The sequence below is a fragment of the Fusobacterium sp. genome (genome assembly GCF_032477075.1).
Taxonomy (GTDB): domain Bacteria; phylum Fusobacteriota; class Fusobacteriia; order Fusobacteriales; family Fusobacteriaceae; genus Fusobacterium_A.
This window is the reverse complement of sequence record NZ_JAWDXO010000039.1, coordinates 1-47,676: the sequence shown is the minus strand read 5'-3', so window position 1 is coordinate 47,676 and position 47,676 is coordinate 1. Positions and strand designations below refer to the sequence as shown.

40 protein-coding genes and 4 pseudogenes are annotated in these 47,676 nt (G+C 28.9%); 21 read left to right on the top strand and 23 right to left on the bottom strand.

The window, feature by feature from the left end; translation table 11 throughout:
* Positions 1-370 precede the first annotated feature (370 nt).
* The 3 genes from E6771_RS13490 to E6771_RS13480 all read right to left on the bottom strand — a co-directional run bounded on the left by E6771_RS13490 (position 371) and on the right by E6771_RS13480 (position 2,392).
* Positions 371-976: a DUF6037 family protein gene (locus E6771_RS13490; RefSeq protein ID WP_316091863.1), complete on the bottom strand. Its 606-nt coding sequence runs from the start codon at positions 974-976 to the stop codon at positions 371-373.
* A 93-nt stretch (positions 977-1,069) separates the two neighbouring features.
* Positions 1,070-1,855 carry an SDR family NAD(P)-dependent oxidoreductase gene (locus E6771_RS13485; protein ID WP_316091862.1) on the bottom strand — a complete coding sequence of 262 codons (786 nt, stop codon included), beginning with the start codon at positions 1,853-1,855 and terminating at the stop codon, positions 1,070-1,072.
* A gap of 18 nt (positions 1,856-1,873) precedes the next feature.
* Positions 1,874-2,392, bottom strand: a complete 519-nt coding sequence (locus E6771_RS13480) for a shikimate kinase (protein ID WP_316091861.1) — start codon at positions 2,390-2,392, stop codon at positions 1,874-1,876.
* 143 nt (positions 2,393-2,535) lie between these two features.
* Between E6771_RS13480 and E6771_RS13475 the strand changes: the two are divergent.
* From E6771_RS13475 to E6771_RS13460, 4 genes and pseudogenes are all read left to right on the top strand, one after another.
* Positions 2,536-3,567, top strand: a pseudogene (locus tag E6771_RS13475) (asparaginase); the annotation flags it as partial.
* Between the two features lie 607 nt (positions 3,568-4,174).
* Positions 4,175-5,596 (top strand): aspartate ammonia-lyase, encoded by a 1,422-nt coding sequence (locus E6771_RS13470; protein ID WP_316091860.1) that lies wholly within the window; start codon positions 4,175-4,177, stop codon positions 5,594-5,596.
* Between the two features lie 249 nt (positions 5,597-5,845).
* Entirely contained in the window at positions 5,846-7,420 is a 1,575-nt protein-coding gene (locus E6771_RS13465) for a sulfatase (RefSeq protein ID WP_316091859.1), read from the top strand.
* Positions 7,421-7,460: 40 nt separating this feature from the next.
* Positions 7,461-9,182, top strand: a complete 1,722-nt coding sequence (locus E6771_RS13460; protein ID WP_316091858.1) for a solute:sodium symporter family transporter — start codon at positions 7,461-7,463, stop codon at positions 9,180-9,182.
* Positions 9,183-9,476: 294 nt separating this feature from the next.
* Here the strand turns inward: E6771_RS13460 and E6771_RS13455 are convergent, their stop codons facing one another.
* Entirely contained in the window at positions 9,477-10,658 is a 1,182-nt protein-coding gene (locus E6771_RS13455) for an ROK family transcriptional regulator (RefSeq protein WP_316091857.1), read from the bottom strand.
* 192 nt (positions 10,659-10,850) lie between these two features.
* Between E6771_RS13455 and E6771_RS13450 the strand changes: the two genes are divergently transcribed.
* The 8 genes from E6771_RS13450 to E6771_RS13415 are packed head-to-tail and all read left to right on the top strand — an operon-like array spanning position 10,851 to position 18,068.
* Entirely contained in the window at positions 10,851-11,813 is a 963-nt protein-coding gene (locus E6771_RS13450) for a MoxR family ATPase (RefSeq protein WP_316091856.1), read from the top strand.
* 17 nt (positions 11,814-11,830) lie between these two features.
* Positions 11,831-12,643 carry a DUF58 domain-containing protein gene (locus E6771_RS13445; RefSeq protein WP_316091855.1) on the top strand — a complete coding sequence of 271 codons (813 nt, stop codon included), beginning with the start codon at positions 11,831-11,833 and terminating at the stop codon, positions 12,641-12,643.
* Positions 12,640-13,356: a hypothetical protein gene (locus E6771_RS13440; protein WP_316091854.1), complete on the top strand. Its 717-nt coding sequence runs from the start codon at positions 12,640-12,642 to the stop codon at positions 13,354-13,356. Before E6771_RS13445 ends, E6771_RS13440 begins: the two co-directional genes overlap by 4 nt.
* Positions 13,356-14,315 (top strand): VWA domain-containing protein, encoded by a 960-nt coding sequence (locus tag E6771_RS13435; protein ID WP_316091853.1) that lies wholly within the window; start codon positions 13,356-13,358, stop codon positions 14,313-14,315. The genes E6771_RS13440 and E6771_RS13435 overlap by 1 nt, the downstream gene beginning before the upstream one ends.
* Before the next feature lie 15 nt (positions 14,316-14,330).
* Complete coding sequence (locus E6771_RS13430) at positions 14,331-15,299, top strand: vWA domain-containing protein (protein WP_316091852.1); 969 nt, start codon at positions 14,331-14,333, stop codon at positions 15,297-15,299.
* On the top strand, positions 15,289-16,242 hold the full coding sequence (locus E6771_RS13425; RefSeq protein WP_316091851.1) for a hypothetical protein: 954 nt from the start codon (positions 15,289-15,291) through the stop codon (positions 16,240-16,242). Before E6771_RS13430 ends, E6771_RS13425 begins: the two co-directional genes overlap by 11 nt.
* Positions 16,243-16,251: 9 nt before the next feature.
* Positions 16,252-17,880, top strand: a complete 1,629-nt coding sequence (locus E6771_RS13420) for a BatD family protein (protein WP_316091850.1) — start codon at positions 16,252-16,254, stop codon at positions 17,878-17,880.
* Complete coding sequence (locus E6771_RS13415) at positions 17,877-18,068, top strand: DUF4250 domain-containing protein (RefSeq protein WP_316091849.1); 192 nt, start codon at positions 17,877-17,879, stop codon at positions 18,066-18,068. The genes E6771_RS13420 and E6771_RS13415 overlap by 4 nt, the downstream gene beginning before the upstream one ends.
* 59 nt (positions 18,069-18,127) lie before the next feature.
* On the opposite strand, the pseudogene E6771_RS16055 reads toward E6771_RS13415, so the two are convergent.
* Positions 18,128-18,184 (bottom strand): annotated as a pseudogene (locus E6771_RS16055) (IS3 family transposase); the annotation flags it as partial.
* Positions 18,185-18,463: 279 nt separating this feature from the next.
* On the opposite strand from E6771_RS16055, the gene codB reads away from it, so the two are divergent.
* Positions 18,464-19,717 carry a cytosine permease gene (codB, locus tag E6771_RS13410; protein WP_316091848.1) on the top strand — a complete coding sequence of 418 codons (1,254 nt, stop codon included), beginning with the start codon at positions 18,464-18,466 and terminating at the stop codon, positions 19,715-19,717.
* A 64-nt stretch (positions 19,718-19,781) separates the two neighbouring features.
* Entirely contained in the window at positions 19,782-21,017 is a 1,236-nt protein-coding gene (gene codA / locus E6771_RS13405) for a cytosine deaminase (RefSeq protein WP_316091847.1), read from the top strand.
* A gap of 29 nt (positions 21,018-21,046) precedes the next feature.
* Here the strand turns inward: codA and E6771_RS13400 are convergent, their stop codons facing one another.
* The 6 genes and pseudogenes from E6771_RS13400 to fusA all read right to left on the bottom strand — a co-directional run bounded on the left by E6771_RS13400 (position 21,047) and on the right by fusA (position 26,671).
* Positions 21,047-21,484 (bottom strand): GNAT family N-acetyltransferase, encoded by a 438-nt coding sequence (locus E6771_RS13400; RefSeq protein WP_316091846.1) that lies wholly within the window; start codon positions 21,482-21,484, stop codon positions 21,047-21,049.
* A 70-nt stretch (positions 21,485-21,554) separates the two neighbouring features.
* Positions 21,555-21,662: pseudogene (locus E6771_RS16050) on the bottom strand (CatA-like O-acetyltransferase); the annotation flags it as partial.
* 58 nt (positions 21,663-21,720) lie between these two features.
* On the bottom strand, positions 21,721-23,106 hold the full coding sequence (locus tag E6771_RS13395; RefSeq protein ID WP_316091845.1) for an aminopeptidase P family protein: 1,386 nt from the start codon (positions 23,104-23,106) through the stop codon (positions 21,721-21,723).
* A gap of 30 nt (positions 23,107-23,136) precedes the next feature.
* Positions 23,137-23,895, bottom strand: a complete 759-nt coding sequence (locus E6771_RS13390) for a YdcF family protein (RefSeq protein WP_316091844.1) — start codon at positions 23,893-23,895, stop codon at positions 23,137-23,139.
* A 178-nt stretch (positions 23,896-24,073) separates the two neighbouring features.
* Positions 24,074-24,535, bottom strand: coding sequence for a GNAT family N-acetyltransferase (locus E6771_RS13385; protein ID WP_316091843.1), 462 nt, complete (start codon positions 24,533-24,535; stop codon positions 24,074-24,076).
* 75 nt (positions 24,536-24,610) lie between these two features.
* Positions 24,611-26,671: an elongation factor G gene (gene fusA, locus E6771_RS13380; protein WP_316091842.1), complete on the bottom strand. Its 2,061-nt coding sequence runs from the start codon at positions 26,669-26,671 to the stop codon at positions 24,611-24,613.
* 310 nt (positions 26,672-26,981) lie between these two features.
* Between fusA and E6771_RS13375 the strand changes: the two genes are divergently transcribed.
* The 4 genes from E6771_RS13375 (at position 26,982) to E6771_RS13360 (ending at position 28,860) form a co-directional block, all read left to right on the top strand.
* The gene (locus E6771_RS13375; protein ID WP_316091841.1) at positions 26,982-27,485 is read left to right on the top strand and encodes a GNAT family N-acetyltransferase; all 504 of its coding nucleotides are present in this window, start codon (positions 26,982-26,984) and stop codon (positions 27,483-27,485) included.
* Complete coding sequence (locus E6771_RS13370) at positions 27,485-27,898, top strand: YchJ family metal-binding protein (RefSeq protein ID WP_316091840.1); 414 nt, start codon at positions 27,485-27,487, stop codon at positions 27,896-27,898. The genes E6771_RS13375 and E6771_RS13370 overlap by 1 nt, the downstream gene beginning before the upstream one ends.
* Positions 27,899-27,962: 64 nt before the next feature.
* Entirely contained in the window at positions 27,963-28,328 is a 366-nt protein-coding gene (locus E6771_RS13365; RefSeq protein WP_316091839.1) for a hypothetical protein, read from the top strand.
* Between the two features lie 40 nt (positions 28,329-28,368).
* Complete coding sequence (locus E6771_RS13360; protein WP_316091838.1) at positions 28,369-28,860, top strand: hypothetical protein; 492 nt, start codon at positions 28,369-28,371, stop codon at positions 28,858-28,860.
* A 45-nt stretch (positions 28,861-28,905) separates the two neighbouring features.
* On the opposite strand, the gene E6771_RS13355 is transcribed toward E6771_RS13360, so the two are convergent.
* The 7 genes from E6771_RS13355 to E6771_RS13325 all read right to left on the bottom strand — a co-directional run bounded on the left by E6771_RS13355 (position 28,906) and on the right by E6771_RS13325 (position 37,791).
* A complete protein-coding gene (locus tag E6771_RS13355; protein ID WP_316091837.1) occupies positions 28,906-29,979 on the bottom strand; it encodes an alanine racemase in 1,074 nt (357 codons plus the stop codon).
* A complete protein-coding gene (locus tag E6771_RS13350) occupies positions 29,969-30,703 on the bottom strand; it encodes a transporter substrate-binding domain-containing protein (protein WP_316091836.1) in 735 nt (244 codons plus the stop codon). The genes E6771_RS13355 and E6771_RS13350 overlap by 11 nt, the downstream gene beginning before the upstream one ends.
* Positions 30,704-31,034: 331 nt before the next feature.
* Entirely contained in the window at positions 31,035-32,774 is a 1,740-nt protein-coding gene (locus E6771_RS13345) for an ABC transporter ATP-binding protein (RefSeq protein ID WP_316091835.1), read from the bottom strand.
* Positions 32,775-32,799: 25 nt separating this feature from the next.
* On the bottom strand, positions 32,800-34,632 hold the full coding sequence (locus tag E6771_RS13340; RefSeq protein WP_316091834.1) for an ABC transporter ATP-binding protein: 1,833 nt from the start codon (positions 34,630-34,632) through the stop codon (positions 32,800-32,802).
* A 402-nt stretch (positions 34,633-35,034) separates the two neighbouring features.
* Entirely contained in the window at positions 35,035-36,246 is a 1,212-nt protein-coding gene (locus E6771_RS13335; RefSeq protein ID WP_316091833.1) for a pyridoxal-dependent decarboxylase, read from the bottom strand.
* 71 nt (positions 36,247-36,317) lie between these two features.
* Positions 36,318-36,620, bottom strand: coding sequence for an MGMT family protein (locus E6771_RS13330; protein ID WP_316091832.1), 303 nt, complete (start codon positions 36,618-36,620; stop codon positions 36,318-36,320).
* 214 nt (positions 36,621-36,834) lie between these two features.
* Positions 36,835-37,791 carry an AraC family transcriptional regulator gene (locus tag E6771_RS13325; protein WP_316091831.1) on the bottom strand — a complete coding sequence of 319 codons (957 nt, stop codon included), beginning with the start codon at positions 37,789-37,791 and terminating at the stop codon, positions 36,835-36,837.
* A gap of 152 nt (positions 37,792-37,943) precedes the next feature.
* Here E6771_RS13325 and E6771_RS13320 point away from each other — a divergent pair, with 152 nt between their 5' ends.
* On the top strand, positions 37,944-38,306 hold the full coding sequence (locus E6771_RS13320) for a YbaN family protein (RefSeq protein ID WP_316091830.1): 363 nt from the start codon (positions 37,944-37,946) through the stop codon (positions 38,304-38,306).
* A 267-nt stretch (positions 38,307-38,573) separates the two neighbouring features.
* Here the strand turns inward: E6771_RS13320 and E6771_RS13315 are convergent, their stop codons facing one another.
* From E6771_RS13315 to E6771_RS13295, 5 genes are read right to left on the bottom strand one after another with little or no spacing between them, the layout of a single operon-like run.
* Positions 38,574-39,464 carry an ABC transporter substrate-binding protein gene (locus E6771_RS13315; RefSeq protein WP_316091829.1) on the bottom strand — a complete coding sequence of 297 codons (891 nt, stop codon included), beginning with the start codon at positions 39,462-39,464 and terminating at the stop codon, positions 38,574-38,576.
* On the bottom strand, positions 39,461-40,252 hold the full coding sequence (locus tag E6771_RS13310) for an ABC transporter ATP-binding protein (protein WP_316091828.1): 792 nt from the start codon (positions 40,250-40,252) through the stop codon (positions 39,461-39,463). The genes E6771_RS13315 and E6771_RS13310 overlap by 4 nt, the downstream gene beginning before the upstream one ends.
* Positions 40,252-41,223: an iron ABC transporter permease gene (locus E6771_RS13305; RefSeq protein ID WP_316091827.1), complete on the bottom strand. Its 972-nt coding sequence runs from the start codon at positions 41,221-41,223 to the stop codon at positions 40,252-40,254. Before E6771_RS13305 ends, E6771_RS13310 begins: the two co-directional genes overlap by 1 nt.
* A gap of 28 nt (positions 41,224-41,251) precedes the next feature.
* Positions 41,252-43,282 (bottom strand): TonB-dependent receptor, encoded by a 2,031-nt coding sequence (locus E6771_RS13300; RefSeq protein WP_316091826.1) that lies wholly within the window; start codon positions 43,280-43,282, stop codon positions 41,252-41,254.
* Positions 43,283-43,315: 33 nt separating this feature from the next.
* Positions 43,316-44,584 carry a radical SAM protein gene (locus E6771_RS13295; RefSeq protein ID WP_316091825.1) on the bottom strand — a complete coding sequence of 423 codons (1,269 nt, stop codon included), beginning with the start codon at positions 44,582-44,584 and terminating at the stop codon, positions 43,316-43,318.
* Between the two features lie 933 nt (positions 44,585-45,517).
* On the opposite strand from E6771_RS13295, the gene E6771_RS13290 reads away from it, so the two are divergent.
* Together E6771_RS13290 and E6771_RS13285 are read left to right on the top strand one after the other, a co-directional pair.
* Complete coding sequence (locus tag E6771_RS13290; protein ID WP_316091824.1) at positions 45,518-45,922, top strand: hypothetical protein; 405 nt, start codon at positions 45,518-45,520, stop codon at positions 45,920-45,922.
* A pseudogene (locus tag E6771_RS13285) lies at positions 45,891-47,676 on the top strand (autotransporter domain-containing protein); the annotation flags it as partial. The gene E6771_RS13290 and the pseudogene E6771_RS13285, both read left to right, overlap by 32 nt.

Here is a 47,676-nt window from a genome sequence, read left to right as displayed (position 1 = left end):
ACTTGAAATATGGAAAACTTTTGGAGTAAATCCTTTTTATTGTTTTAAATGTAACACCAGAATGAAAGTTAAAAAAATATCATATTTTAATATACATACAGGCTCCATAAATAGCTGACTAACAATCAGCTTTTTTATGCTGTCAATTTTAATCTTATTCGATTAAATATATCTAATATGAATCCAAAATAATTAATATTTTTTATTTTTTCAGCAAATTTATCAAATTATAATTTCCTAAGAAATAAAAAAAAGCTCTTATGATAAGGGCTTTTTTAATTAATTTTTTTAATAAAAAAGAAAAACTATTTTTTTCAATATTTCTAGCTGCTTATATTTTTCCTGTTAATTGTTTTGCCTTTAGCAATAATTATTTTTGTTTATAAAAATTTTCAAGTATTTCTAAATATTCTTTTTCATCTTCTGTTTTAGATGAATATTTAAAACTAATTGTTTCATCATTTTTAAAATTTTCATATAATTTTGGATATAAAATTCTCGTTTTTTCTAAATTAAGAGGAGTTCTAGTATTTTGTTTTCCATTTTTAATCCCATTTCTCATTAAACCAGTACAATATATTTTTTCTTCTTCTTTTTCTTGTTTATTAATATAATTTATTATTATTTTCTTTTCTTTATCATTTAGATTTGGTATATTTTCAGGAATGCTATTAATAAATACAACAAATAAATATTTTGAGAAATCATTTATTTTATTTGAATCAACTTCAAAATATTTTATTAAAGTTTCTCTATCTATTAAAAATTTACTTGAATTTGCTTCTATAGTAATTTCCTTTTGATCTTTTTCTCGTATAAAAGTTAATTTTATAGAAGCATATTTATTTATTTTTTCAATTTTTTTTAATTTCTCTAAAATTAAAAAATAATTGAGTTTATTGTAATAAAAATTTATCAACGTTATTTTATGATTAATTTTATCCATTTCTTCTAATAGTTTTTTTATTTTTTCCATATAATACTCTTTCTAAATATTCTTTAATGAAAACAAAAAGAAGAAAATCCCTTTCTCTTTTAAAAATTTAATAATCAATAACTGAATGTCCAATTACCCGAAACGGTGGACTGTACGACCATCAGCTTGAAACATAGGTGTCATCACAATTTCAGGAATCTGTACATTATCAGGCAAATTACAAATATACATAACAGTATCTGCTATATCATCAGGAGTAAGAGCTTCTATTCCCTTATAAACTTTATCAGCTTTATCCTTATCTCCTTTGAATCTTATTACACTAAAATTAGTTTCAACTAATCCAGGTTTTATATTAGTTACTTTCACCTTTGTATCTACTAAATCTATTCTAAGTCCATCAGAAAGAGTTTTTACTGCTGCTTTAGAAGCACAGTATACTGCTCCTCCTGCATATGCTGCATCTCCTGCTACTGATCCAATATTTACTACAAGAGCAGGTTTATCTCTTTCTATCATTCCAGGTACTACTTCTCTTATCATATAAAGCATACCTTTTACATTTGTATCTATAACAGCATCTATATCTTTAGCAGAATTAGAATATATTTTTTCCATTCCTAAAGCAAGTCCTGCATTATTAACAAGTATATCTATATTTTTCCATTCTCCCTCAAGAGCAGCTAATTCCTTTGCAATCTCTTCATAATTTCTTGCATCAAGCTGCATAGCGAGTACCTTTACTTCATATTTTTTTTCTATTTCATTTTTCACTTCATTTAATACTTCATTTCTTCTTCCAGTAAGAATAAGATTAACTCCCATTCCTGCAAGTTTTTCTGCACAAGACTTTCCTATTCCACTTGTAGCTCCAGTAATCAAGGCAAGTTTCCCCTTTAAACGATTTTCATTACACATAAAAAATCCCTCCTTATTTTAACTGTTATAAATATAAGCTTCTTTTATTTTTTCAGCAGTATCATACATGTTACTTTCTATATCTATTTTCACGCTAAAATCAGCTGATATTCTATATAATATCTCTCTTTTAGAATGAAGCTCTTTTATTTTCTCAAACATATCATCTACATTAAGAAGAGGTCTTCCTTTACTATGTCTTACTCTTTCATATATACATTCAATAGTACAATCTAAATACACAATAAACGAAGTTTCTCTTAGAGTTTTTATATTTTCATTGTCTATAATGACTCCTCCTCCTGTAGCAATAATTATATTATTATCTAAAGATTCTTCATAAACAATCTCTCTCTCTAATTTTCTGAAATAAGCTTCTCCCTTTTCTTCAAATATTTCAGGGATAGTCATTTTTTCTCGTGCAGAGATCATTTTATCTATATCAATAAATTTCATATCTAAGTATTTGGCCAGAACTCTGCCTATAGTGCTTTTTCCACTTCCCATAAAACCAATTAGAGCTATATTATCCTTCATTTGTTCCTCCCTTGGTAATTATACCATTTCTTAAGTATAATTTAAAGTTTAAATCTAGAAATATTTTGGAAACTATTTATCTATTGTTTTTTTTTCGATTTATAAGTATAATTTAGAAAATAATATCAATTTTGGAGGAAAAAATGCTAGATGAAGTTTTGATTATCAACACAGGTGGAACTATAGGAATGGTAAATAGTGAAAAAGGTGATCCTAATAGTCCATTAAGACCAGCTAATGACTGGAATGAAATCGCAAAAGAACATCCTGTTCTTGAAAAATTTTCAACAGATTATTATCAATTTTCACCATTGATTGACTCATCAGATATGTCGCCAGAAATCTGGATCAATATAGCTGGTATAATTGAAAAAAATTATGAAAATTATAGAGGATTTGTTGTACTTCATGGAACTGATACTATGGCATTTACAGCTTCAGCTCTTTCATTCATGCTTAAAAATCTTGATAAGCCTGTAGTCTTGACTGGTTCACAGGTACCCTTACAGTTTCCAAGAAGCGATGCTCTTCAAAATCTTGTTACTGCCATACAAATAGCTGGTAATGATTTATATGGAGTAAAACTTGTTCCTGAAGTTTGTATTTTCTTTAGAGATACTTTAATGAGGGGGAACAGGTCAAGGAAAATAGATGCTACAAATTATTTTGGTTTTTCTTCTCCAAATTATCCTGCTATCGGAGAAATTGGTGGAGATATTAGAATAATAAAAGATAGAATTCTTGACAGACCTTTAAACAAAAATTTTTATGTAGATGGATATATGAATAATAAAGTTATTATTCTTGAATTATTTCCAGGATTAAATCCTCAATATTTGAAAACTATATTTGAAAGTACAGATGAAATAAAAGGTGTTATATTGAAAACTTTTGGAAATGGAAATGCACCTACCAATGAAGAATTTTTAAATGTACTTAAATATATTTCCTCTAAAGGTATAGTAATAGTGGATATTACTCAATGTACAAAAGGTTTTGTGAAAATGGGATTATATGAATCAAGTGCAAAACTTACAGATGCAGGTGTTATAAGTGGTGTTGATTTAACTCCAGAAGCTGCTGTTACAAAATTAATGTACCTTATAGGAAAGGAATATACTCCTGAAGAAATAAAAAAACTTATGCAGATAGATATGTGTGGTGAACAGACTATAAGCCAGTACAATTTTGTTTTTGATAATAATTCCTCTATAACTTCTGATAACTTTGAACTTGAAGTAACTATTCCAAGTACATTGAGAGAGGAGGATTTATTTGAAGCAGTAGTGAGAATAAAAGATATCACAGACAGGGAATTTATTGATAAAGAACTGAATGTAGCCGTTGCTATTGAAGGAAAAATTCATTATAAAAATGAAAAAATCTTAAAAATAAATAATAAAATAAATAAGGTTATAGCTCCTGATAAAAAAAATCTTCATACTATTTTTAATCATTCTATAAAAAGTATTATTGATGAAAATGAAATATTAAAGATAAAAATAAATAGCAATATGAAAATAAATTGGAAACAAATTAATTTTTCTGTTTACTCAGAATGCTTGAAATGATATAATAAATTTGTGATAAGATATTTTCATAACATTTAAAAAAAATATATTTATTTTCATTTTTATTAAATAAATATATAATTATTTAATCAGTATATTTTAATTGCGAACTTCATATATTTTTTGAAGCTTTTTTTGGTACTTTCTATCTTGAAAAATATTAATTTACCCTGTATCATTATTGTGAGGATATTAATTAGGAGGGGTAAGAATGGTAAAATGCAGATTAGAAAGCGATTCAATTGGAACTTTAGAAGTACCAGCAGACGCATATTATGGAGTACAATCTCTTAGAGGACAAAATAACTTCCACATTACTGGTTACAAAGTAAGTGATACTTTTATAAAAGCATTAGCATATGTAAAAAAAGCAACATCAAAGGCAAATTATGAAGCAGGAGTTATTCCACAAGAAGTAGAAGCTGCTATGATTCAAGCTGCTGACGAAATAATAGCTGGAGGATTTAGGGATCAATTTATCACTGATGTTATTCAAGGTGGAGCAGGAACTTCTATGAATATGAATATGAATGAGGTTATTGCTAACAGAGCTAATGAAATATTAGGTGGAGAACTTGGAAAATATGATAAATGTCATCCAAATGACCATGTAAACTATGGACAATCAACTAATGATGTTGTCCCAACTGCTGGAAAATTGACAGTTCAATTTATGATAAAAGATTTATTAGTTTCTTTACAAGAACTTTTTGATACATTACAAACTAAAGGAGAAGAATTTGACCATGTAATCAAAATGGGAAGAACTCATCTTCAAGATGCTGTACCTATTAGATTAGGGCAAGAATTCAGAGCATTTTCTGGTCCAGTAGCAAGAGATATCAAAAGAATAAAAGGAGCAGTAGAAGAACTCACTTATGTGAACATGGGGGCAACTGCTGTTGGAACTGGTATTAATGCTGATATTAATTATGTAGAAAATGTTGTCAGGATTCTTTCTGAAGTTTCTGGATTTGATTTCAAGCAATCACCAGATTTAGTTGATGGAACTAGAAATCTTGACAGTTTTGTATGGTTATCTTCTGCACTAAAAACTTGTGCTGTAAATCTTTCAAAAACTGCTAATGATTTAAGACTTATGGCTTCTGGACCAAAAGCTGGATTAGCAGAAATTGCTTTACCTCAACAACAACCTGGTTCTTCAATCATGCCTGGTAAAGTGAATCCAGTTATTCCTGAAGTATTAAATCAAGTATGTTTTCAAATTTTTGGAAATGATATCACTATAGTAAAAGCTGCTGAAGCAGGACAATTAGAACTAAATGTATTTGAACCAGTTTTATTCTTTAATCTATTCCAATCAATAGAAATATTAAAAAATGGAATTAAAACTTTCATAGATAATTGTTTGAAAGGGATCACAGCTCAAGAAGAAAACTGTAAAGCTTGGGTAGATAGAAGTGTTGGTATTATCACAGCTCTTAACCCACATATTGGATATAAAAATGCAGCTGAAATAGCTAAATTATCTATAAAAACTGGAACTCCAGTTGCACAAATAGTTCTTGAAAGAGGATTACTAAGTAAGGAAGATTTAGATATCATTTTAAATCCATTTGAAATGACTAAACCTGGAATCCCTGGAAAAGAACTTTTAAACAAAAGTAAATAATAGCTCACAAACCGTCAATCATTCATAAAAAACTCCCTGCATGAACAGGGAGTTTTTTATTACCCTTCCATTTTTCAATATTTTCGTTACTAAAAATAAATATATGTTTTATATATCGGTTAATATCAGTACAAATAATATAATTATAAAATAATTTTATATTATTTATTGACATATTGAAATAATTATTATATTATAACCTTATAATTAATTCGTAACTAAAATCAATTATTTCAAGGAGAAATTTTTATGAAAAAAAGACCTAATATTTTGTTGATAACTAGTGATCAACAACACTTTAACACCATAGGTGCTTTTAATAAGGAAATCCTTACTCCTAATCTTGATAGATTAGTTAAAGAAGGAACTACTTTTGACAGAGCTTACTGTCCTAATCCTACTTGTACACCTACCAGAGCATCTATTATCACTGGAAAATATCCAAGTCAGCATGGAGCTTGGACTTTAGGAACTAAATTATCAGAAAATGAAAATACAATTGGAAATATATTTAGAGAAAATGGTTATAGAAGTGCCTTAATTGGAAAAGCACATTTTCAGCCATTAGCATCTACAGAAGAATTTTCATCTTTAGAAGCTTATCCTTATTTACAGGACCTTGAATTCTGGAAAAATTATAAAGACAGATTCTATGGATTTGATCATGTGGAACTTGCAAGAAATCATACTAATGAGTCTCATGTAGGACAGCACTATGCTATCTGGCTGGAAGAAAAAGGATGTAAGAACTGGAGAAACTACTATTTAAGTCCTACTGGTTGCATGAGTGAAGAAGAGTATCCCAGACTGGAAATCTTAGTAGAAAAAGAAGGAAATATTCTTAACAGTAAGAGAAACTGGGGAAAATGGGAAATTCCTGAAGAATATCATTATAATTCATGGATAGCTGAAAGATGTAGCAGTATACTTGAAGAGTATAAAAATAATGATGAAAGTTTCTTTCTTTGGGCAAGTTTCTTTGATCCTCATCCAGAATACTTTATACCTGAACCTTGGGCATCTATGTATGATCCTGAAAAACTTACTATAGATGAAGATACTCTAAATGATGATCATAGATATAATCCGCCTCATTTTAAAAAAACACAGGAAGAAAATCCAGACTTCAGTGAATATAAAGAAACTGGATTCGGTATTCATGGAATGCACTCACATCTTCAAAAAAAAGAAGATATTAAAAAAGATCTTGCTTTATACTATGGAATGGTGTCAATGATGGATAAATATATAGGTAAAATTCTGGACAAATTAGAGGAATTAGGCCTTGCTGATGATACCATAATAGTTTTTACTACTGATCATGGACATTTTGTGGGACAGCATGGACTTATCAGAAAAGGTCCTTTCCATTATGAAGATCTTATTAAAATACCTTTTATTGTAAAATATCCTAACATTGTTCCTGAAAATAAGCTTTCTCACTCTCTTCAATCATTAGTGGATCTTGCTCCTACTTTTTTGAGTATGTGTGGAATAAAAATACCTTATGATATGACTGGAATAGATCAAAGCAAAGCATGGGCAGATGAAAATATAAAACTCAGAAATCATATTATTTGCGAAAATCATCATGAACCTACTACCATACATTTAAAAACTTATGTTGATGAAAGATATAAATTAACTGTATATTATAATCAGACATATGGAGAACTCTTTGATTTAAAAGAAGATCCTAAAGAATTGAACAATTTGTGGAATAATATAGAATATAAAGAATTAAAAAGCGAACTACTTTTAAAATATATTTGGGCTGAACTTGGAAAAGAACCAATGTGGATGCCAAGAATAAAACAGGCTTAATTAAAATATATTGATAATACATATTTAAAAGGGGTGAAGTATGAATCTATTAGCAGTGGTTACATTTATTTTCTTTACTGCATTAGTTGCAGTAATATCTTGGTATCTTACAAAAAATGAAAATCTTGATTCTAACAGTGGCTATTTTTTAGGTGGAAGAAGTTTGAGTGGTGTGGTTATAGCTGGTTCTCTATTATTAACTAATCTCTCCACAGAACAACTAGTAGGAATGAATGGAAATGCATTTATGGGAGGACTATCTGTAATTGGATATGAAGTAACATCTGGTATTACCTTAATTTTCATGGGATTATATTTTCTTCCAAGATACCTTACAAGTGGATTTACAACTGTTCCTCAATTTCTTGAAGAGAGATATGATAAGGTAACAAGAAATATAGTAGCAATTCTTTTTCTGATAAGTCTTGGAGTTATTTTTCTTCCTGTAGTATTATATTCTGGAGGAGTTGCTCTAAATTCTCTATTTAACATATCAGCAATGTTTGGAATATCAGAACAGGCTGCTCTCATTCTAACTATATGGGGAATAGGTATCATTGGAGGAATCTATGCTATATTTGGTGGATTAAAAGCAGTTGCTGTTTCTGATACTATCAATGGTGTTGGGCTTATAGCTGGTGGATTACTTATTCCTGTTTTAGGATTAAAAGTTTTAGGTGATGGAAGTTTTACTCAAGGAATTGAAAAATTAATATTAAATCATCCTGAAAAACTAAATGCTGTGGGAAATGCTGCTGCACCAGTTCCATTTTCTACACTTTTTACAGGAATTATATTAATCAATACATTTTACTGGTGTACAAATCAGGCAATAGTACAAAGAGCATTTGGAGCTAAAAGTTTGGCTGAAGGACAAAAGGGAGTTATTTATGCAGGATTCTTAAAAATATTTGCACCTATAATTCTAGCAATTCCTGGAATAATTGCTTTTCATTTATATGGAAATGAGATAACTAAAGGTGATTTTGCTTATCCTATACTTGTAAATAGAGTTCTTCCTACTCCATTAGTAGGATTCTTTGGAGCAGTACTTTTTGGAGCTATTTTAAGTTCTTTCAATTCTGCTTTAAATTCTGCTTCTACATTATTTTGCTTAGATTTATATAAACCTATTGTCAATCCTAATATAGAGGATAAAAAACTGGTAACAGTCGGAAAAATATTTGGAACTGTTCTTGGTATTCTTGCTATTTTAGTAGCACCATATATAGTAAATGCACCAAATGGATTATTTGAATTTATGAAAAAATTTATGGGATTTTTCAATGTTCCAACTCTTGTAATAGTATTTGTAGGCTTTTTCTCAAGGAAAATACCTGCTATTGCAGCTAAGGTTGCTATTTTTGTGTTCATGTTTCTTTATGGTATGATGCAGTTTGTGTATAAGGTTAATATAAGTTTTCTTCATGTACTAGGTATATTATTTCTTCTTTGTGTAGTAATTATGGTTATTATTGGGTATATAGCTCCTATGAAAAACCCATATGTACAGAGCAGAAAAGCTGAAATTTCTTTAATACACTGGAGATATGCAAAACCTATGAGTTCTTTAATAATAACAACAACTGTGTATGTCTATATACTCCTTTCTCGAAAGGGTTTAATTGGCCTTACAGAAAACATTGGAAATAAATTCATGGTAATAACTGCTGTCTATGTTATTTCTTCTGCTGTGCTATTTACTTTAGTGGATAAGATGGGAACAGCTAAAGTAAAAGAAACTGTAAAACAAACAGTATAACAAAACAAAAAACTGTTACACTAAAAAATATAAAATCAAAAAACTGAAAATCAGAGAAAGAAACATAATAAAAAAATAACATTATAATTTTAAAATAGTTTATTATATAAAAATACTGAAGTGAAGATTTAATTCTTTTATTTCAGTATTTTTTTAATAAAAAATAATTGAAAAAAATAAGAATATTCAATATGAAATCAGAAAAAAAACTAGTCATTTTTATTAAATAAAAAAAGCTGAAAGAATTAATAACCAATAAACAAATTACTAATTTCTAGCAGCCTATCATCTTACTTATAGCATATAAAATCTCTCTTTTAATACTGAAAATATTGGAGCACATCTTTCCTCTTTATCAGAAATACTGCTCACAGATATTATTTTTTTAAAATCAAATATTTGCTTGTTGTGAATATATCCAAAAAGATAATTGATAAATACATCATTTTTAAAGATATTACCACATAGAACTATTTTTTTAGGATAAAATAGAGTAAACATATTCAGAATTAAAATTGCCAGATAGTCTGCTGCCTCCTGAAGAGTTTTAAGCACAGCTATTTCTCCTGACTCTCCTGCTTTAAGTATAATATCAAAAGAAAGATTACTCTTATCTCCAGAAGTCAGAGAAAATATAATTGGAGTACTTTCCTTAGAATATATTCTTTCAATTTTTTCAAGAACAGCCCTTTCTGAGTAATTATTTTCAAAGCAGCCTTTTCTTTTACATATAGGACATATATTTTCATCATTATTGATTATTGAATGTCCTATCTCACCACTCAGTGAAGATTCTTTTTTAAAAAGTTCACTTTGAATAACCAGACTTCCTCCTACTCCTGTTCCATATTTTAGAAAAAAGAAATCAGAAAGTTCTTCATCTAAAAACATTTGATAAATAGCTAAATTTTTTACATTATTATTTACATAAATTGGAATCTCTAATTTATCCTCTATTATTTTTTTTAAAGGTACAGATTCATTCCAAAATCCAATAAAATTCATAGTAGAACCAGTATTAAAATCAATAGCTCCCACTATACTTATTCCTATTCCCAGCAAATCTTTCTTATTTAGACTATTCTCAGATATAAATTTTTTTGTCTCACTTATGAGTTCATTTAAAAAAATATATACTTCTGAAGTATCTCTGTTAAAATATTTTTGAGTCTCTACATCTCCTTTTAAATTAGTAAGAGTAAGTGAGAAAAAATTATTTTTTATATCTATTCCTATTATTTTTTTATAATCATAATTTATAGACAAAATTACTTTTTTTCTTCCTGGCTTATCACTATTTACCTCTCCGAGCTCTTTTATTATCCCCTGCTCCAGCAAATCAGAACATATTTCTGTAAGTGTACTTGGTGAAAGATTTATAATTTCTGAAAGGTCTTTTTTAGATGTATTGTTGTTTTTTCTTAATGCATTTAAGATTTTAGAAATATTTTTTTTCTTTATATCTTTTATTTTCATTGAAACCACCCTTTTATAATGCTAATATAATTATAGCATAGAGAAAGGAAATATTGTAAAATAAAAATTAAGTTCAATTTAAAAAAGTTTCAACAATTTTATGATTTTTTTCGTCTAATATAATGTTGTAAAAAGGAATAGCTCTATAACTTATTAATATAAATAATAGAAACATTCAACAAGGAGGCATCAATGGAAAATCTAAAAGAACAAATCAAAATTGAAAGAGAGAATATTCTTTCTTTGAAAAAGGAAATTGAAAAAAAAATAATTGGTCAAGAGGATATGGTAAGAAAAATCCTTATTGGTATTCTTACTGGTAACCACATCCTTTTAGAAGGACTTCCAGGATTGGCAAAATCTTTAACTGTAAATACTTTAGCTCAAACATTAGGTTTAAAATTTGCAAGAATACAGTTCACTCCTGATTTACTTCCCAGTGATATCATAGGTACTGAAATATACAATGAAAAAACTGGTGATTTTTATACTAAAAAAGGCCCTATTTTTGCTAATATAATACTTGCAGATGAAATCAATAGAGCACCTGCTAAAGTACAGTCAGCATTGCTTGAAGCTATGCAGGAAAAACAAATTACAATAGCTAGTGAAACTTTTAAACTGGATAGACCTTTTATTGTACTTGCTACACAAAACCCTATTGAGCAAGATGGTACTTATCCTTTACCAGAAGCACAACAGGATAGATTCTTAATGAAAGTAAAAATTGAATATCCTACAAAAGCTGAAGAAAAGGATATGCTTAAACTTCTCACTTCTGTAACTGATTTTGATTCTATTCAAATAGATGAAATATTAAACAAAGAAAAAATAGAAAAAATCAAACAGATTATAAGAGAAATTCATATAGATGAAAAGCTTATGGACTATATTCTTGATATAGTATTTAAAACAAGAGAAACTAATAATTATATTGCTTGTGGAGCATCACCAAGAGCTTCAATAGCACTTGTTGTATCTGCTAAAGCAAATGCTTTTTTAGAAGGAAGAGATCATGTCATTCCTCAAGATATAAAAAGAGTTATTTTTGATGTACTTCGTCATAGAATGATTCTTACATATGAGGCAGAAGCTGAAGGAAAAAAAGTAGAAGATATTATCACTGATATACTTGAAATAGTTGAGCTGCCATAGTCTGAATAGGAGGAGTTATGAACAGAGCAGAAATTCTTAAAAAAATAAAAAAGATAGAAATAGCTTCTTCCATACTTGCTGATGAATTATTTGCAGGAAAATATCGTTCATATTTCAAAGGAAATGGAATGGAATTCTCTGACATAAGAAGATACACTCCTGGAGATGATGTTAAGAAAATAGATTGGAAAGTAAGTGCAAGACAAAGAAAAACTTATGTAAAAGAGTTTACTGAAGAAAGAGAACTTGCTATATTTTTTCTTATTGATATTTCCAAATCAAACAGTTTTTATGCTAAAAAAGATCTATTATGTCAATTAGTAGGAAGCCTTGCATTCAGTGCTAATAAAAATAGTGACAAAGTAGGAGCCGTTTTATTTACAGATAAAATAGAAAAATTTATTCCACTAAAAAAAGGAAGAAATCATTCTCTTGTTATATTAGATAATTTATTAAGTTTTGAACCACAAGGTAAAAGAACAGATATATCCAAAGCACTTGATTTTCTAAACAAAATAGCAAAAAGAAGGGCTATTGTATTTTTAATCTCTGATTTTATAGATAGTGGTTATGAAAAATCTATGGCTGTTACAGCACAAAAACATGACCTTATTCCTATAAGGATTGCAGACAGAAAATATGAAGTACTTCCAAAAGGTGCTATATTTAATATGATAGATTCTGAAACAGGAGAAGAAACAGTAATAGAAAATTTTAATAAGGATATTACACTCAATGAAGATATTCCTAAAAATATACTCAATCTTTATACTGATGAGGATTATGTTGTTACTCTTTCTAATTTTTTTAAAAGAAGGAGGGCATTATGAAAAAAATACTGATTATAATTTTTATGACATTATCTCTTGTTCTTTCAGCAAAGGATATCAATGTAGGAGATACAATTACTTTACAAATAACAGGAGTATCCAAAGATAAAATAATAGATTCTTTTAAAAATACAGAATTTTCTATAGAGAATATAAAAGATGGAAAAGATGGTACAATTATTCTCTCTATAAGAGGATTTAAAACTGGTAAGAATATAATAAATATAGGTAACAAAGAAATAAATATAGATATAAAATCACTTTTAACTCCTGAAGATAAAGAAATATTTATTAACCTCTCTGATGAAAACAATAAGAATTTATTTCTTCATCAATTTCCATATGTAACTCTTATTAGTTCTATAACAGGAATTGGAGCTCTTTTAATTATTCTTTTTAGTTTAAAAATAAAAAAAGATAAAACTATTCTTCTTAATCCAGAAGAAAAATTTGAAAATGAAATGAATGCATTATCAGATGATAAATGGTTCTATGAAATGAGTTATGCACTTAGGGAGTATATCGATAAAAAATATGGATCTCACTTTATCAATGGTATTTATTCTCCAATTAAAAATCTTAATGATGAAGACATCAGATTCATTGAATGGTTAGATAATTATAAGTTTTCTAAAAATAGAGTGGACTATTTTCAGCAGAGTAAAGAAAAAGCTTTTGAAATATATGGAAAATTAAAGGAGGTAAAAGAATAATGTTTAAATTTGCATCACCATACTTCCTTATTCTAATACCTATTATCCTTTTTCTTTTTTTCAAAAAAAGAAAAAGTCAAGGAATTGAAGTTCCTGGAATAGAACCGATTAAAAAGTTTAAATTAAAAACCAAAAAATATCTTATTGGAAAATATTTCATGCTTTTTTCATTGATAATAATGACAGTTGCTTTAGCCAGACCTCAGCTATTATCAGAAAATAGAATTGTGAAAAAAGATGGTATTGATATTGCTATCTCCTTAGACCTTTCACAGTCTATGTTACAAGAGGATTTTACTCCAAACCGTCTGGAAAAAGCTAAAGAGGTTCTCAGTGAATTTATAGATAAAAGAGCAAATGATAGATTATCTCTTATTGTATTTGGTGGAGATGCCTATACAAAAGTTCCTCTTACATTTGATCATAATGTAATTAAAGAAATGACAGGAAAACTTACTGTTGATGATATAACAAGTAATACAAGAACTGCTATTGGTATGGGAATCGGAGTTGCTTTGAACAGATTAAAAGACTCTGAAGCAAAATCTAAAATTATAATACTTTTAACTGATGGAGAAAATAACTCTGGAGAAATGAGTCCATCTGCTGCTGCTGATATTGCTAAGGAACTTGATATAAAAATATATACTATTGGTATTGGAGCAAAAGAAATTAAAGTTCCTTCATTTTTTGGACATAAAACAATTCAAAATACAGAACTTGATGAAAATATGTTAAAAAGTATTGCTGAAACTACTGGTGGAGAATATTTCAGAGCCAGTGACAGTAAAGAGTTTAAAGAAATTTTTAATAAAATAGATACCTTGGAAAAAACAAAGATAGATGGAAGGACATTCTATGACAAGCATGAACTTTTTGAAAACTTATTAAAACTTTCTTTGATACTTTTAGTTTTAGGAATATTTTTTGAATATGTTTTCTATATCAGAATACCATAATAAGAGGTGAATAACTTGGAATTTGGAAATATAAATTATATTGTATATATAATAGTTCCTGCACTCATTCTCTTCTTTATGATAATTGGTATGAGTAAAAGAAACAGGATACTTGATATACTCAAATTAAAAAAATACAATTTTGTGCAAATAATTAAAATTATATTTATGACTCTTGGTGCCATTATGGTAGTTATAGCTCTATTATCTCCTCAAAAACTTTTAGATGAAGATACTGTTGAAGTTAAGGGATTAAATATATATGCTCTTATTGACACATCAAGATCTATGATGACTGAAGATGTCTATCCCAATAGACTGGAAGCAGCAAAAAGAACTTTAGAAAATCTTCTTCAAGGTTTAAAAGGAGATAGAATTGGATTTATTCCCTTCTCTGATAGTGCATACATCCAAATGCCCCTTACTGATGATTATTCCATTGGTAAAAATTATATTAACGCTTTAGACACTAATTTAATTTCTGGTGGTGGAACTGAACTCTACCAAGCCTTAGAGCTTGCTGAAAAATCTTTTAAAGAAATTAACAGTGACAATAAAACTATAATTGTTCTTTCAGATGGTGGAGATTTTGATGAAAAATCTTTAAAATTTGTAAAAGATAATAAAATGAATGTTTTCTCAATAGGTATTGGTACTGAAGAAGGAACTATAATTCCAGAATATATTAATGGTAAAAAACTTGGGTTTATAAAAGATCAATATGGCTCTGCTGTTGTGAGTAAACTTAACTCTGACTTTTTAAAGAAACTTTCTTCAGAAAGTGATGGAAAATACTATGAAGTAAATAACCTTAAAGATGACACTGCTAATTTCTTTAGGGATACTATTAATTTAGAAAGAAAAAATCAAAGGAATGAAAGTATGAAAATATATAAAAGATATTTTCAAATACCTTTAAGCATTGGAATGCTTCTTATTCTTCTTGGTTACTTCATAAGAGGAGGGGCAAAAGATGAAGAATAAAATAATATGTCTTGCTGTTCTTATACTTTCACTTGTGGCTTTTGCTGCTTCTTTTAATAGAACACAGGCTTATTACTACAACAGTAAAGGAAACTCTTTCTTTAAAGAAATGAAGTTTCAGGAAGCTCGAAATGAATATAATAAATCTTTAGAAATAAAAGAAAATAGTGAAGTTAGAAATAATATTATTAAATCTCTTTATGAAGAAAAAAAATATAAGGAAATCACTGAAACTCCCAGTACAGATTATTTTATCAGGGGAAATTCATATGCCTTTCTTGGAGATGAAGCTGTACAGCAAAATCCTGAGGAAGCTATAAAAAATTATAAAGCTGCTCTTGAGGAATATAAGCTTGCTATGAAAACTTCCAATGATGTTAATATTAAAAAGAACTACGAGATAGTTTTAAAAAAGATAGAAGATTTAAATAATCAGAATCAGCAAAACCAAAATAATCAAGATAAGCAAAATGATAAACAAGATCAGAATAATGAACAGGATAATAAGCAGAATCAGCAAAACCAAAATAATCAAGATAAACAAAATGATAAGCAGCAAAACCAAAATAATCAAGATAAACAAAATGATAAGCAAGACCAGAATAATGAACAGGATAATAAGCAGAATCAGCAAAACCAAAATAATCAAGATAAGCAAAATGATAAACAAGATCAGAATAATGAGCAGGATAATAAACAGGATCAACAAAACCAAAATAATCAAGATAAACAAAATGATAAGCAAGATCAGAATAATGAACAGGATAATAAACAAAATAATATTCCTCAAGGTGAGGTACAGCCTATAGACTCTAAAGATGAAGGAAGAGAAGGAGAAGTCAGAGCTATTCTAAAAAGACTGGAAGGTAATGAAAAGCAATCCTTTAAAAACAATGAAAGAGTTATAAATATAGGTACTGGAAATTCTAATAATAGATGGTAGAGGTGAAAAATGAAAAAACTTTTTAATTTACTGCTTTTTTTACTTATCAGCAGTTTTACATTTTCTGAAATAATCTTAGATGTCAGTAACAACGATCCATCTATAAATGAACCTATATCTCTACAGGTAAAATTTTTAGACAGTGACAAAAAAGATTATACAATAGATGGAATAGAAAATTTTAAAATAGCTTCTAAAGGAAGTCAATCAAATTATTCTATAATAAATGGTAAATCTACAAGTTCAAAGTCAGATATATACACTATAATTCCTCTTAAAGAGGGAAGTTTTACTTTAAAAGTAAATGGAAAAAATGAAACTTCAAATTCTATAAATATAAATGTTTCAAAAAAAGCCAAAGTTAATGTTGAAGGAAAAATAACCCTTCAGGATAATTTGAAAGAAAAAAATACTTTTTATTTTGGTCAAAAAATACCATTTGAAGAAAAATTATTGACTACTGTTCCATTGAGAAATCTGCAATATATAGACAGACCAAACTTTGGAGATCTTTCTGTAAAAGATATAACTCCTGCAAACAACAGAGGTGGTTATACTGAAAAATATTTCACTGATGAAAATGGGAAGAGAGGGTTAGAAATAACTCTTTATCAAGCTCTGTTACAGGCTAATTCCTCTGGAGAAAAATTAATAAAGGGTGGATATGTTGGTGTAACTGAAAGTAATCCCAATGACAATTTTGTATTTGGAAGTACTTCTGCACCTGTATATCTAGGTGCCAAAGAAATGGATATTAATATTCTTCCTCTTCCAGCTGGAAAACCAGCAGGTTTTCAAGAAATTGTTGGAGAGTTGAAAGGAGATTATTCTTGGAATAATGACAAAATAAAATTTGGAGAATCTGTAGTTCTTACTTTAAAGCTGTCTGGAGATGTTAATCTGGATATGCTTGAAAAGGTTATTTCTAATAATTTTTCTGATTTTAATGTTTTTGAAAGTTCTAAAGAAAGTGGAGAAAGAATTGTAAATGGAAAATATTATGCAGAAAAAAACTTTGAAATAGCTTTTATTCCTAAAGTAACTGGTAAAATAAATATTCCAGCTATTAAAATTCCATATTTTGATACAATAGATAAAAAATATAAAGAATTTGAAATTCCTGGAAAAATGATAGAGGTAACAGGTTCTTCTAATGGAACAATTGTTCCTGCTACAACTAATGTTCCACCTGTAGGCAATACTCCTGCTGCTGTACCAGCTTCACCAGCAGCAACAGAAAAAATTGATATATCTTCTATTCCAGATTCACAGATAGAAAAAATTAATACAGCAGATAATAAGCTTATGATTGGAGTTATAATTCTTTCATTATTAGAAGCAGGTATTATCATATTTCTTATATTAGATAGAAAAATATTAAAAAATTCTTCTATTCCAAAACTAAAACAAATGAAAAAAGCAAAAGATGATAAAGAATTTTATAATCTTTATTGTGAGCTTATGAAAGAAAAATTTGATTTTAGTCCAAAAGCACATTTAGAAGATAAACTGGTAAAAAGTGGAGCCAGTGAAAAAATAATTGAATTGAATAGAGAAATTGAAAAGAAAATCTATGCTTTTGAACCATTAGATAGAAATGAAATATTGAGAACACTTAAAAAGGAGTTAAAAGGATGAAATATAATTATCTGACAATGGATATAAATATTGCTTATAGTATGTTGAATATGAAATTAAGAGATTTTTATTCATCCATTGAAGATCTTTGTGAAGATGAAGGAGTGGATAAAGAAGCTCTTATCTCTCGTTTTAAAGATAATGGATTTATTTATAATAATTCTACAAATCAATTTACAAATATATAAGATGAAAAGTGAGAATATGTCGTAAATTCATTTTCACAGAAACTATTGGTTAACAGGGATTAATTTCTATATTGTATAGGAATTAATCCTTTTAATTTAATTTTAATTCTCTTATTTTAATAATTTATATATTTTTCTATTCTGAATTTTAACTAATAATACTTATAATATTTGCCTTAAACTTATTTATTTTCTTTAATATATACTATTTGATTGTGAAATAAAATATTAGATTAATTTAAACCTTTATTATTTTAAAAATTGATATTCTCCAAATATATAATTGAACTTTTTATATTTTTCTGATATAATCCTACATTAGAATAAAGTTTAGTATTTTTTATCTTTTTAATATACTAACTTTTTAACAAAATAATATATGTGAGGAGCTGAAAATGAGTAATTTAAACAGTCAAACAAACATTGAAAAGGATTCTGAATATTCTCTTTCTGCTGTACCCTTTTCAAAAAAAACACAGGGTTTATGGACAGCAATGGTAGTCCTTGTAGGATTTACATTCTTTACACCAAGTATGACTGCTGGCGGTAATCTTGGTATTGGTTTGAATATGGCAAATTTCTTTTCCGCTATGATTATTGGAAATGCATTTCTTGGGATATATTGTGGAACTTTAGGATATATTGGACAAAAAACTGGACTCACTCTTGATCTTCTTGGACACCATTCTTTTGGTACAACTGGTTCTTTTTTGCCTTCTGCACTTATAAGTTTTACACAAATAGGTTGGTTTGGAGTAGGAGTTGCAATGTTTGCCATTCCTGTATCTGGTCTCACTGGAATTCCTGTATGGATTCTTATTGTTATTACTGGTATTGTAATGACTCTTACTGCATATTATGGAATAAAAGCTTTAGCTGTCTTAGGTTCTATTGCTGTTCCTCTGATTGCTGTACTAGGAATATTTTCACTAAATTGGGGAATAACAAAAGTTGGTGGATTTATGAATATATTTTCAGAAATTCCTGAAACACCATTAAATCTTGCTACTGGTATAGCTATTGTTGTTGGTTCTTTTATTTCAGGTGGAACTGCAACACCTAATTTTACACGTTTTTCTAAAACTGCAAAAATAGCTGTTATGGCTACTGTAGTTGCTTTCTTTATTGGAAACTCCATTATGATGATATTTGGAGCTGTTGGAGGAGCTGTTACTGGAGTTGCTGATATCTTTGATATACTTATTCTTCAAGGTCTTGCAATCCCTGCTGTTATAACTTTGGGACTTAACATTTGGACTACTAATAATAATGCTCTTTATACTGCTGGACTTGGAGTTTCAAATATTACTAAAATACCTATGAAACCAATGGTCCTTTTAGGAGGAATAGTAGGAACTGTCACTGCTGTGTGGCTATATTATAACTTTGTTGGATTTCTTAATCTGTTAAGTGGTATGATTCCTCCTGTAGGTGCTGTTATCATTCTTCATTATTTTACTCACAAATCTGAATATGAAAACAAAAATTATAAATATAAAGACTTTAACTTTTCTGGTATTTTTGCTGTTATAGTTGGTGCATTAATTGGTATATTTATTCCTTGGGGAATAAAACCTTTAAATTCTCTTGTAACTGCTGGTATAGTGTTTATAATTCTTGATAATTTGCTTGATAAAAATAAAAAATAATTGCAAAAATAAATACTAATTAAAAATTTAATTTAGATAATATTATTATATAAGGAGGTAATCAGTGCTTATCAAAAATATATTTATTGAAAATAGAAAAACTGCTTCTGATATCCGTATAGAAGATGGAATATTTAAAACTATTGCTCCATCTCTTGAAGCTCTTCCAGGAGAAGAGATTATAGATTGCACAGGTAAATCAGCTTTTCCTCCATTTATAGAAAGTCATGTACATCTTGATACATGTCTTACAGCTGGAGACCCTGTATGGAATATGTCTGGAACTTTATTTGAAGGAATTGAATGTTGGTCTAAGAGAAAAGAAAAACTAAATAAAGAAGATGTAAAAGATCGTGCTCGTCGTGCTATAAAAATGCAGGCTTCTAATGGTATCCAGCATGTACGTACTCATGTAGATGTTACTGATCCCACTCTTGTTGCAATGGAGGGAATGCTGGAACTCAAGGATGAATTAAAAGATTTTGTAAATATACAAATAGTTGCATTTCCTCAAGAGGGCATATTAAGCTATCCCAATGGAAAGCAACTTTTAGAAAATGCTGTAAAAATGGGAGCTGATTGCGTAGGAGCTATTCCTCATTTTGAATTTACTCGTGAATATGCTGTTGAAAGTGTAAATTTCTGTATGGAACTTGCTGAAAAATATGGACGTTTAGTTGATGTACATTGTGATGAAATAGATGATGAACAATCAAAAGGGTTGGAAGTGTTAGCCTGTCGTGCTCTTGAAAGCGGCATGAAAGATATGGTAACTGCCAGTCACACTACTGCTATGCACAGCTATAACAATGCTTACTGCAGTAAATTATTCCGCCTTTTAGGAATGAGTGATATTAATTTTGTATGCAATCCTCTTGTTAATACACACCTTCAAGGAAGATTTGATACTTATCCAAAACGTCGTGGTGTTACTCGTGTAAAAGAACTTCTTGCCAATGGAAATAATGTTTCTATGGGACATGATGATATATTTGACCCTTGGTATCCTCTTGGAGATGGAAATATGATGACTGTAGTACATATGGGACTTCATGTGTGTCAAATGATGGGATATGAAGAAATTCTCAACAGTTATAAACTTATTACTCATAATGCAGCTCGTACTCTTCATTTAGGAAGCTCTTATGGTATTAAGGAAGGAAATCCTGCTAGCTTTATAATACTAAACAACGATAACTTCTACAATATATTAAATAAACAAAATGAAGTATTGTACAGTTTTAATTGTGGAAGAATTATAGCCTCTGCTGTTCCTGCTGTAAAAAAAATATTATTCTAAAAAATGAGGGTACAAAACCCTCATTTTATTTATTTCACAGTATAAATAAACTCCTGACTTGGATAGTCAAACACTGTTATAAGATTTCCTTCTGAAAAACCAGCCTTTTTATATAATTTTCTAGCTCCTTCTCCTTTTATATCTCCATCTCGATAAGTAATCACAGACAACTTTGTTCCTGTCTCAAATAAAGAAATAAATTTTTTTATAAGTTCTGTTCCAACATTTTTCTGTCTATACTCAGTATGTACTGCTAAAAAACTGAGTTCTTTTTCTTCATATGAAAAAGCTAAAGCTCCTATGACTTTTTCTCTATTCTTAACTACTAGGGTTTCTTTTTTTTCTATTTTCTCAATTAATATATCTTTATAGCACTTCAAATCTAATCCAGGAAAATTGCCACTTACAAGTTTAACAAGTTCTACCCAACTTTCAAAATCTCTCTTTTCTCCAAATACAGCTTTCATAATATCTCCTATATCAATGCCACTATCTAAAAGAGAGAAAGAAATCATTCTCTCTATCTCAACTTTTATTTTATATCTTCAGCCATTCTCTATTTAAACACTTTTTCTGTAAACTATTAAAAAATCTTTCAGCATGAAATCCATCACATACTGAATGATGTACCTGTATAAAAAGAGGTTTATTTGCTTGTTCTTTTCATTGGTTGACTCCTTTGAACTACTATAAGTTAAAAACTTTATTTTTTCATTATCTCTTCAATTTCATTGTAATATTTAGGCATTTTTTCTCCTAACCTTCTGGCACCATCAGCAGTAATAACAAAATCGCCCTCATATCTCATTCCACCAAATCCAAAATACTCTTCTATTTTTTCATAGTTTAAATATTCTATAAACTTTCCTGCTGCTTTCCATCTTTTCACAAGTTCAGGAATAAAATAAATTCCTGGTTCAATAGTGAATACATATCCTTCTTTTAATACTCTTGCAAGTCTTAAAGATTTCAACCCAAACTGCATATCTCTAGGGAAACTTTCATATCCTACAAGGTCCTCTCCAAGATTTTCCATATCATGTACATCTAATCCCAGCATATGCCCTAGTCCATGAGGGAAAAACACAGCATGAGCCCCAGCTTTTACAGCTTCATCTGCATTTCCTTTCATCAGTTCTCTTTTTATCATTCCTTCAGCCAATACTTTTGCCACAGCCAAGTGTACATCTTTATAATTTATTCCTGGTCTTACCATTTCCTCTGCTTTTTCAAACATTTCTATTAATAGAGAATACATATCTTTCTGCTTATCACTGTATTTTCCATTTACAGGAAAAGCAGTTGTCATATCTCCACAATATCCTTCTTTGCTCTTTGCTCCACAGTCAAGAACAATCATATCTCCATCTTCTACAGTATTATCATAGTTATGATTATGGAGTATATGCCCATTTTTAGTAAATATAGTAAAAAATGAAGTTTCTCCATAATATTTCTTTGTTACAGCTTCAATAGCTGCAACTACTTCATATTCTTTCATTCCTGCTTTTACAGTTTTCATAGCAGTAATATGCATTTCTTTTGTTATATTTACAGCTTTTTCTATTTCTTCAATTTCTATTTGTGATTTTATATTCCTTTGATCTATGATAGCTTTTATTAAATTCAAAGATGTATAATCATCATATTTAAAGGGGTCTAATCCTAAATCTTTGCTTAATTTCATTATATTATCTGCTCTATATTGAGGTATCAAAAGAAAATCTCTTCCATCTTTTTTTAATTGAGCTGCAAATTTTTCAAATTCTGACATCTCAATAAAATTTTCTATTCCTACTTCTGCTGCATAAGTTTTAAGAAGTTTTTGTTCTCCCATCCACACTATATCATCTAATGTAAAATCAGTTCCAAATATATATTCTTTATCATTATCTATATCTATTACTCCTATAAGGCTTGGAATATCCATTCCAAAATAGTAAAGAAATGTTGAATCCTGATTAAAAGAGTAACAATTATCTTTATAATTTCTAGGTGAATCATTATTTCCTGGAAGAATCACAACCCCTTTTCCCAGCTTTTTTTTAAGTATTTCTCTTCTCTGAATATAAATTTCTCTTCCCAGCATTTTTCCCCCTTAATTTCTTTTAGTTTTAAATTAATATCTTATTTTATAATATATTATTCCAACATATTCTCTTAGAAGCAATCCTAACTTTTTAAAATTATTATATTCAGGAATATAATCAAAGAAGTTTTCAGTTCCACTTTTAGCCATAAAATCACAAGGAGCAGGATAAAATATTAATCCCCTCTCTCCCTTATCAAAAGTTTTTACACTTCGTGGCATATGAAATGCCGATGTAATTAATACTGCTTTTTTTTCCTTAGCTTCTTCCATCATTTCTTTTATATATACAGCATTCTCTTTTGTATTTCTGCTTTTTTCCTCTATTACAATATCTTTGCTCGGTATCCCTAAAGCTATTAGTTCTCTTCTGTATACAGAACTTTCACTTTCTTTATCCTGAAGGGGCATCCCTCCAGATATATATATTTTTTTAGGATACTTATTATAAAATTGTGCTGTCTTCATTATTCTTGTATTAGCACCTTCTGCTGGTACATTTCCTCCAGCACTGTTTGGTATTATCCCTCCACCTAAGAGAATGTAAACATCTGCATCTTGCAATTTTACTGCTGATATTAATGGATATTCGCTCTCTAATTTAAAAAGAAATTTATCTATAAAAAAATCACTTGTTCCTAAATAAGTTCCAATTCCAATTAAAATCAAAATAATTCCAAATTTTATCTTCCTATTGAATATATTTTTTAATCCTATATAAAGAAAAATTAAAATAAATGGCAGTGGTGATAGCAACATTGATGAGATTATTTTTTCAAGAATAAACATACACAGCTCCTTTATATCTAAGTTCTTTTTTATATATTACTATAATTTGTTAAAAAATAAAAGAATTTTTAAATCTTTCTCCAATATTTATAAAATATAAAAGAAAAACAATTAATCTATACTTTACAAGAAGAAAAAATAGAGAAAAAACTCAAAATAATGAGTTTTTTTCTTAAATTTATAATACACATTCCATTTTTATATCAGCTTCTTCGTATTTATTTCCATCACATTTTAGTTCTATAAATCCATATTTTTTATACAAATGAAGAGCCGCTTTTAATTTATGATTTGAATAAAGTATTAGCTTTTTTGCTCCTTTTTCTCTTGCTTTTTCAAAACACATTTCCATTAATAAACTTCCAATTTTTTTCCCTTGATATCCATCACTAACAGCAAGTTTTAATACTTCAAAATCACCATTTTCTAACTTCCCTAATGAAACAGTTCCTACACATTCATTATCTATTTCAGCTATATACACAAACCCACCTTTATCCACTATTTTTTCTTTAGGATTATTCAGCATCTCTTCATCTACAGGTTCCAGTAAATCATACTTTAAAAGCCATTCATAACCTATTTTTTTAAATCCTTTGAGATGCCTCTCTTCAAATTCTACTACAAATATCTCTTCCATTTATCTCACTCCTAAAATAAAGAAGAGACCACTCAGCAAATTTCTTCACTGAAAATGGCCTCTGTAGTTATAATATTATGCTTTTCTGCTTTCAATTATTTTTTTAGCTAATACCTCTGGTACTTCTTCATATCTTGCAAACTCAAATCTATAATGGCCTCTTCCTTGAGTCATAGCTCTAAGATCAAGAGCATATTTCAATATTTCAGCTTGTGGAACTTCTACATTTAATACTTGTTCTCCATATTGATTAGGTTCCATTCCTAATATTCTTCCTCTACGCTTATTCATATCACCCATTACATCTCCCATGTAATTTTCAGGAACTACAATTTCAAGTTTCATTATAGGTTCTAAAAGAACTGGTTTTGCTAGTTCCATACCTTTTTTAAATGCAAGTATAGCTGCCTGTTTAAAAGATATTTCATTAGAATCTACTGGATGATATGATCCATCAAATATTGTTGCTTTAAAGTTGATAACAGGATATCCAGCAAGAATTCCTTTTTCCTTTGCTTCAAGAAGTCCTTTTTCAACTGCTGGCATATATGTTTTAGGAACTACCCCACCTTTTACTTCATCAGCAAATTCAAATTCATTTTTACATGGTTCAAATTTAATATGAACATCTCCATATTGTCCTGCTCCACCAGATTGCTTTTTATGTTTTCCTTGAACAGAAGTTGTTCCTTTTATTGTTTCACGATAAGATACAACTGGTTCAGTAAGCACAGCATGTACTCCAAATTTATTCTTTATTTTACAAAGAATTACATATAGATGTTTTTCTCCCTGTCCACCAATTAATAACTGTTTAGTTTCAGAGTTTCTATACATAACAAATGTAGGATCTTCCTCCATCATTCTTTGAAGACATGTACTCAATTTTTCATCATCAGCTTTTTGAGCAGGTTCTACACTTGAATATAGACAAGCTTCTGGAAGTTCAATATTATCATAAACTATAGGTTTATCTTTATCACAAAGTGTATCTCCTGTTTGAGTAAACTGTAGTTTAGTTGTAGCTCCAATATCTCCTGCTACAAGTTCTTGAGCTTCTTCCTGTTTATTTCCTCTTAAATATATAATCTGAGCTATTCTTTCTTTTTTATTTTTATTAGAATTTAATACTTCAGTATCTTTTTTTAATATTCCTGAATTTATTTTAAATAATGATATCTTACCAATAAATGGGTCAACAAGAGTTTTGAAAACTATTGCTGAGAAAGGTTCATCCTTAGATATTTTTCTAGCTTCTGGTTCTCCTGTAATAGGATTAGTTCCTATTTTCTCTCCATTAAACATTTCAGTTGGTGTAGGCATATAGTCAGATATCATCTTAAATAAAGTATGAACTCCTATACCCTGTATTGCTGACCCAACTATTACAGGAACTATATCACCTGAAATTACACCTTTATGCAGTCCGATTTTAATTTCTTCCAGAGTAAATTCTTCTCCATTAAAATATTTATCCATTAATGTTTCATCAGTTTCTGCTACAGCTTCAAGAAGCAAATTTCTTACTTCTGATATATCTAAATCTTCAGGTATAGGTCCATCTACACACTCTACACCATTAAATATTCTTCCTATTAATTCCACTACATTTACAAACCCTTTAAACTCTTCTTTATCACCAATTGGTACACAGAAAGGAGCAATTTTCTTTCCAAATTTTTCTTTCATTTCATGTAACAGTTTCTCATAATTAATATATCCCTTATCCATCTTATTGATAAAAATTATTCTTGGAAGTTTTCTTTCCTCTAATATTCTCCATGCTTTTTCAGTTCCTACTTCTACTCCTGATGTAGCATCCATAACTATAACTGCACTTCCTGAAACTCTTACTGCTGAATATACTTCACCAGAAAAATCAAAATATCCTGGAGTATCTAGAAAATTATACTTACAATTACCATATTCTACAGGAACTATTGATGTATTTATCGAAAATAGTCTACGAGTTTCCTCTTTATCAAAGTCTGATACTGTTGTTCCCTCTTCTACAGATCCCATTTTGTTTGAGAATTTAGAAATATACAGCAAAGCTTCTGTAAGAGTAGTTTTCCCACTTCCTCTATGTCCTAAAAGAGATATATTTCTTATGTTGCTTGTTTCAAAATTTCTCATAATTATGCCCCCTTATTGTTTTGGAAAGTTCTTTCTGATATTTTGTTTTTAAATCATTGTACTATTGTATATAGCTAATAAATCACAATTAGTCAATAGGCAAATTTAAATTTATTTTAAAAAGTCTCTTTCATATATTCCAAACATTTTTATAAATTTGAATTTTTAAAAAATATGATTTAATATTTTTCTATATATTGAGTTTATATATTTTTTCAATATTTACTGCTTAAAATTGACTTTTGTTCATAAGTTCATGTATAATATATAAAACAAGTATTATACTTATATATTCTTTTCAGGAGGGAAAATGGAAAAGTTTCAAACAAAATTAGATGGTTTTACTATAAGATTTGCAACTGAGGAAGAATGTCCTCTTATTTTAAAATTTATAAAAGAGCTTGCTGATTATGAAAACCTTTTAAATGAAGTAGTAGCAACTGAGGAAATATTAAAAGAATCTATATTTATAAATAAAAAAGCTCAGGTAGTTTTTGGAGAACTTAATGGAGAACCTGTAAGTTTTGCACTTTTCTTTAATAATTTTTCTACTTTTTTAGGAAGAGCAGGAGTATATCTTGAAGACCTTTATGTCAAACCTGAATACAGAAATAAAGGAATAGGAAAAATTATGCTTTCTTTTTTAGGCAAAATAGCAAAAGATAATAACTATGGAAGAGTAGAGTGGTGGTGTCTTGACTGGAATAAATCATCTATTGAATTTTATAAAAAAATGGGAGCCATTCCTATGGATGAATGGACAGTATTCAGAGTTACAGGAGAAAATTTAAATAAACTGGCAGGAGAATTTTAATGGAAATCAAAACAGCAGAAGAATTGATGAAGGCAAGATATAACGCCTATGTTACTGGAGATATACAATTTATCAGAAGTACTCATGATCCTGAAAATATGAATGGTATAGATTGGACTGAATGTGAAAAATGGTCTAAAGAATCAGAATGGATGGGACTTGAAATTATAAATACTGACAAAGGAACTGAAAATGATGATGAAGGAATAGTTGAATTTAAAGCTACATATAAGGAAAATGGAAAAACTGTAATTCATCATGAAAAAAGTTACTTTGTAAAAAAGAATGATAAATGGTATTATCAAAAATGGCTTCCTTTACAGGGAACTATTATAAATGAAAATAAAACAGGTCGAAATGATCCTTGTCCTTGTGGAAGTGGAAAAAAATATAAAAAGTGCTGTGGAAAATAAAGTTATATGATAACATCTAGGGAAGATTTATAAAACATATAACTTTAATTAGGAGGAAATCAAAATGAAAAAAACAATATTAGGTATGTTCTGTCTTTTATCTGCAGTTTCTTTTGCTGGTGATTTTGATAGAGAAGAACATATATTAGCTGGTGAAATTTATAAAAATTTTCCTGTTCTTGAAGCTGGTAAAAAAATTATTATAAAAGAAATTGATGTAGATATTGAAGATGACAAAGCTGTTGAAGTAGATGTTGAATTTGCTGTTGGTTCAGAGGTAAATATTGAAAACTATGATGCCTATGCAAAACAAATCTGTGAAGAAATAAATAAAAATATTAAAACTGTACTAGGAGATGAATTTAAACTTATAAGACTTGAGTTAGATACTTCTGGTATCAAAAATGACAAAAAAATATACAGATATTAATTCTTTTTTGGACTTATATAATAAACAAAAGGGGTAAGATATGAAAAAAATTGTATCACTTATTTTTTTGTTTCTTTCAGCTGCAAGTTTTTCTGAAAGGATGGTAATAAACCCTAAACTTTACATAGATTCTGGTATTATTTTTATTAGTGGAGAGGAAAGCGCTTATACTGGAACTCTTGTAAATAAAGATGATGAAGGACATCTGTTGAGTTCATTAGATTATAAAAATGGCAGACTAAATGGAAAAGCTGTTTTTTATTATCCATCTGGCTGTGTAGAATATTTAGCTGAATTTATAGATGAAAAACCTTTATGTATAACCTTATATTATACCAATGGAAATATATATCAAAGAAGATATATAGATCAAAGTAATAATGAAATCTTAGAAGAATACTATCTTAATGGAGAAAAAGCTAAAGAATATACATCAAAAGATAAAAATATACTTTGGAATAATATTTATTATTCCAGTGGTAAAATAAAGAAAGATGAATTTACTGATCCAGAGTTTGAAATAGCTGAATAAAATTAAAGAAGCTGATATTTTTTAAATCAGCTTCTTTTTTAATAATCATCTTTTTTCCCTCACTATTCTTGAGTTTATTATTGGAAGAATTTCACATATATGAAGTCCTGTATCCTTCCTTACTTTTGAGACATCTGGATATAATATTACATTATCCCCTTCTTTTATTAATTCATCTGCTTCTATAAATGTATTGTCCATAGTTATTAATAATATTTTATACAGTTTTCCATTTACTAGACAATAACTTTTTTCATTTGCTTTAAAAAAACCTTCTCCATACCCGATTTTTATCTTTGCTGCATAGCTAAAATCATTTTCAGATAAAGTTGTTTTTAAATTATAAGCCAGATACTTCGATTTACTTACATCTCTTACTCCTGCTATTTTTCCTTCTAATCTAAATACCTGCTTTAAACTTTCATGAAAAAATCCCTCTTCCTGCAGACCATAAATATATATTCCAGGTCTGAGATGTGTCATCATTTCACAACTTCCAAATAATAATATTCCCACACTATTCTGCATATGAACCATTTTAAATCTGTCTTTACCTAAATATTTCACTATTTCTGTAAATTTTTCTACAAGTTCTGCACCTTCTTCATATTCTACAGCATAAAGATGGGAATATATACCTTTAAAAAATAACTTCTTTTCTTCTATATATTTCTTTAAATTTTCAATATCTTCTTGAACTATTCCATTTCTTCCAAAACCAAAATCTATTTTTAATTGTATATTAGCTGGAGAAATTCCATTTTCTATAAATTCTTTTAATTCTGGAAAAGTGTTAGCAGATACTTCGATAGATGTATTGTTTTTTATAATATCAAAAAATTCTGTTCCAATACTTTCAAATACAAGTATTCTGCTGTCTGTAATTTTTTTATTCTCCAGTATTTTTTCGGCTTCATTTAAACGAGCCACAGCAAATTCTCTATATCCATTATCATAAAGCATTTCTGATACCATTCTTATATCATGACCATAGGCATTGGCTTTTAATACTGAAAGTATTTTCTTTCCATATTTATTTTCTAAATATTTTATATTATGAATGAGATTTTCTTCTGAAATCAACATTTTTATAGAATTATCTGCCATTTTAAATACCATGCTTTGCTTTTAATTTATCTATAGTCCCATCTGCCATCATCTCTTTTAATACTTTATCAAATTTATCTTTCAATTCTACATCCTCTATATTAAATGCCATGGCTTTATTCTCCCCTTCTACTGTCACTACAGTTTTTAAGTCTGGATTATTTTCAAGATATTTTTTAGCTACAGTTGCATCTAACAGCATAGAATCTATTTTCCCAGCTTTTAAAGCAAATAAAGCTGCTGTATGCCCTGAAAATGGTACTATTACCGCCCCTGGAACTTTTTTCACTATATCTTCTTCTGTAGTTCCCAGTTCTATTCCAAATCTCTTATTTTCTAAATCTTCCAAAGCAGTCATTGAACTAGTTTTTAAAGCTATATAGCACATAGCTGGTGAAATATATGGAGTAGAAAAATTAATAAATTTTTTTCTTTCTTCGCTTACACTCATACCTGCTATTACAATATCTACCTTTCTCGTTTGCAGTGCTGAAATCAATCCATCAAAATTCATATTCATCCATTTATACTGAAATCCTATTCTTTTAGAAAATTCTTCCATAATATCTGGGTCTAAGCCAACTATCTTATCATTTTCCAGATATTCAAATGGTGGATACTCTGCATTTGTTCCAATCACATAAACTTTTTCTGCAGTTTTTGCCTCTTTTTCTTTTCCGCATCCTGCAAATATTACAACCATCAGCACAGTTAATAAAGCTAAAACCTTTTTCATAAATCTTCCTCCTTAATTTTTTCTATAAAAAAAACACCAGTCCAAAAAAGACTGATGTTGATTACAAATAAAGACATCTTAATCTATAAAATATTTAGATAAAAAATGCTAATTAACCCACAAACTTTCTTTAAGGAACATATAATTACTATTTATTTTTAATCTGTTCCTTAATCTCCTTAGCATTTTGTCACCCTCCTATAAAATAATTTTCTCAATTATATTCCTATCTCCTGCTAAAGTCAATAATTTTTTCAGGATATTTTTTTCTTTTTTTAATCTTTTGAATACATTTTCACTTTTTTAGATTAGAATCATTCAGCTAATATTTTTATTCCTTTACTTTCCAGTTTAAATTTTGATTTTGTAGTTCAACCATTTTATAGTATGCTCCTTTTTTCTTTAATAAGTTTTCTGGAGTATTCTGTTCTAATATTTTTCCATCTTTTAATATTATTATCTTGTCTGCTGATGCTACTGTTCTCATACGATGTGCTATAAGCAATACAGTTTTATCCTTTATTAATCTGCCTAGAGCAGACTGTATCAAAGTTTCATTTTCTACATCTAAAGAAGCAGTTGCTTCATCTAATAAAATGAGAGGTGCATCTTTTAATAAAGCTCTTGCTATTGATAATCTTTGTCTTTCTCCTCCAGAAAGTGTCAAACCATTTTCTCCTATTACAGTATTATACCCCTGTGGAAATCTTTTTATAAACTCATCACATTGTGCTGCTTTAGCTGCATTATAAACTTCTTCATCTGCAGCATTTCTTTTCCCTATTCTTATATTCTCAAGTATAGTATCATTAAATAATACTACATCCTGAAAAACTATAGAAAATTTTTCAAGAAGTGCTTCTGGGTCTACAGTGCTTATATCAATACCACCTAAAGTTATTTTTCCCTTTGTCACATCCCAGAATCTGGCTGCCAGTTTAACTGCTGTACTTTTTCCTCCACCTGATTCTCCAGCTAATACAGTTATTTTTCCCTGTTCTGCTGTAAAGGAAATTCCATTTAGTACTTTTTCTCCACTGTTATATGCAAATTCTACTTTATCAAATACAATATCATAGTTATCAACAAAAAATTCCTTTGTTCCTTCCTGTATTTTCTGTTCATTCATTTCCTTCATTCTCTTTATAGTCAGCAAAGAATTAAATATATCTCCAATTTGAATCAAGACTACAGATAAGGGATCATACAGCCTTGATATTGTAAAAAGATACATCAAATATATTAAAAAATCTATCTCACCTTTTAAAAATAATTTTATTCCTACAAGTGTTACTACTGCAAATCCTAATCTCAATATTCCCTGAGCAGAAACTATCAAAGTTCCAGTTGTTAGTTCAGATAATAATGATGCCTTTATAATTTTAAAAAAACCTGTATCTAAATCCTCTAAATATTTATTTTCCATATTATATGATTTTATTTCCCTGATATTTTCAAGGTATTCCTGTACTTTATCTGAAGCTTCCAGCTTAGCTTCTATCTTTTTCTGCCCCATTCTGTCCTGTATAAATTTACTTCCTGTTGTTATTAATATAGCTATTGGAAAAACAAAAAGTGCACTTAATGCCATTTTCCAATTAACAGTAAATAATCCGATTCCTATTAAAGTTATTGAAATTAAGCTTCCAAAAAGCTGTGGAACAGAGTGTGAAAATGTATGCTCAAGCTCTGTACAGTCTCCCATAATTGTAATTGTTAATTCAGAAAGATCTTTCTTTCCAAAAAATGACAGAGGAAGTTTACGAAGTTTTTCAGCTAATGCTACCCTTCTATCAGCACTCTCTGAATATGCTGAAAAATATGTCCTATCATATTGAATTCTGTGTGTAACAAATATAATAATTAAAAATAATATTGAATACCCCATATAAACTAAAAGGTTTATTTTATAAGAACCATTTTTTTCTATATATTTCATTAAATCCTTTATTGTTAAAAGCAGTAATCCTGCTGGAAGTATCAGACTTATATTTGCTGCTGCACTGCTTACTATTCCTTTTTTTGAATCCTTTTCTCCTTGATCGCTGAGGGCAAATATTTCTTTAAGCATCTTTTTCACTTCCCTTTCTAATATTTCATTTTACAGAAGTTTGATAATTCTTCCACATTTCTGCATATGTTCCTTTTATTTCTACCAGAGTCCTATGATTACCTTTTTCAGCCACTTTTCCCTCTTTTAGAACTAATATCTGGTCTGCATTTTTTATTGTAGAAAGTCTGTGGGCTATCATTACTACTGTTTTATTTTTTGTAAGGAATTCTAAAGCTCCCTGTATTTTATTCTCATTTTCTGGATCTGCAAAGGCTGTTGCTTCATCTAGTATTATTATTGGTGAATCTTTTAGTATAGCACTGGCTATAGCTATTCTCTGCATTTCTCCTCCAGAAAGGTATACTCCCTTTTCTCCAATTACTGTTTCTATCCCATCAGGAAATTTTTTTATTATTTCTTCACATTGAGCAGCTTTTACAGCTTCCATTACTTTCTCTAAAGAAGCTTCTGGTTTTGAAATACGAATATTTTCCAAAATACTTCTTTTAAATAAATGTATATCCTGAAATACAAAAGACACCATCTTCATTAATTCTGATATCTCTATCTCTTTAATATCAACTCCACCTATGAGAATTTTCCCCTCATCAATATCCCAAAATCGTGGTATCAAAGCTGCTGTTGTTGTCTTCCCACTTCCTGATTCTCCTACTAATGCTGTTGTTGTTCCCTGAGGAATAAAAAAACTTACCTCATCTACAGCAGGGTTTTCCTTCCCTTTATATGTAAAAGATACATCACAGAATTCTATAGTATAGTTCTCTGGTAATTTTGCTTTTTCTGGTCTTTCCAGTTTCTTTTCTTCCAGCAAAGAAGCTATTCTTTTTACAGATTCATCAGCTACAGATTTTGCTTCTCCTATATACATTATTTTATTTATCATCATTGAACATAAAGGAATAAAAAGAATATAAAATATGAAATTCTGTAAAAATTTCAAAGGATTATATGAACTTTTTATTAATATTATTCCAGCAGGTATCAATAATACAAAAGTTCCATTAACTACAGCTATAAAAGAAGTCATTGGATTTTTAAATTCCTGACAGAATTTTATTACAAATTTTTTATATTCCATTATAGTGTCATAAAAACTTTTAAAAGAATAAACAGTCTGTTGAAATACCTTTACTACTGGAATTCCCCGCACATATTCCACTGCTTCATTATTCATTTTTTCTAAAGAATCCTGATACTGTTTTATATATTTTACTGATTCTCCTGTTATTGATTTAAACTGTATAAAAAATCCTATTCCCAAAGGTATCAGACAGATTATTCCCAATCTCCAATCAAATATCAGTAATATTATTGGCATTGCCACAAAAGTTGTTAACGCTCCTGTTAAATCTGGAAGAAGATGTGCTATAAAACTCTCTGTCATTTTAGAATTTTCATCTATTATTTTTCTTAATTTTCCACTTGGGTTATCAATAAAATATCCTAAAGGGAGTTCAGACATATGTCTTAATGCTTTAGATTTCATATTAAACGCAGTATAGAAAGCTGCTATATGAGTGCACATAAGAGCTGCAAAATATACAGCAAATCCTCCTACTGCTGTAAGTACTGCCCATTGTCCATACTTTATTACTTCTTCTGCATTTATTTTTGATATATCTGTAATTCCTTTCAATACTTCCTGTACAACTTTCCAAAGCAATACAAAAGGACACATCATAATTAATGCATTTATCCCTGACAATATACATCCTGTAATCAACAAACATTTATGTCTTCCCACAAAATACATTATCCCTATTTTTTCTTCTTTGAACATATGTATACCTCTTTCTTTTTTTGATAATTCATTGTATTTTATTTTAAAATATCTTTCTACTCTAAAAAGTTTCACATGCTCCAAAAAGACAATTATTTTTTTCTGCTTCCAGATACTTTTTTCTCAATAGATTGTATTATCTAAATTATTTTGTCAGTTTTAAAAATGAATAATGATTTCTTAAATTTTATAATATAAAAAAAAGAACTATCTGGTTACGACAGATAGTTCTCTCTGGGATTCTCCCTTTTGCATATAATTGTTAATTTAATTATATCCTAATTTATCAAAAAAATCAAGAAGGATATTTATATCCTAATCCTGTTATCCCTTCTCCTTTACTCTCATTATTCTTTGCTTTTTTATGAGAATTATATATAGTAAGTTTCTTTTACATCAAACAAAACTCCATTTTTTAATTCAAGAACATATTCTGCATTAAGTTCTATAGTATATCTATTCCATAATAATCACTATTTATAATATTTCATCTCCAGAAATTTTATCTTTATATAAATAATATTGTTTTGGAATTCTATGACTTGAAAATAAAAGCGGAGATAATGAATATGCATAACTCCCTGCATTAGTAATCTCAATGATATCTCCTATTTGAGTGTGATTTACTTCTGCATTTTCACGAATAACATCCAGTGCTGTACAAAGATTTCCAACAATATTAACTCTTTCTTTTTCAGTTGACTCATTTAATACCTGAACAGCAAATTCATCCTGACATGTATAGAGAGGTTCATAACCTGTAAGAATTTCTCCAGCAGTTTTATAAATCAGATTTGCTATAGAGGGCCGCATGAATCCGTTCATTGCATTTTCCACAATTAAATATTTCTGACCTAAAGATTCCTTTATATCTATAATATGTGTATAATATCTCCCTGCATTGCAAGTGATAAAACGCCCTGTTTCAATTAAAAGCCTTGCATTTAACACAGCACGATTTTCTTCTGCAATTTCAGAAATCATATTGTTGAGTTTTTCTAAATCTACAGGGGTATCTTGTGTTTCTCTATATAAAGCTCCTATTCCGCTTCCGAAATTAATAAATTCTATATTAACATTTTTTATAGAATGAATCTTTTTGGCAAGTTCAAAACAATTCTTATAATATCTCCCCAATATTTGAAAATCTAATATTTGTGACTGAATATGGATATGAAAACCAGCAACTTTAATGTTTGAATATTCTGCTAAAATATCTTCTCCCTCTAAAAGCTGCTCTATATCAATTCCAAATTTGCTGGAAGTTCCACATTCATTCTGCATAGAAAAATTAGGATTCACACGAATTCCTATCTTTACAATTTCCTTATGTCTAGCTGCTATTACATTGATATGTTTAATCTCTGATATACTGTCAGCAATAATTGTACATTTTCCATAGCACATTTCAATATCTTTCTCAGTTTTTCCTGGTGCAGAGTAAAATATATTCTCAGGTGCTATTCCATTATCAAGAGAAAGAAACACTTCTCCAGCAGAAGCAGCATCTGCTCCAAACCCTTCTTTTGAAATATTTTGAATTATATGTGAAAATGGATTAGTTTTAATGGAATATAGAAATTCAAAATCAGAGAGCTCAGTTTTTAGTTTTTGACATTGACCTGCAATCTGTTCTCCATTATAAATGTAACATGGAACATGCTCCTTTAAAAAAGCTAATAAATTCATTTCCCCTCCTAAAACTGCTGACTCTTAATCATTGAGCTAATCATAACTATCCTATAGTGTAATATTCCCATTTATTCTGAATAGTTCCATTGATACTTTTTCAAATCTACATGAGTTTTATTTTTTAAAACAATACCTTCCTTCTGTAATAGGAAACCCTGTGACCCCCACCTAGGAACGAGCCGTCCTGCATGATTGACTACTCTATGACAGGGATATTCTCCATAATATTTTGCCATACTGAGAACTTTTCCCACAAGTCTTGAATTTTTATCTCTGCCAATTAATTTTGCAATCTGTCCATAAGTAGCAACACGACCTTCTGGAATTTCATCTACTACAGAAAGTATCTCATATATTAAATCTTCCTCCATAATATATCTCACTCCTCTATAATAATCTAAACTTTACAAATTATAATTTTTTCTCAATAAATAACCTACCATCAAATTTATCTAAAGTATTCCTAATCTTTTTACAATAATATCATTATACCACAATCTCAATTTAAAATCTCGCCATATTCGGATATGATATTTAACTTTTTATCTTCCAATATACTATACATGAGATTTTGAATAAATACTTCTAATTATTTTTTCTATATTCAGATGGAGAATATCCAACTACTTTCTTAAATACAGATGCAAATTTACTTGGATTGTCATATCCCATTTTTCCTGATATTTCAGCTATTGTTTTATCTGTTTCTCTAAGCATAGAGGCAGCTTTATATATACGATATTCCCTTCTCCATTCAGAAATAGACTTTCCATAGACACCTTTGAAACATTTTTTCAAAGAAGTTATCCCTATATCATGCTCTTGAGCCAGTTCCTGAAGTGTTATATTTTTTTCTAAATCTTCTGTTAAATGTTCTTTTATATGTTTTACTTTTTCCACTTGATTTTTAGGAAAATATGGAGATAATAAATTACTTTTTTCAATTGGAACTATGGTAAAAAAAAGTAAAAGTTCCAGCACCTTTATTTTAAAATACCCCTTTTGTATTCTCTCATCTACATTATATAATTCGTGAAATATATGTTCTATTTCATCTGTTGCCCTTATTATAAAGTAATCTTTATTCAAAAATACTCTTTCTTTTATTTTATTTAAATCTATATTTATTCCTTCCATGATTCCTTTTAGAAATTTTTCTGCTGTTTCAATATCTATTAATACTTCTATTCCCTCATAATATCCTAAAGGAAATCCAGAAGTTACTCTTTGAATCTTGCAGCTGTTTACTTCCAAATCTCCCTCACCAAGATATATGTATGAATCATCCTGCACTTTACATTCAAATCTCCCTTTTCTGCAATGGTTTATTTCTATAATATCTCTGGAAATATTTTCAGGTTCAAAGCAATAAAATGTATTAAAATTATTATATATAATATCTATTCCAGGAAATACATGATGACATATGATTTCTCCTTCTCCATCTAAACATTTCACTTTATATACAATTTTATCTTCAGTTTTTTTTACTATTTTCAAATTCTCTTTATATAAATTATTTTTTTCTATTATAGATTCCATTCTTTTCCCCTCTCCATAAAATATTATTTTATATTTATACTTATATCATATTAATTTTGCTTTTCAAAATATTTTTATTTTAAATTTTTTATATTGACATAAAATTAATTTAGTATTATCATTTATACAGATATGAATAAAAGGAGTTAATCATGGTTAAGAAAAGATTATTATTTATTTCAGGATTTATTTCTCTGGCTTTAGGAATAGTAGGCATTATACTCCCATTACTTCCTACTACCCCATTTTTACTGCTCAGTGCCTATTGTTTTAGCCAATCTTCTGAGAAGTTTCATAATTATATTTTGAACAACAAAGTTTTTGGGCAATATATCAGGGATTATAATGAAAAAAAGGGAATAACATTAAAAAACAAAGTAACTGCCATTTTCCTTCTAATTTTAAGTATAGGATTCTCAATGTACAAATTGGACCATCTTCATATAAGAATAATGCTTGCAGTAGTATTTACAGGAGTGAGTTTTCATATTCTGAAACTTAAAACATTAAGATAAAAAACAGATAACCCATTAAACACAAATATAACTTTAGAACTTTTTCAGTATAAATATTTATTATTAATTTTGTTCTTAAAACTAAAAACAGTAAGCTTATTACATTTAAGCTCACTGTTTTTTATGTTTTACTTATTCTGTTAATCATATAAATTTTCTAATTTCTAAAATTTATCTTAACTTTTGAGCTTACAGTAATAAGAAGTTAGTTTTAACTGCTATAATTATTGAGATATATCAGTAAAACTCTTGTAATCCTTATCTGCTTTATTTTTCTACTTTTAAAAGCTCATCATAAAATTCTAATACCAATTCAAAAATTCTTGGAGATCCTCTTAATATTTTGTTAGAATCTACAATAAAAATATTGCCTTTCTGTCCTGCTTTTATCTCTTTTATAGCAGGGTTACTGTTTTTTATATCATCAACTGACTTTATACTCATAGCACCTGCTAAAAAATCTGGATTTTCTTTTAAAAGAAATTCCTGTGATATTATTGGTCTTTCTCCAATAAGACTGTTAGTTATATTTTCTACTCCAAGAAGTTCAAGAACTTCTCCTGGCAAAGTCTTACTGTTGAATCCCATCATTGGTGATACAGAATACAGAACAGTTCCTTTCAAACCTAGAGGTTTATTTTTTACCTTTTCTTTTAAATCTTCTAATTTAGCTACACTATCATTATAGAGTTTTTTACTTTCCTCTTTTTTTCCAAGTATTTCCCCATAGGCATTTATATTATCCAATATCTCCTGTATATTTCCAGCTTCATTTATAAGATATGGTATTTTCAAACTTTTTAAGTTTTCTCCTGTCTTAACTGACATTCCATTTAATATGACTAAGTCTGGAGTATAAGATAATATCTTCTCAAGACTTGGTTTTGATATGTTTCCTACACTTTCTAAATCTTTTGTTTTTTCTTCAGGATATATTTTACTCATTGCAGTTTTTCCTATTGCAGCTATTTTATCTTCTCCATTTAATAGATAGATAGTTTCTACTACTGCTGGGTCTAATATAATCAATTTATTATATTCTTTAATCTCTACACTATTTCCATAGTTATCTTTTATGAGATTGTTTTCTATTTTTAAAGCAAGCATTTCTCGGCTTGATATCAGCATTAAGGCTGCTACCATTAATTTTTTTATCATTTATTCCCTCCTTTTGATCTGGGAATTATGTAAGGAATATCATTTTCTGTATAGAAAATACTGCATTCCAATTCATATATTTCCTTTAAATTAGCAGCTGTAAATGTTTCCTTTGGACTTCCTTTACAGTATACTTTTCCATTTTTCATCATAACTATCTCATCACAAAACATAGCTGCAAGATTAAGATCATGAAGAACTGCAACTGCTGTTATTCCTTTTTCAGTTATTGTTTCCTTCACTTTTTCCATAAGATCTATCGCATGGTTCAAGTCAAGAGCAGAAGTAGGTTCATCTAAAAGTATTATTTCTGTCTCCTGAGTTAGTGCTCTTGCTAAAAGAACTCTCTGAAATTCTCCCCCTGAAAGAGTAATTGCTTTTCTTTTTAAAAAACTTTCCAGCTCCAGCTGACATATACATCTATGTGCTGCTTCCTTATCTCTCTGACTATATCCATCCCAGCTATTCTGTAAATGTGGAAGCCTTCCCATTAAAACAAAATCTTCTACATCCATAGCAGACAAAAGCTGTGATTTTTGTGGAACTAATGAAATACATTTTGCTTTTTCTTTTTGTGTATAATCTTTGCTGTCTTTATTTAATATCTTTATATTTCCTGAATCATTTTTTAAGTATCCAAGAATATTTTTCAGCAATGTGGACTTTCCACAACCATTGGGACCAAGTATTCCTGTCAGTTTTTTTGATTTAATATCTAAATCTATTTCTTTTAATATCTGTTTATTTCCATAAGAGAAATCTAATTTTTCTACTTTTATTACATCCATTAAAAATCTCTCCTTTTATTTCTTAAAGCTAAATATAAAAAGAATGGTGCTCCAAAAAATGCTGTTATTACTCCAATTGGTACTTCCACTGGTGCTAATACTATCCTTCCAAATGTATCACATATGAGAAGGAAAAATCCTCCTGCCAGTATAGTGCTTGGAAGCATTTTTGTATTAGAGGGTCCCACAACCATTCTTATAGTATGTGGTATTATAAGACCTACAAATCCTATCATTCCTGAAAAAGCCACTGAAAAAGCTACTATCAGTGCAGATACTGTTAAAATTTTAATTTTCAGCCGATTTACATCTACTCCCAGTGAGTGTGCTTCCTCATCTCCTGATAATAAAGCATCTAATTGATTCCTTTTTGAATAAAAATAACAAACTGAAAATATCAGTGGTATTAATATAAAAATAACTCTTTTCCAAGTGGCATTTCCTAAATACCCCATCATCCACATAGTTATTTTAAAAGAATCCTCCCCTATCATGTACATAGCAAAAGAAGTAAAAGCTCCAAGAAATGAAGAAACTGCTATTCCTACTATAAGGAGAGTAGCTACATTTACTTTATTCCCTTTCTTAGCCATTTTAAAAATCATCAAAGTACTCATCAGACATGTAATAAAAGCAATAATCCCATACATAAAGTCTGGCATGCCAAATACAAAAGCTATAACTGCTCCAAAAGTTGCACTTGCTGCTATTCCTATGATATATGGGTCTGCCAATGGATTTTGAAATACTGTCTGTACAACTGCTCCACTTGACGAAAGCATCATTCCTATAAGAACTGCCATAGCTATTCTAGGAAGTCTTAAATTAAATATTATTATTCTCATATATTCTGGAGCTTTCTCTGGGTTAAATATATATTCCAGAGGAATAGGAACACTTCCTAAAGGTATAGAAAGTATTCCTACTATAAAAATTCCTATTGTCAGCACTATAGGTAAAACTTTTTCCATTTTTATTTCCTCTCATATTTCTTTTATTTTATAGACTGTATCTGAATCCTACATAATAATTTCTTTCAGATGCAGGGTCATATGTAAATACTCCTGTTGATTCTGTGTAATCTACATCTTCATAATATTTTTTATCAAATACATTATTTATTCCAGCATGTATACTTAAACCAAAGTCAAAATTATAGTTTGCTCTGATATTTGTCACTACATGAGAATTCTTTTTCCCACCTAGATTTTTATTATTCAGATAAACATCATCTATGTATACGACTTCTCCCCCTGCATTAAACTTATTAGTAAAAGCATAATTTGCTCCTATATTAAATTTATTTTTAGGTACATTAGCCACTCTGTTTCCAGATACATCTACACCTTTTACTTCTCCGTCTTTAATTTTTGCATTGATATAAGCATAAGATTGAGATAAAGTAAGCTTGTCTAAGTATTGTTCTGCTTTAAGTTCAAATCCTATTCTCTCTGTTTTCCCTAGATTGTAGTTATCAATAATCATACTTGAACTTCCCATTGACCCAGAAGTCTCACTAGTTATTTCATCTTTAGTGATTGTATAGAATACTGAAGCATTCAAACTTGTAAATCCTATGTAATCTGATACTCCAATTTCAAAATTGTCATATTTTTCTGATTTAAGATCATTCAAATAATATCCCATTGCATTTCTGTTTGTTAACAGAGCTGGAGGAGGTGATGTAAATCCTCTTTCATATCTGATGTAAGTTTTTCCTGTATCTGAATACAGGTAATTAGCTGATACTTCATATGCAAAGTTGTCTTCATCTGTAGTTGTATCTATTCCCGGTCCAGTTGAACTTCTTCTTTTTACTTTGTAATCTGCTCTCTCATATCTTACACCTTGAGCAAATTCAAAATTCCCCCATACATAGTTATTCATTACAAATCCACTTATTGTTTCTTTAGTTAAGTCATTTACAGTGAGTACATTACTCATCATTGGAGGCATATTCATCAGACTTTTTCTCTTGGCTTCATTATCAATATATTCCAATCCGAATATTACTGAACTTCCTTCTCCATATGCATATCTCAATTTAGATTTTATTCCATTCTTTTTATCTCTGAATAAAGCATCTTGTGTCATCCAAAGTTTCATTGGTCCCATTGCCCCTTGATAACTTCTACTTTTTATTTTCATTTCTGTTTCCTGTGAAAATAAAACTAAATTTAAATCAAGATTTTCAGTTAATTTATTGTTATAAGTCAAAACATATTCATCTTTATCTGTTTTTGTTTTATTATGCTCTCCATCTACAAGTCCAGATTGTTTTCTGTCATCCTCTACCTGAGCTCTTGTCAGCAGATCAGGATATGTTTCATCAGCTTTATATTTTGAATATTTAAATCCTATATTCTGTGTATCTGATATTCTGTATCTGATATCCCCTTGGAAATAATCAGAATCTGACTTATCATAATCTCTGTAACCTTCTCTGTCATTCTTTGTATATGTAAGATTTACATCAAAATTTCCAAAGCTCTCTCCTACTGTCACATTAGTTTTATTGCTTCCATATTCTCCATGATCAAATCCTACTGCTGCTGTTCTTCCAGCTCCTCCTTTAGTGATAATATTTACAACTCCTCCAGAAGTTCCACTTCCATAAAGAACTGAACCTCCACCAGGAAGAACCTCTATTCTTTCAATATTATCTACAGCTATTGTATTAATAGGAGTGGCTGTCATTGATGTATCCAGAGAGTTCATCTGTACTCCGTCTACAAGTATCTGTACATTCTGTTTAGCTTTATCTCCCTGTCCTCTCAAGTCAATTATTGAGTCTTTCCCCTGTTTTACAATATTGATACTTGGAATATCATTCAGTATCTGGTCTACTGTCTGATAATTTCTCTCTTTAATCTCTTTAGATGTCACTACAGTTGGATTACTAGCTGTTTTCCTCATTTCAGTTTCAAATCCTGTTGTAGAATAGACAACACTCTTCCCTAAATCAACACTTTGTTCTCCATATGCTGTTACTGCTAATACTGCCCAAAGCAAAGCTGTTTTTTTATTCATTTTGCAATCTCCTTTTAGATGTTTTATATATTTTTAACTTTTAAAAAGTTTTTCCAGAACATAGATGATTACATCACTAGAAAGATTATTTCCCCAGAATACTCCATCTTTTGTCAGAATATAACTTTCATCATCTTCTTTTAACAAACCTTTTTCCTCATATTCTTTCATTTTTTCTTTAAAGAATTTCAGCTCATCTTCTTTTAAAATATCTTTCAATGCTTCTTTTGATATTACTGGAAACTGCATTATCCCAGATAATTTTGAAAATCTTTCATGATAATCAGTCTGCTGAGAATAAAAAGACATCTCTTTATTCATTCTGTAAACTCCGATTCCATGTACTGATCCTCCTGCTCCCACTCCAATAGGGAAAGTATCTCCTCCTGTATTTCTCACTTTTATATATTTATAGTCATCTCCACCATTTCTTGCTATTTTTGTAAGTTCAAGAATATGATATTGATTTCCTCTCAACATTTCATCTACAAAATGCTGATACAGAAGATAATCTTTTTTCATATCCTCTTCCATTTTCACTTTTTCAGCTTCTATATCTTTAGATAATTTAGAACCTTCATGAACCATCAGTGAATAGAAACTTGCACTGCTTATTTCTAACTCCTTTACTATCCTTGCATCTTCAATTACTTCTTCTAAAGTTTCATCAGGAAAATTATAGATAATATCTACACATACATCTCCCTTAAAAAATCCTTTCAGTTTTTTTAATTTTTCTATAGCTTCTTCTTTTCTATAAGTTCTGTTATAGAATTCTCTTCCTCTGTTTGAAAATGTCTGAATTCCCACGCTTAATCTGTTCACTCCGTATTTCATCATAACTTCTAATTTTTCCTCAGTCAGATTATGCAGAGTTGTTTCAAAGGTAAACTCATAATCTTTTGCCAATACAACATTTCTCTTTATACTTTCAAGTATTACCTCAAGCTGTTGTGGTTTATATACAGTTGGTGTTCCTCCTCCAAAAAAGATTACATCAAAAATACTTTTTTTAAAATATTCTGTTTTCCCATATTTATCAAATTCATCAGCTAAATATTGTGCATATGAATCTAAGCTTCCATCTATCTGCTTTCTATTAAGGTTACAAAATGAACATATTTTATCACAATATGGTGTATGTACATAAATTGCCTTTCTTCTTTTGTCTGGAACCTCTCTCAGCATAGCTTCAAAAATTTCTTTATCCGCTTTCTTTCCAGAAACATATTTGCTAATCAAACTATTGCTATCATGATGAGATTTCAGTCTTTTATCAAATAGCATTAAATTTTTTGTCATTCTTTCCTCCTGAATTTCACACTTTAAAACTACATTTCCTTATTAAAATAATACTTTATTTCAATAAAAAAATTTTTCATACCTGAGGTTATATTAATATTTATTTTTTTTATTGTCAAGAGCAAAAAATCATAAAAACTAAATTAAAGTGTTTAAAATATTTTGTAAATAAAAATTTTAAAAACAATTATAATCTATAAGATTAAAAAATAGAAAATACAAATAAATATAGTTACGAAAAATATTTTTTTACAAATAAAAAAATCATCATAACATTTTTTTAATGTATGATGACAGAGTTATTATATATCTATATCACTTATATTTGAATTTTTTCATTGTTGTAAAAGTCTATATAATCTTTTAGTATTTCAATTGTTGTTTCTACTACAACAGTAATAGGTAGTGAAAATTACTTGCAGTTACAAAATAATATAAGAATAAAATTCAATGCTGATACAGCAATAGTATTGAAGAAGATTGAAAAAATGAAAATCCAGTTATATATCTAGGATTTTGTATAATAGAATACTTTATGATATAAAAAAATGTACAGTTCATAAGAAAAGAAATAATTCAGTAACTAGAGAACCTATGAAAATCTATCCAAAGAAAACAGTAAAGTTCAGAGCATCAAAAAGTATCTGAATAGTTCACTAAGGGACTTAGAATCATAAAGGTTCTTTTTTATGGATAAAGGCGAACTTCAATTTAATTGATTATACTCTATAAAATTAAAAAAATAAAGATAAAATATTCTGTAAAAAAGCCATCCTAAAAAATGACTCCTTAAAAATAGAGCTCTTTATTCCTATAGATGTTCGCCTTTATCCATATAAGAGAACAGTTGCTATTTTTACAGTATTTAAGAGTATTATTGCTTCTAAAAATCACAGCAAATAAAAAGCCTTAAATATCAATGGGGAGGGAAATATGATAGAACAGCTTATGAAAACAGTAAAAAGAGGGAACAAAAAAAGAAGTTTAAACATAACAATAGGAGCAGTAGTGGGATTTTTGTTGTCATGTATATCAGTGATGGGGGCTGATAATAATTATTTGTATATAAAAAATGATGGGAATGGAATAAAATTTAGTATTGACAGCAGTAAATTCGGCGAAAGCAATCCATATATTGAAAACACTTGGAATGTAAGTACTAAAACTTATATAAATAATATAACCTTATCTGGAACAAATAATCTTTCTGCCTCAAGAGGTTATGGATTAAGATTAGAAGGAAATCTTGGAAAATTAAATTTAATAAATAATGGAAATATGACAGGTACTGGTAGTGGTTCTAGTTATGGAATATATTTGGAGAGATATAAGCAATAGTGGAAGTATAACTGGAACTGGTAGTGATACTGATTATGGAATAGTTTTATGGAGGAATTCAGTAATAAAAAGAGATATAAACAATAGTGGAAGTATAATAAGTGGTGGTGCTGGCATATATTTAGATAAGTCAATAATAGAGAGATGTATAAGCAATAGTGGAAGTATAACTGGAACTGGTGGTGGTTATGGTTATGGAATATGTTTAGGTAATAATTCAATAATAAAGGGAGATATAAATAATTTAGGGATTATATTTGGAACTACTAATGCTGTAAAAAATGATAGTAGAACTACAACTTTGGTAAATAACTATGGAGTACTTGCAACAAAAGGAGAGTCAGCTATAAGTGATAGTGATGTAACATCAACAAATTATGGAATATATATTGAAGATGGAAAAGTAAGTATAGATTCCACACAAAATCTTACTGATCCAATAACAATGGGTATTGATGAAAATGGAAATGAAATAAAAAGAACAATGACTATAAAAAATGCTGTCATAGAAGCTGGAGGAATATCAACAAAAAGTTTTACATTCACAACAGCAGGAGAAAATTATGATAATTCAATATTAAATGGAAAAGATAAAACATTAATAGTTTCAGGAACAGATAATGAAATAAATGGTTCTGTAATAAATGCCTATGGAACAGCAGTAGAATTTGCTGCAGCTGGAGGAGATCTTACACTGTCAGGAACAATAGTAAATGGTGAAATAGATAATACAGTAACAGAAAGTGGTAATGGAAATACATTGATACTTCAATCAGGAACTGTTATTTATACAGATAATAATACTGGAACTCAAAATACCATAATCAATGGAAATATAAATATGGGAGCTAAAAATGACATTCTTACAGTAAGAAAGGGAACAATAATCAATGGAAATATAAATATGGGAAATAATGATGATAACCTTACAATAGAAACAGGAAGTATAATCAATGGAACTCTTGATGGGGGCGATGGAGATGATACTCTTAATTTTAATTCACCAGTAACAAGAACCTCAGATAATGATGAAATAAATATTCTTCATAATATTTCTGACTTTGAAAACATGAATATAAATACAAATGTAACCCTATTTGAAACAACTGTTGACAGCAATGGAAATTCTACAGGTTTAAAAGTTACAGATGCAGAAAATATAACATTAGGAGCAGGTGGAGTACTTACTTTAAGAATAGATTCAGCTAATAAGACAGACAACAAGATTGTAGGTCATGCACTCTATGGAAATAATGGAGTAGTATCTTCAACTGATGGAGGAAAACTATTACTTGCACTTAATGGAGCAGGAAATGACAGCATAATAAGTTTTGGAGGTACTAAGTTAGACAGCAGTTTAGTAACAGGAAATGAAGTAGCATCTAAGGAAGATATAACTTTTGATACTACTTCAAAATTTCATACTCTTGAAAAGCTAAATGCAAATGAAGTAAAAGTTGCTGTCAGATGGAATATTCCTGAAATACTTAAATATGAGCATCTCAATAAAATATATCATGGAATACTTTCAGTAGATGGATTGGAAAATTTTAATGTAGATAATAATGAAAAATTGTCATTATTCTTAGGATATTTAAATGATATCTATGCAGGAAATCCATATTCATATTCAAGTGAACTTTCAAGAAAGTCAATGGGAATGTTTAGAGATATAGTTACAGAAAATATTTTCAGACCTGAAACAAATAAGTGGATGATATATGGAGGACTTACACATATAGATGGAGGAACTA

Coding starts and splice junctions, on each gene's coding strand:
- E6771_RS13490 (WP_316091863.1), bottom strand. CDS start 976: ATGGAAAAAATAAAAAAACTATTAGAAGAAATGGATAAAATTAATCAT.
- E6771_RS13485 (WP_316091862.1), bottom strand. CDS start 1,855: ATGTGTAATGAAAATCGTTTAAAGGGGAAACTTGCCTTGATTACTGGA.
- E6771_RS13480 (WP_316091861.1), bottom strand. CDS start 2,392: ATGAAGGATAATATAGCTCTAATTGGTTTTATGGGAAGTGGAAAAAGC.
- E6771_RS13470 (WP_316091860.1), top strand. CDS start 4,175: ATGGTAAAATGCAGATTAGAAAGCGATTCAATTGGAACTTTAGAAGTA.
- E6771_RS13465 (WP_316091859.1), top strand. CDS start 5,846: ATGAAAAAAAGACCTAATATTTTGTTGATAACTAGTGATCAACAACAC.
- E6771_RS13460 (WP_316091858.1), top strand. CDS start 7,461: ATGAATCTATTAGCAGTGGTTACATTTATTTTCTTTACTGCATTAGTT.
- E6771_RS13455 (WP_316091857.1), bottom strand. CDS start 10,658: ATGAAAATAAAAGATATAAAGAAAAAAAATATTTCTAAAATCTTAAAT.
- E6771_RS13450 (WP_316091856.1), top strand. CDS start 10,851: ATGGAAAATCTAAAAGAACAAATCAAAATTGAAAGAGAGAATATTCTT.
- E6771_RS13445 (WP_316091855.1), top strand. CDS start 11,831: ATGAACAGAGCAGAAATTCTTAAAAAAATAAAAAAGATAGAAATAGCT.
- E6771_RS13440 (WP_316091854.1), top strand. CDS start 12,640: ATGAAAAAAATACTGATTATAATTTTTATGACATTATCTCTTGTTCTT.
- E6771_RS13435 (WP_316091853.1), top strand. CDS start 13,356: ATGTTTAAATTTGCATCACCATACTTCCTTATTCTAATACCTATTATC.
- E6771_RS13425 (WP_316091851.1), top strand. CDS start 15,289: ATGAAGAATAAAATAATATGTCTTGCTGTTCTTATACTTTCACTTGTG.
- E6771_RS13420 (WP_316091850.1), top strand. CDS start 16,252: ATGAAAAAACTTTTTAATTTACTGCTTTTTTTACTTATCAGCAGTTTT.
- E6771_RS13415 (WP_316091849.1), top strand. CDS start 17,877: ATGAAATATAATTATCTGACAATGGATATAAATATTGCTTATAGTATG.
- codB (WP_316091848.1), top strand. CDS start 18,464: ATGAGTAATTTAAACAGTCAAACAAACATTGAAAAGGATTCTGAATAT.
- E6771_RS13400 (WP_316091846.1), bottom strand. CDS start 21,484: ATGAAAGCTGTATTTGGAGAAAAGAGAGATTTTGAAAGTTGGGTAGAA.
- E6771_RS13395 (WP_316091845.1), bottom strand. CDS start 23,106: ATGCTGGGAAGAGAAATTTATATTCAGAGAAGAGAAATACTTAAAAAA.
- E6771_RS13390 (WP_316091844.1), bottom strand. CDS start 23,895: ATGTTTATTCTTGAAAAAATAATCTCATCAATGTTGCTATCACCACTG.
- E6771_RS13385 (WP_316091843.1), bottom strand. CDS start 24,535: ATGGAAGAGATATTTGTAGTAGAATTTGAAGAGAGGCATCTCAAAGGA.
- fusA (WP_316091842.1), bottom strand. CDS start 26,671: ATGAGAAATTTTGAAACAAGCAACATAAGAAATATATCTCTTTTAGGA.
- E6771_RS13375 (WP_316091841.1), top strand. CDS start 26,982: ATGGAAAAGTTTCAAACAAAATTAGATGGTTTTACTATAAGATTTGCA.
- E6771_RS13370 (WP_316091840.1), top strand. CDS start 27,485: ATGGAAATCAAAACAGCAGAAGAATTGATGAAGGCAAGATATAACGCC.
- E6771_RS13365 (WP_316091839.1), top strand. CDS start 27,963: ATGAAAAAAACAATATTAGGTATGTTCTGTCTTTTATCTGCAGTTTCT.
- E6771_RS13360 (WP_316091838.1), top strand. CDS start 28,369: ATGAAAAAAATTGTATCACTTATTTTTTTGTTTCTTTCAGCTGCAAGT.
- E6771_RS13355 (WP_316091837.1), bottom strand. CDS start 29,979: ATGGTATTTAAAATGGCAGATAATTCTATAAAAATGTTGATTTCAGAA.
- E6771_RS13350 (WP_316091836.1), bottom strand. CDS start 30,703: ATGAAAAAGGTTTTAGCTTTATTAACTGTGCTGATGGTTGTAATATTT.
- E6771_RS13345 (WP_316091835.1), bottom strand. CDS start 32,774: ATGCTTAAAGAAATATTTGCCCTCAGCGATCAAGGAGAAAAGGATTCA.
- E6771_RS13335 (WP_316091833.1), bottom strand. CDS start 36,246: ATGAATTTATTAGCTTTTTTAAAGGAGCATGTTCCATGTTACATTTAT.
- E6771_RS13330 (WP_316091832.1), bottom strand. CDS start 36,620: ATGGAGGAAGATTTAATATATGAGATACTTTCTGTAGTAGATGAAATT.
- E6771_RS13325 (WP_316091831.1), bottom strand. CDS start 37,791: ATGGAATCTATAATAGAAAAAAATAATTTATATAAAGAGAATTTGAAA.
- E6771_RS13320 (WP_316091830.1), top strand. CDS start 37,944: ATGGTTAAGAAAAGATTATTATTTATTTCAGGATTTATTTCTCTGGCT.
- E6771_RS13315 (WP_316091829.1), bottom strand. CDS start 39,464: ATGATAAAAAAATTAATGGTAGCAGCCTTAATGCTGATATCAAGCCGA.
- E6771_RS13310 (WP_316091828.1), bottom strand. CDS start 40,252: ATGGATGTAATAAAAGTAGAAAAATTAGATTTCTCTTATGGAAATAAA.
- E6771_RS13305 (WP_316091827.1), bottom strand. CDS start 41,223: ATGGAAAAAGTTTTACCTATAGTGCTGACAATAGGAATTTTTATAGTA.
- E6771_RS13300 (WP_316091826.1), bottom strand. CDS start 43,282: ATGAATAAAAAAACAGCTTTGCTTTGGGCAGTATTAGCAGTAACAGCA.
- E6771_RS13295 (WP_316091825.1), bottom strand. CDS start 44,584: ATGACAAAAAATTTAATGCTATTTGATAAAAGACTGAAATCTCATCAT.
- E6771_RS13290 (WP_316091824.1), top strand. CDS start 45,518: ATGATAGAACAGCTTATGAAAACAGTAAAAAGAGGGAACAAAAAAAGA.